General features: G+C 61.8%; 62 protein-coding genes, 3 tRNA genes and 1 pseudogene (2 of these 66 running past the window's edge). 31 read left to right on the forward strand and 35 right to left on the reverse strand.

The window, feature by feature from the left end; all coding sequences use genetic code 11:
- Positions 1-243 carry the beginning of a DUF721 domain-containing protein gene (locus tag SynA1562_RS02970; RefSeq protein WP_186494689.1) on the reverse strand. It extends 279 nt beyond the left edge of the window, so 243 of the gene's 522 nt are visible here — the first part of the coding sequence; its start codon is at positions 241-243; its stop codon lies beyond the left edge, outside the window.
- Between the two features lie 64 nt (positions 244-307).
- Between SynA1562_RS02970 and SynA1562_RS02975 the strand changes: the two genes are divergently transcribed.
- The 5 genes from SynA1562_RS02975 to SynA1562_RS02995 all read left to right on the forward strand — a co-directional run bounded on the left by SynA1562_RS02975 (position 308) and on the right by SynA1562_RS02995 (position 4338).
- Positions 308-1081 carry a PspA/IM30 family protein gene (locus tag SynA1562_RS02975; RefSeq protein WP_186494690.1) on the forward strand — a complete coding sequence of 258 codons (774 nt, stop codon included), beginning with the start codon at positions 308-310 and terminating at the stop codon, positions 1079-1081.
- A 56-nt stretch (positions 1082-1137) separates the two neighbouring features.
- Positions 1138-1464: a thioredoxin gene (trxA, locus tag SynA1562_RS02980; protein ID WP_186494691.1), complete on the forward strand. Its 327-nt coding sequence runs from the start codon at positions 1138-1140 to the stop codon at positions 1462-1464.
- Complete coding sequence (locus SynA1562_RS02985; protein WP_186494692.1) at positions 1451-2641, forward strand: aminotransferase class I/II-fold pyridoxal phosphate-dependent enzyme; 1191 nt, start codon at positions 1451-1453, stop codon at positions 2639-2641. The genes trxA and SynA1562_RS02985 overlap by 14 nt, the downstream gene beginning before the upstream one ends.
- The gene (locus SynA1562_RS02990; protein ID WP_186495269.1) at positions 2625-3416 is read left to right on the forward strand and encodes a biotin--[acetyl-CoA-carboxylase] ligase; all 792 of its coding nucleotides are present in this window, start codon (positions 2625-2627) and stop codon (positions 3414-3416) included. The genes SynA1562_RS02985 and SynA1562_RS02990 overlap by 17 nt, the downstream gene beginning before the upstream one ends.
- 73 nt (positions 3417-3489) lie before the next feature.
- Positions 3490-4338: a M23 family metallopeptidase gene (locus tag SynA1562_RS02995; RefSeq protein WP_186495270.1), complete on the forward strand. Its 849-nt coding sequence runs from the start codon at positions 3490-3492 to the stop codon at positions 4336-4338.
- Between the two features lie 36 nt (positions 4339-4374).
- Here the strand turns inward: SynA1562_RS02995 and SynA1562_RS03000 are convergent.
- A pseudogene (locus tag SynA1562_RS03000) lies at positions 4375-4617 on the reverse strand (winged helix-turn-helix domain-containing protein); the annotation flags it as partial.
- Between the two features lie 40 nt (positions 4618-4657).
- Here SynA1562_RS03000 and SynA1562_RS03005 point away from each other — a divergent pair.
- Positions 4658-5275 carry a HAMP domain-containing sensor histidine kinase gene (locus SynA1562_RS03005; RefSeq protein WP_186494693.1) on the forward strand — a complete coding sequence of 206 codons (618 nt, stop codon included), beginning with the start codon at positions 4658-4660 and terminating at the stop codon, positions 5273-5275.
- Here SynA1562_RS03005 and SynA1562_RS03010 read toward each other — a convergent pair.
- Genes SynA1562_RS03010 through SynA1562_RS03020 form a run of 3 tightly spaced genes read right to left on the reverse strand, consistent with a single transcriptional unit; the run spans position 5217 to position 7885 of the window.
- Entirely contained in the window at positions 5217-5603 is a 387-nt protein-coding gene (locus SynA1562_RS03010; RefSeq protein WP_186494694.1) for a response regulator, read from the reverse strand. The two genes, SynA1562_RS03005 and SynA1562_RS03010, sit on opposite strands and share 59 nt — an antisense overlap.
- 19 nt (positions 5604-5622) lie before the next feature.
- Positions 5623-6321 carry an ABC transporter ATP-binding protein gene (locus SynA1562_RS03015; RefSeq protein WP_186494695.1) on the reverse strand — a complete coding sequence of 233 codons (699 nt, stop codon included), beginning with the start codon at positions 6319-6321 and terminating at the stop codon, positions 5623-5625.
- The gene (locus SynA1562_RS03020) at positions 6314-7885 is read right to left on the reverse strand and encodes an NAD(P)H-quinone oxidoreductase subunit N (RefSeq protein WP_186495271.1); all 1572 of its coding nucleotides are present in this window, start codon (positions 7883-7885) and stop codon (positions 6314-6316) included. Before SynA1562_RS03020 ends, SynA1562_RS03015 begins: the two co-directional genes overlap by 8 nt.
- Before the next feature lie 111 nt (positions 7886-7996).
- Here SynA1562_RS03020 and topA point away from each other — a divergent pair, with 111 nt between their 5' ends.
- From topA to SynA1562_RS03045, 5 genes are read left to right on the forward strand one after another with little or no spacing between them, the layout of a single operon-like run.
- The gene (gene topA, locus SynA1562_RS03025; RefSeq protein ID WP_186494696.1) at positions 7997-10696 is read left to right on the forward strand and encodes a type I DNA topoisomerase; all 2700 of its coding nucleotides are present in this window, start codon (positions 7997-7999) and stop codon (positions 10694-10696) included.
- Positions 10696-11124 (forward strand): hypothetical protein, encoded by a 429-nt coding sequence (locus SynA1562_RS03030; RefSeq protein WP_186494697.1) that lies wholly within the window; start codon positions 10696-10698, stop codon positions 11122-11124. The genes topA and SynA1562_RS03030 overlap by 1 nt, the downstream gene beginning before the upstream one ends.
- Positions 11121-11774, forward strand: coding sequence for a DUF2232 domain-containing protein (locus SynA1562_RS03035; RefSeq protein WP_186494698.1), 654 nt, complete (start codon positions 11121-11123; stop codon positions 11772-11774). The genes SynA1562_RS03030 and SynA1562_RS03035 overlap by 4 nt, the downstream gene beginning before the upstream one ends.
- Positions 11746-12945, forward strand: coding sequence for a nicotinate-nucleotide--dimethylbenzimidazole phosphoribosyltransferase (locus tag SynA1562_RS03040; protein WP_186494699.1), 1200 nt, complete (start codon positions 11746-11748; stop codon positions 12943-12945). The genes SynA1562_RS03035 and SynA1562_RS03040 overlap by 29 nt, the downstream gene beginning before the upstream one ends.
- Before the next feature lie 17 nt (positions 12946-12962).
- A complete protein-coding gene (locus tag SynA1562_RS03045; protein WP_255445700.1) occupies positions 12963-13955 on the forward strand; it encodes an ABC transporter substrate-binding protein in 993 nt (330 codons plus the stop codon).
- On the opposite strand, the gene SynA1562_RS03050 is transcribed toward SynA1562_RS03045, so the two are convergent.
- Complete coding sequence (locus tag SynA1562_RS03050; RefSeq protein ID WP_186494701.1) at positions 13929-15050, reverse strand: aldo/keto reductase; 1122 nt, start codon at positions 15048-15050, stop codon at positions 13929-13931. The two genes, SynA1562_RS03045 and SynA1562_RS03050, sit on opposite strands and share 27 nt — an antisense overlap.
- A complete protein-coding gene (locus SynA1562_RS03055; protein ID WP_186494702.1) occupies positions 15047-15595 on the reverse strand; it encodes a bifunctional nuclease family protein in 549 nt (182 codons plus the stop codon). Before SynA1562_RS03055 ends, SynA1562_RS03050 begins: the two co-directional genes overlap by 4 nt.
- A 49-nt stretch (positions 15596-15644) precedes the next feature.
- Here SynA1562_RS03055 and SynA1562_RS03060 point away from each other — a divergent pair, with 49 nt between their 5' ends.
- On the forward strand, positions 15645-16313 hold the full coding sequence (locus tag SynA1562_RS03060; protein WP_186495272.1) for a riboflavin synthase: 669 nt from the start codon (positions 15645-15647) through the stop codon (positions 16311-16313).
- Here SynA1562_RS03060 and SynA1562_RS03065 read toward each other — a convergent pair.
- From SynA1562_RS03065 to SynA1562_RS03080, 4 genes are read right to left on the reverse strand one after another with little or no spacing between them, the layout of a single operon-like run.
- Entirely contained in the window at positions 16298-16669 is a 372-nt protein-coding gene (locus tag SynA1562_RS03065; RefSeq protein WP_011363609.1) for an AbrB-like transcriptional regulator, read from the reverse strand. The genes SynA1562_RS03060 and SynA1562_RS03065 overlap by 16 nt on opposite strands.
- A gap of 54 nt (positions 16670-16723) precedes the next feature.
- Complete coding sequence (locus tag SynA1562_RS03070) at positions 16724-17323, reverse strand: cytochrome c oxidase subunit 3 (protein ID WP_186494703.1); 600 nt, start codon at positions 17321-17323, stop codon at positions 16724-16726.
- Positions 17320-18987: a cytochrome c oxidase subunit I gene (gene ctaD / locus SynA1562_RS03075; protein WP_186494704.1), complete on the reverse strand. Its 1668-nt coding sequence runs from the start codon at positions 18985-18987 to the stop codon at positions 17320-17322. Before ctaD ends, SynA1562_RS03070 begins: the two co-directional genes overlap by 4 nt.
- A gap of 1 nt (position 18988) precedes the next feature.
- Positions 18989-19819: a cytochrome c oxidase subunit II gene (locus SynA1562_RS03080; RefSeq protein WP_186494705.1), complete on the reverse strand. Its 831-nt coding sequence runs from the start codon at positions 19817-19819 to the stop codon at positions 18989-18991.
- A gap of 200 nt (positions 19820-20019) precedes the next feature.
- Between SynA1562_RS03080 and SynA1562_RS03085 the strand changes: the two genes are divergently transcribed.
- The 6 genes from SynA1562_RS03085 to SynA1562_RS03110 are packed head-to-tail and all read left to right on the forward strand — an operon-like array spanning position 20020 to position 25098.
- Entirely contained in the window at positions 20020-20946 is a 927-nt protein-coding gene (locus SynA1562_RS03085) for a heme A synthase (RefSeq protein ID WP_186494706.1), read from the forward strand.
- Positions 20939-21922, forward strand: coding sequence for a heme o synthase (locus tag SynA1562_RS03090; protein WP_186494707.1), 984 nt, complete (start codon positions 20939-20941; stop codon positions 21920-21922). The genes SynA1562_RS03085 and SynA1562_RS03090 overlap by 8 nt, the downstream gene beginning before the upstream one ends.
- A 50-nt stretch (positions 21923-21972) precedes the next feature.
- The gene (locus SynA1562_RS03095) at positions 21973-22986 is read left to right on the forward strand and encodes an ATP-binding cassette domain-containing protein (protein WP_186494708.1); all 1014 of its coding nucleotides are present in this window, start codon (positions 21973-21975) and stop codon (positions 22984-22986) included.
- Positions 22987-22995: 9 nt separating this feature from the next.
- On the forward strand, positions 22996-23850 hold the full coding sequence (locus SynA1562_RS03100) for an ABC transporter permease (RefSeq protein WP_186494709.1): 855 nt from the start codon (positions 22996-22998) through the stop codon (positions 23848-23850).
- A 4-nt stretch (positions 23851-23854) separates the two neighbouring features.
- The gene (locus SynA1562_RS03105) at positions 23855-24403 is read left to right on the forward strand and encodes a hypothetical protein (RefSeq protein ID WP_186494710.1); all 549 of its coding nucleotides are present in this window, start codon (positions 23855-23857) and stop codon (positions 24401-24403) included.
- A 5-nt stretch (positions 24404-24408) separates the two neighbouring features.
- A complete protein-coding gene (locus SynA1562_RS03110; RefSeq protein ID WP_186494711.1) occupies positions 24409-25098 on the forward strand; it encodes an N-acetylmannosamine-6-phosphate 2-epimerase in 690 nt (229 codons plus the stop codon).
- Here SynA1562_RS03110 and groL read toward each other — a convergent pair whose 3' ends face one another.
- Positions 25099-26778, reverse strand: coding sequence for a chaperonin GroEL (gene groL, locus SynA1562_RS03115; RefSeq protein WP_186494712.1), 1680 nt, complete (start codon positions 26776-26778; stop codon positions 25099-25101). It lies immediately after the preceding gene.
- Between the two features lie 131 nt (positions 26779-26909).
- Here groL and SynA1562_RS03120 point away from each other — a divergent pair, with 131 nt between their 5' ends.
- A complete protein-coding gene (locus SynA1562_RS03120; protein WP_006850012.1) occupies positions 26910-27086 on the forward strand; it encodes a hypothetical protein in 177 nt (58 codons plus the stop codon).
- Between the two features lie 9 nt (positions 27087-27095).
- Here the strand turns inward: SynA1562_RS03120 and fabG are convergent, their stop codons facing one another.
- From fabG to SynA1562_RS03135, 3 genes are read right to left on the reverse strand one after another with little or no spacing between them, the layout of a single operon-like run.
- Positions 27096-27848, reverse strand: a complete 753-nt coding sequence (fabG, locus tag SynA1562_RS03125; protein WP_186494713.1) for a 3-oxoacyl-[acyl-carrier-protein] reductase — start codon at positions 27846-27848, stop codon at positions 27096-27098.
- Between the two features lie 47 nt (positions 27849-27895).
- A complete protein-coding gene (locus SynA1562_RS03130) occupies positions 27896-28951 on the reverse strand; it encodes a TrkA family potassium uptake protein (protein ID WP_186494714.1) in 1056 nt (351 codons plus the stop codon).
- Between the two features lie 11 nt (positions 28952-28962).
- Positions 28963-29796, reverse strand: a complete 834-nt coding sequence (locus tag SynA1562_RS03135; protein ID WP_186494715.1) for a glycosyltransferase family 9 protein — start codon at positions 29794-29796, stop codon at positions 28963-28965.
- Between the two features lie 72 nt (positions 29797-29868).
- On the opposite strand from SynA1562_RS03135, the gene ispD reads away from it, so the two are divergent.
- Positions 29869-30549 carry a 2-C-methyl-D-erythritol 4-phosphate cytidylyltransferase gene (gene ispD / locus SynA1562_RS03140; RefSeq protein ID WP_186495273.1) on the forward strand — a complete coding sequence of 227 codons (681 nt, stop codon included), beginning with the start codon at positions 29869-29871 and terminating at the stop codon, positions 30547-30549.
- Here the strand turns inward: ispD and SynA1562_RS03145 are convergent.
- Together SynA1562_RS03145 and SynA1562_RS03150 are read right to left on the reverse strand one after the other, a co-directional pair.
- Complete coding sequence (locus tag SynA1562_RS03145) at positions 30533-31417, reverse strand: LD-carboxypeptidase (RefSeq protein ID WP_186494716.1); 885 nt, start codon at positions 31415-31417, stop codon at positions 30533-30535. The two genes, ispD and SynA1562_RS03145, sit on opposite strands and share 17 nt — an antisense overlap.
- Positions 31417-32310 carry a 4-hydroxybenzoate polyprenyltransferase gene (locus SynA1562_RS03150; protein WP_255445702.1) on the reverse strand — a complete coding sequence of 298 codons (894 nt, stop codon included), beginning with the start codon at positions 32308-32310 and terminating at the stop codon, positions 31417-31419. The genes SynA1562_RS03145 and SynA1562_RS03150 overlap by 1 nt, the downstream gene beginning before the upstream one ends.
- Positions 32311-32397: 87 nt before the next feature.
- On the opposite strand from SynA1562_RS03150, the gene SynA1562_RS03155 reads away from it, so the two are divergent.
- Entirely contained in the window at positions 32398-34035 is a 1638-nt protein-coding gene (locus SynA1562_RS03155; protein ID WP_186495274.1) for a Ppx/GppA phosphatase family protein, read from the forward strand.
- On the opposite strand, the gene SynA1562_RS03160 is transcribed toward SynA1562_RS03155, so the two are convergent.
- From SynA1562_RS03160 to petC, 6 genes are all read right to left on the reverse strand, one after another.
- Positions 34019-34795, reverse strand: coding sequence for a RodZ family helix-turn-helix domain-containing protein (locus SynA1562_RS03160; RefSeq protein WP_186494718.1), 777 nt, complete (start codon positions 34793-34795; stop codon positions 34019-34021). The genes SynA1562_RS03155 and SynA1562_RS03160 overlap by 17 nt on opposite strands.
- A 100-nt stretch (positions 34796-34895) precedes the next feature.
- Positions 34896-34967 (reverse strand) — tRNA-Val (locus SynA1562_RS03165).
- Between the two features lie 25 nt (positions 34968-34992).
- Entirely contained in the window at positions 34993-35754 is a 762-nt protein-coding gene (gene cobM, locus SynA1562_RS03170) for a precorrin-4 C(11)-methyltransferase (RefSeq protein WP_186494719.1), read from the reverse strand.
- The gene (lgt, locus tag SynA1562_RS03175; RefSeq protein WP_255445704.1) at positions 35751-36629 is read right to left on the reverse strand and encodes a prolipoprotein diacylglyceryl transferase; all 879 of its coding nucleotides are present in this window, start codon (positions 36627-36629) and stop codon (positions 35751-35753) included. Before lgt ends, cobM begins: the two co-directional genes overlap by 4 nt.
- 5 nt (positions 36630-36634) lie before the next feature.
- A complete protein-coding gene (gene petA / locus SynA1562_RS03180) occupies positions 36635-37567 on the reverse strand; it encodes a cytochrome f (RefSeq protein ID WP_186494720.1) in 933 nt (310 codons plus the stop codon).
- Between the two features lie 38 nt (positions 37568-37605).
- Positions 37606-38142 carry a cytochrome b6-f complex iron-sulfur subunit gene (gene petC / locus SynA1562_RS03185; protein ID WP_006850760.1) on the reverse strand — a complete coding sequence of 179 codons (537 nt, stop codon included), beginning with the start codon at positions 38140-38142 and terminating at the stop codon, positions 37606-37608.
- Positions 38143-38189: 47 nt separating this feature from the next.
- On the opposite strand from petC, the gene SynA1562_RS03190 reads away from it, so the two are divergent.
- Positions 38190-38606, forward strand: a complete 417-nt coding sequence (locus tag SynA1562_RS03190) for a DUF3067 family protein (RefSeq protein WP_186494721.1) — start codon at positions 38190-38192, stop codon at positions 38604-38606.
- Here the strand turns inward: SynA1562_RS03190 and tatC are convergent.
- Complete coding sequence (gene tatC / locus SynA1562_RS03195) at positions 38587-39291, reverse strand: twin-arginine translocase subunit TatC (RefSeq protein ID WP_186495276.1); 705 nt, start codon at positions 39289-39291, stop codon at positions 38587-38589. The genes SynA1562_RS03190 and tatC overlap by 20 nt on opposite strands.
- 125 nt (positions 39292-39416) lie before the next feature.
- Entirely contained in the window at positions 39417-41096 is a 1680-nt protein-coding gene (locus tag SynA1562_RS03200) for an NFACT family protein (RefSeq protein ID WP_186495278.1), read from the reverse strand.
- A gap of 86 nt (positions 41097-41182) precedes the next feature.
- Here SynA1562_RS03200 and gmk point away from each other — a divergent pair, with 86 nt between their 5' ends.
- Positions 41183-41740, forward strand: coding sequence for a guanylate kinase (gene gmk / locus SynA1562_RS03205; RefSeq protein WP_186495277.1), 558 nt, complete (start codon positions 41183-41185; stop codon positions 41738-41740).
- 142 nt (positions 41741-41882) lie between these two features.
- Here the strand turns inward: gmk and psaJ are convergent, their stop codons facing one another.
- Together psaJ and SynA1562_RS03215 are read right to left on the reverse strand one after the other, a co-directional pair.
- Positions 41883-41999: a photosystem I reaction center subunit IX gene (psaJ, locus tag SynA1562_RS03210; protein ID WP_006850741.1), complete on the reverse strand. Its 117-nt coding sequence runs from the start codon at positions 41997-41999 to the stop codon at positions 41883-41885.
- A gap of 32 nt (positions 42000-42031) precedes the next feature.
- Complete coding sequence (locus tag SynA1562_RS03215; protein WP_186494722.1) at positions 42032-42508, reverse strand: Photosystem I reaction center subunit III; 477 nt, start codon at positions 42506-42508, stop codon at positions 42032-42034.
- Between the two features lie 77 nt (positions 42509-42585).
- Here SynA1562_RS03215 and tsaD point away from each other — a divergent pair, with 77 nt between their 5' ends.
- Complete coding sequence (gene tsaD, locus SynA1562_RS03220) at positions 42586-43659, forward strand: tRNA (adenosine(37)-N6)-threonylcarbamoyltransferase complex transferase subunit TsaD (RefSeq protein ID WP_186494723.1); 1074 nt, start codon at positions 42586-42588, stop codon at positions 43657-43659.
- Between the two features lie 42 nt (positions 43660-43701).
- Positions 43702-43878, forward strand: a complete 177-nt coding sequence (locus SynA1562_RS03225) for a chlorophyll a/b-binding protein (RefSeq protein WP_115010387.1) — start codon at positions 43702-43704, stop codon at positions 43876-43878.
- Here SynA1562_RS03225 and SynA1562_RS03230 read toward each other — a convergent pair whose 3' ends face one another.
- The gene (locus SynA1562_RS03230; RefSeq protein WP_186495279.1) at positions 43879-45069 is read right to left on the reverse strand and encodes a type IV pilus twitching motility protein PilT; all 1191 of its coding nucleotides are present in this window, start codon (positions 45067-45069) and stop codon (positions 43879-43881) included. It abuts the gene before it with no gap.
- A gap of 97 nt (positions 45070-45166) precedes the next feature.
- On the opposite strand from SynA1562_RS03230, the gene wecB reads away from it, so the two are divergent.
- From wecB to SynA1562_RS03250, 4 genes are read left to right on the forward strand one after another with little or no spacing between them, the layout of a single operon-like run.
- Complete coding sequence (wecB, locus tag SynA1562_RS03235; RefSeq protein ID WP_186494725.1) at positions 45167-46279, forward strand: non-hydrolyzing UDP-N-acetylglucosamine 2-epimerase; 1113 nt, start codon at positions 45167-45169, stop codon at positions 46277-46279.
- Complete coding sequence (locus tag SynA1562_RS03240) at positions 46248-46850, forward strand: DUF1643 domain-containing protein (RefSeq protein ID WP_186494726.1); 603 nt, start codon at positions 46248-46250, stop codon at positions 46848-46850. The genes wecB and SynA1562_RS03240 overlap by 32 nt, the downstream gene beginning before the upstream one ends.
- Positions 46850-47095, forward strand: a complete 246-nt coding sequence (locus tag SynA1562_RS03245) for a hypothetical protein (protein WP_115010390.1) — start codon at positions 46850-46852, stop codon at positions 47093-47095. Before SynA1562_RS03240 ends, SynA1562_RS03245 begins: the two co-directional genes overlap by 1 nt.
- Positions 47085-48350, forward strand: a complete 1266-nt coding sequence (locus tag SynA1562_RS03250; RefSeq protein ID WP_186494727.1) for a sodium:proton antiporter — start codon at positions 47085-47087, stop codon at positions 48348-48350. The genes SynA1562_RS03245 and SynA1562_RS03250 overlap by 11 nt, the downstream gene beginning before the upstream one ends.
- On the opposite strand, the gene gltX is transcribed toward SynA1562_RS03250, so the two are convergent.
- The 6 genes from gltX to SynA1562_RS03280 form a co-directional block, all read right to left on the reverse strand.
- Positions 48294-49727, reverse strand: a complete 1434-nt coding sequence (gltX, locus tag SynA1562_RS03255; protein WP_186494728.1) for a glutamate--tRNA ligase — start codon at positions 49725-49727, stop codon at positions 48294-48296. The two genes, SynA1562_RS03250 and gltX, sit on opposite strands and share 57 nt — an antisense overlap.
- A 21-nt stretch (positions 49728-49748) precedes the next feature.
- A tRNA-Asp gene (locus SynA1562_RS03260) sits at positions 49749-49822 on the reverse strand.
- 214 nt (positions 49823-50036) lie between these two features.
- Entirely contained in the window at positions 50037-50225 is a 189-nt protein-coding gene (locus SynA1562_RS03265) for a hyperconserved protein Hcp (RefSeq protein WP_006043540.1), read from the reverse strand.
- A 37-nt stretch (positions 50226-50262) separates the two neighbouring features.
- Positions 50263-50335, reverse strand: a tRNA-Trp gene (locus SynA1562_RS03270).
- A gap of 60 nt (positions 50336-50395) precedes the next feature.
- Positions 50396-50872, reverse strand: coding sequence for a 50S ribosomal protein L19 (rplS, locus tag SynA1562_RS03275; RefSeq protein WP_186494729.1), 477 nt, complete (start codon positions 50870-50872; stop codon positions 50396-50398).
- A 25-nt stretch (positions 50873-50897) separates the two neighbouring features.
- A complete protein-coding gene (locus SynA1562_RS03280) occupies positions 50898-51185 on the reverse strand; it encodes a PepSY domain-containing protein (protein WP_186494730.1) in 288 nt (95 codons plus the stop codon).
- Positions 51186-51238: 53 nt separating this feature from the next.
- On the opposite strand from SynA1562_RS03280, the gene map reads away from it, so the two are divergent.
- Positions 51239-52084 (forward strand): type I methionyl aminopeptidase, encoded by an 846-nt coding sequence (map, locus tag SynA1562_RS03285; RefSeq protein ID WP_186494731.1) that lies wholly within the window; start codon positions 51239-51241, stop codon positions 52082-52084.
- Here the strand turns inward: map and SynA1562_RS03290 are convergent.
- Positions 52065-52802 (reverse strand): SDR family oxidoreductase, encoded by a 738-nt coding sequence (locus SynA1562_RS03290; RefSeq protein ID WP_186494732.1) that lies wholly within the window; start codon positions 52800-52802, stop codon positions 52065-52067. The genes map and SynA1562_RS03290 overlap by 20 nt on opposite strands.
- 36 nt (positions 52803-52838) lie before the next feature.
- On the opposite strand from SynA1562_RS03290, the gene ebsA reads away from it, so the two are divergent.
- On the forward strand, positions 52839-52989 hold the beginning of the coding sequence (ebsA, locus tag SynA1562_RS03295) for a type IV pilus biogenesis protein EbsA (RefSeq protein WP_186494733.1). The gene runs 218 nt beyond the window's last position; 151 of the gene's 369 nt are visible here — the first part of the coding sequence; its start codon is at positions 52839-52841; its stop codon lies beyond the right edge, outside the window.

Raw genomic sequence — 52989 nt, forward strand, 5'->3', positions numbered from 1 at the left:
ATGACTGGCTCCCACGGTCAGTACCCCGCGTTGCAGTGATAGGGGGCGGCAGTGCGGTGCCAGTTGGGCTCCCGCAACTCTCGGCCAGTCCTGCCAAAGCGCCGCCAAGTGGTCATCTTTGCGCCACTCTTTCTGCAGCGCGCTCAGGCAGGTTTGCAAGGGTTCCGCCGGCGCTGGTGCAGCTGACTGGAGCAGCTCCAGGCCCGGTAGGCGACGACGTTGTGACTCAGGTGCAACCGCCATCCATCGATCCTAGGCAGAACTGCTGCAGGAACCTCGCTAATCTCAGCGCGTCTGAGGCCAAGTCATGGGTTTCTTTGATCGGCTGAGCAGGCTGGTTCGTGCCAACGCCAACGCTGCCGTCAGCAGCATGGAGGACCCGGCCAAGATCCTCGATCAATCCGTCGCTGACATGCAGGCGGATTTGGTCAAGTTGCGGCAGGCCGTCGCCCTGGCGATTGCGAGTCAGAAACGACTGACCAGCCAGGCTGAGCAGGCTGCAGCTCAATCCAAGACCTGGTACGAGCGTGCTGAGCTGGCGTTGAAGAAGGGTGAGGAATCCCTGGCTCGGGAAGCATTGACCCGCCGCAAGACGTTCCAGGAGACAGCAACCTCGCTGACGGCCCAGGTGCAGGCCCAAGACGGCCAAGTGGAATCGCTCAAGAAGAGTCTGGTTGCCCTCGAAGGAAAGATCGCTGAGGCCAAGACCAAGAAGGACATGCTCAAGGCCAGGGCCCAGGCGGCCAAGGCCCAGCAGCAGTTGCAGAGCGCCGTTGGCAGCATCGGCACAGATTCCGCCATGGCGGCCTTCGAGCGGATGGAGGAAAAGGTTGAGGCCCTGGAAGCCACCGGTCAGGCTGCGGCTGAACTGGCTGGATCTGATCTGGAGAGTCAGTTCGCGGCTTTGGAGAGCGGTGGTGGCGTTGATGATGATCTCGAGGCGTTGCGCGCTCAGCTGAAAGGAGGCCCGGAAGCCGTTGCTCTCCCCGCATCCGAGGCCTCCGAGGCCGTGAAGCCCGTGCAGGTGGAAGAGGTGGATGCTGAACTCGAAGACTTGAAACGATCCATCGACAAGCTCTGATCAACCGAGGAAAGTCCTCCGGCTTTCCATAGGATCAGTTCAGTCATTTGAGTGCCTTGGCTGGAGCTGTTGCCGATTTCACCGACGCTGGTTTTGAACGTGAAGTTCTCAAGGCTTCCGGCACGGTCCTCGTCGATTTCTGGGCTGCCTGGTGCGGCCCCTGCCGACTGATCGCTCCGTTGATGGATTGGGTCGCCAGTGATTACGGCGATCGTGTCAGCGTCGGCAAGCTCGAGGTGGATGCCAATCCCCAGACCCGTGATGCCTATGAGGTGCAGGGCATTCCCACGCTGATCCTCTTCCGCAACGGTGAAGTGGTGGCGCGGCATGAAGGGGCCATCGCCAAACCGCAGCTGCAGTCCTTCTTGGATGCCAACCTCTAAGCGGCTTGCCTCGCTGGGCAACGCTGTTTTTGCCCGTGTTGACGCTGCCAAGCAGGCTTATCGGCTCCAGACCTCTTCTTCAGAGCGACCGGATCTGGTGGATCTCTCCATTGGATCGTCTGATCTCCGGCCGCCCACGGCATTGTTGGAAACCATGGCCTCAGCGGTCATGGCGTCCAACAGCAGCTCCTATTGCCTTCAGGCCGGACTGAGGCCTTTTCATGCCGCAGTCGCGGACTGGTGTCGCCATCGCTTCGACGTTGCGGTGGATCCTGATCATGAGGTCCAGTTGTTGGTGGGATCCCAGGAGGGAACCGCCCACCTGCCGTTGGCGTTGCTTGATTCCGGTGATGCTGCTCTGCATCTGGACCCCTGTTATCCGTCTCATACCGGTGGATTGCACCTGGCAGGAGCCCGGACCAAGGCCTTGGCCCTCTCCCCTGAAAACGACTGGCGGCCGGATTTGTCGACCATCAGCCCCCAGCTCTGGGATCAACTGAAGCTGTTTGTTTTGGGGTATCCCCACAACCCTTCAGCTCGGGTGGGGGATCAGGAGGATCTCAATCGCATCACGGCGATTGCGGCCCGGCACGACGTGGTGATCGCTCACGACAATCCCTATGTGGATCTCGCCCTGGATGGAGAGCCTCCCGCTCTTCTGCAGGCTCCGAGCTGGAGGGAGTGCGGCATTGAATTCTTTTCCCTCTCGAAGGGCTGGTGCCTTGGGGGATTCAGGCTCGGTTTCGCGGTTGGTGCTGCACCGCTGATTGCCGCCCTGCGTCGCGCCAAGGCCGTCATCGATTTCAACCAGAGCCTGGCTCTGCAGCAGGGTGCGATCCAGGCCTTGCAATGCTTCCCCGATTGGCCGCGGCAACTGCATCCGACCTATCGCGAACGACGGGATCGAGTGGTTGAGACCCTCAGGGCACGCGGTTGGTCGGTCCCCTGTCCAGAGATGGCGATGTACCTCTGGTTCTCCTTGCCTGATGCGGCCCAACGTCGGGGTTGGAGTGATGAAGATGCCGCCAGAGAACTGCTTCAGCGCAGTGGTGTCGCCTTGACCCCTGGGTCTGGGTTTGGTGGCGGCGGTCGTCAGTGGCTGCGCATGGCGCTGGTGCGGCCGGTGAATGAGTTGGTGGACGCTGCATCGCGTCTGGCGGATGCGATGGATGACTGATCCACGCCTCCCTCAGCATCGATGCCCACACCGCGGTGGTGGACGGTTGATGGCGATGTATCGCCGCCTCGCTGGTGCGTCGGCACGCCACTGGACCATCCGCCACGTGCCTGTGTGCAGCAGCACGGAGCACCTGCTGGGGACCTGGTTGCGCGATCAGCCGTCGTTGATGGGGCCTCGCGCCGTCATTGCCACCCACCAACGCCGGGGAGTCGGCCAGTGGGGGCGCGCCTGGGTTTCTCCGCCAGGTGGTGTCTGGATCAGTGCTGCCTTGCCCTGGCGGAGCCATGGGTCTGGTCAGGCCGGCTTGCTTGGCTTGGCGCTGGCCCTGTCGGTGGTGCAACGGCTGGAGCAGCGGGGCCTTTCGGTTCAGATCAAATGGCCCAATGACCTGCTCGTGAACGGCCGCAAATTGGCGGGCCTTCTGCCTGGGGTGGTGCAGCGTGGCTCCCAGCTGCGTCTGCTGCGGATCGGTCTGGGCCTGAATGTGCGGAATGCAGTTCCTGGTCATGCCATAGCCCTGCGAAAGCTGGAAGGCCAGCAGGCTGCGGATCCGATCCGGTGGACGGCGGAGGTTTTGCTGGCCTTCGATCACTGTCACGGCATCGGAGGCGATGGGGCCTGGTGCCTCGATGGCGTTCAGGCCCGGCTCTGGTCCGATCAGCTCGTCCATCCTCAAGACGGTCAGATCTGGAGGATTGCTGGCCTTGAACGCGATGGAGGGCTGCAGTTGCGTCAGGGTTCAAGGACTGAAACCTGGCGCCGCTGGCCCTGAGTTGGTGTCCCATCCATAGGATTTCCCGGCGAAACCGTCTTGTCCCTTGCTTGCTTGGTTCGCGCTGATCTGGATGTTGGTTCCAGCCGCGGCTGCGCAGGGTTTTGATCAGTCGCTCGATGGTCTGGTTCGCCAACGGGTGATCACGTCCCAGGAGCGCAAGCTGCTCCGGGGCGGTGGCGCGGCGGTTCCCATAGAACGAAGCCGTTTTGAAGAGGCCTGTCGCACCGGTGCTCTGTCCCGCCAGGACTGCGCTTCCGGAGTGGCCAGGCGTTCGCCGGGGGCACCGGCTTCAGCACGGGTTCGCTTGATCCCCTCCCGCCAACCGTTGCGTGTTCCCGTGTCAGCGCTTCTCGCCCGCGATGGCGGCACCTTTCGGCTGGAATCCGTCTTTGCGGTCACGCCCCGTCCGCTGCCCACCCCCGGCAATGGCGACCGTCAACTGCTCTTCCCGGTGGTTGGAGACGCTTTTAAAAGCAGTGGGTTCGGTTGGCGTCTGCATCCGATCCTGGGGAGCTGGCTGATGCATGCCGGGCGGGACTTTGCAGCACCGGAGGGCACGCCGGTGGTGGCTGCGCTTTCGGGGCAGGTCTTAAGCAGTGGTCTTGCCGGTGGCTATGGCGTCGCCATCGAGCTGGAACACACCCAGCCTTTGCGCCGCACGCTCTATGGCCATCTCTCGGAGATCTATGTGCGACCCGGTCAGCCGGTGCGCCAGGGAGAGGTGATTGGCCGCGTCGGCAGCACAGGCCTCAGCACAGGGCCGCATCTGCATTTCGAGTTGCGCACACCATCGCGGGCCGGTTGGCAGGCCGTTGATCCAGGGGATCTGGATCTTTCCTCGGTGATGCATGCCAACAAGGATCCTGTCTCGCTGCTGCTGGGCCAGGTGTTGCGCAGTCTTGAACGCGATCAGCCCTAGCCCAGAGCTGAAGCGACTCCGCGCGAAACAGCGACGTCAGTTTAATTGTTCCCTGAGGATGAATCCGACACCGCGCACGGTGTGGATGAGGGTTGGCGCATCGTCCAGTTCGACTTTTTGACGCAGGTAGCGGATGTAGACGTCGAGAAGATTGTCGTCCCCATAAAAATTTTCTCCCCAAACACCGTGCATGATTTCCTGGCGTTCAAGCACGCGGCCTGCGCTCCGCATCAGGAAATTCAGCAGGTCGTATTCCTTCACCGACAGTCGGATTGCTCGGCTGCGTGCTCTCCCGGAGGCCGTCAGCTCCCGGCTCACGATGGCCCGCGAGGAAATGGCGCGGATCCAGAAGTTGCTCGGGCATCTCTCGCTGCTCACACGCCTGGAGGTGGATCCGGATGTGGTCAGTTGTGGCGACCACCTCCTGGTGCCGCTGCTTCAGCGCTGGTATGAAGCCTCTCGGGAGCTGGCGCCGAGTCTCCAGCTGAAGGGTCTGGAACGGGGGGATGAACTGGTGGTTCAAACCGACCCTCGGGCCTTGATGCTGGCGTTGGATCAGTTGCTCGACAACGCTTGCCAGCACGCCAATCGATCCATGCCGATTCAGCTCAGCCTTGCTGGGAGTGACGGGCTCGACCATTGCATCCTGGAGTTCGCTAGTCAGAGCCTTGACGCTCCTGTGGCTTCGGAGGATCTGGAACGCTGGTCTGCACCGTTTTTCCGGGGCAAGCCCGAACGGGATGGTCAAAGGGTGGAGGGCCCTGGTTTGGGGCTCGCCTTGGCGAGCGAACTGGTGAGGGGGTGTGGAGGAACGCTGGAGCTCCACCAGAAGCCCTCATCGGAGGGAACCACCACGATTGTTCGGTTGCGACTGAAAGTCAGAACATCGAACGGGTCTGGAGCAGTTGCGGCAGCTGTTCGAACAGATCCGGCTTGAGCACGTAGGCCTCGGCTCCGTTCGCCAGAGCTTCGTGTTTCTTGTCGGCATCATTGAGAGCCGTCACGATCACCACCCTCAGAGCAGGCTGGGAAGAGGCCTGGAGCTGCAGTTGTTTCAGGCAGGCCAGGCCGTCCATGCCGGGCAGCATCAAGTCCAGCAGCAGAAGATCGAAACGATCAGAGCCGGCTTCGTCGAGAAAGTCTTCTGCGGATCCGAAGCAGATGCAGGCGTGCCCCTCATCGGTGATTTCAGCACTGATCAGCTGCTGAATGCGCGGGTCATCCTCCACGACTGCAACACGAAGAGCCTTGGGGGTCTCCTCCATTAGCGCAGGGGCACTGCACTCATTGTGGGCATCCTGTGAGCGCCCGACCATCCTGGAAGCGAGCAATGCGTTGTGCTCGGGCCGCCACATCATCTTCATGGGTCACCATCACCAGGGTGATGCCCTGTTGGTGGAGTTCATCAAACAGTTCCAGCACTTCGGCGGTGGTGTTGGAATCCAGGGCCCCTGTGGGTTCGTCCGCCAGCAGCAGACTGGGGCGGTTGATGATGGCCCGGGCGATGGCCACCCGTTGTTGCTGCCCACCGGAGAGCTGATTGGGCTTGTTCTCCAAACGCTTCGCCAGGCCAACGCGGCGCAGGGCCGATTCGGCCCGCTCGATCCGTTCCTCCCTGGGCACTCCCGCATAGATCATCGGGAGCATCACGTTCTCCATGGCGCTGGCGTGGCCGAGCAGATGGAACTGCTGAAAGACAAATCCGAGCGAGCGGTTGCGTACGTCGGCCAAGGCATCGTCATCGAACTGTTCAACGGCCATGCCATTGAGCCGGTAGGTCCCGCTGGTGGGCCGGTCAAGGCAGCCAAGGATGTTCATTGCCGTGCTCTTGCCTGAGCCGCTGGCCCCCATCACCGCCAGGTAATCCCCCTCTTGGACGGTGAGATTCAGTTGGTCAAGGGCTTTGACTTCGAGATCACCAGACCCATAGATCTTGCTGATCCCCTTGAGCTCAGCAACCGGCTGCTGCACAGCCTCAGCCAAGACCCTTCAGGCTGGACAGGGCGATGGCCTGCTGAAGCAATGGCGTTCCTGCAACCGCTGTGTTGGCCCACTGGAACAGGGGATTGGAGAGGATTCCGCCAACTGCGGTGATCGCCACACATCCAATCAGGGCAACACGAAGCGGCTGCATTCCCATCAAGGACCAATTCACGTCGGGGTAGGCCTTGACCACATCGGAGGCCTCCTGGGGCTCCTTCACCACCATCATTTTGATGACGGAGATGTAGTAGTAGATCGACACCACGGAGGTGACCAGGCCAACCACCACCAGCAGGTATTCGTGGTTCGCCCAACCGGCAAAGAACAGATAGATCTTTCCGAAGAAACCCAGCATTGGCGGAATGCCACCCAGAGAAAGCAGGCAAAGACTCAGACCAAGGGTGATCAGGGGATCCTTCTGATAAAGCCCGGCGTAATCGGAAATTCGATCGCTTCCTGTGCGGATCGAGAAGAGGATGATGCAGGCGAAGGCCCCCAGGTTCATGAACAGGTAGGCCGCCATGTACAGAACCATGGCCGCGAAACCGTCCTCGGTGCCGCAGACCATGCCGATCATCACGAAGCCGGCTTGGCCGATCGAGCTGTAGGCCAGCATGCGCTTCATCGAGGTCTGGGCGAGGGCAACAACGTTGCCCAGGGTCATGCTCAACACCGCCAGAACGGTGAACAGCAATTTCCATTGATCGTCGAAGGCACCAAAGCAACCCACAAGGATGCGAAGAGCCAGGGCGAATCCGGCTGCTTTGGAACCCACAGAAAGGAAAGCCACCACAGGGGTTGGTGAGCCTTCGTAGACGTCAGGCGTCCACTGGTGGAAGGGAACGGCTGCGATCTTGAATGCAACGGTGGCCAAGACGAACACCAGGGCCAAAGCCGCCAGAGGTGTGGTGCTGGTTTGCAGAGCCAGGCCGATGGTGTCGAGGCTGGTGCTGCCGCTCAGTCCGTACAGCAGAGAAGAGCCGTAGAGGAAAACAGCAGCGGCTGCCGATCCCACGAGCAGATATTTGAGTGCTGCTTCCGAGCTGCGGGCATCCCGCTTCATGTAGCCCGACAGCAGATAGCTGGCGACGGAGAGCGTCTCTAGCGAGATGAACACACTCACCAGATCCGTTGCCCCGCAGAGGAGCATGGCGCCAAGGGTTGCGGCGAGAAGGATGGCGGCGTACTCGCCAACGGGTGTGCCGCTCTTCTCCGCGTAACGCCAGCTGATCAGCAGCGACAGAAGCGTGGACAGGGCAATCACAGCCCGGAATGCCACTGCCAGGTTGTCGGCGAGGAAGGCTCCAAGGAACGAGGGCTCCAGCGGTGCGTTCCACTGCAGGGCGAGTAGCACCAGGGAGGTGCTCAGGCCGAGATAGCAAATCGGCGGCACCCAACGTGCGGCGACCTTTTCGCCGGCCAGGTCCACCAAGAGGGTGGCGATCATCGCCAGCAGAACTGCACCTTCGGGCAGAACGGCGGAGGCGTTGAGAGAGAGATTCAGCAGCTCACCAGGGGCAGCCGTGGCCTGGGTGGCGAGAAGGAAAGCACCCATGTCGGGCATGGCAGCCTGGAACCGTTGCGCTGCGGCGACTGTAGCGGCGCTTGACGCGCCAACGGTCATGCAGAGCGTTGCTCGGTGCGATAAAGAAGGGGAACGGTTTACCTGCCGCTAGTGGCGCACACCCTCGTCATCGTTGAGAGCCCCACGAAGGCCAAGACCATCCGTGGCTTCCTTCCCAAGGAATTCAAGGTCGAAGCCTCCATGGGGCATGTCCGCGACCTTCCCAACAACGCCAGCGAGATTCCGGCATCGGCCAAAGGGCAGAAATGGGCCAACCTCGGTGTGAACACCGAGGCGGATTTCGAGCCGCTCTACGTGGTCCCGAAGGACAAGAAGAAGACGGTTCGCGAACTCAAGGACGCCCTCAAGGGTGCTGATCAGTTGCTGTTGGCGACGGACGAAGACCGGGAAGGTGAAAGCATCAGCTGGCATCTTCTCCAGCTGCTGGCGCCGAAGGTGCCGGTGAAGCGCATGGTGTTTCACGAGATCACCAAGGAGGCCATCGGCAAGGCCCTGGATCAGACCCGCGATCTGGACATGGAGCTGGTCCATGCCCAGGAAACCCGGCGCATTTTGGATCGCCTTGTGGGATACACCCTGTCCCCTCTCCTTTGGAAAAAGGTGGCCTGGGGACTCTCCGCCGGGCGGGTGCAGTCCGTTGCGGTTCGGCTCCTGGTTCAACGGGAACGGGCCCGCCGCGCCTTCCGCAGCGGCAGTTACTGGGACCTCAAGGCCCAGCTTGAGCAGTCGGGCAGTGGCTTTGAGGCCAAGCTCACCCATGTGGGTGGCCAGCGGATCGCCACCGGCAACGATTTCGACGAGAGCACCGGCGGGCTGAAGGCGGGCAGTGCCGTGCGGCTGCTCAGCCAGAGCGAGGCTAAGGCCTTGGCTGAATCCGTGCGATCCAGTGCCTGGACTGTGGATGCGGTGGAGGAGAAGCCCACCGTGCGCAAGCCGGTGCCTCCCTTCACCACCAGCACCCTCCAACAGGAGGCGAATCGCAAGCTGCGCCTCTCAGCCCGGGAAACCATGCGCTGTGCCCAGGGGCTCTATGAACGCGGTTTCATCACCTACATGCGGACCGACTCGGTTCACTTGTCGGATCAGGCGATCAACGCATCCCGCAACTGCGTGGAGAGCCTCTACGGCAAGGAGTATCTGAGCAAAGGGCCGCGGCAGTTCAGCACCAAAGCCCGCAATGCCCAGGAGGCCCATGAAGCGATTCGTCCGTCGGGCGAAAGCTTCCGAACCCCCGGTGAGACCGGACTTGATGGGCGAGATCTGGCGGTCTATGAGCTGATCTGGAAGCGCACCGTGGCCAGCCAGATGGCTGAAGCCAGGCTCACGATGCTGTCGGTGGATCTCAGCTCAGGCGAGGCCAGTTTCCGGGCCAGCGGCAAACGCATCGACTTCCCCGGTTTCTTCCGCGCCTATGTGGAGGGCAGTGATGATCCGGACGCGGCCCTCGAGGGTCAGGAAGTGTTGCTGCCGGCGTTGAGCGTTGGCGATGCACCGGAGCCGAAGAACGTTGAGCCCCTCGGCCATCAAACCCAGCCCCCGGCACGCTTCAGCGAGGCATCGCTGGTGAAGATGCTCGAAAAGGAGGGCATCGGCCGGCCGTCGACCTACGCCTCGATCATTGGAACGATCGTGGATCGCGGCTACGCCACGCTGCTGGGCAATGCCCTGACCCCCAGCTTCACCGCCTTTGCGGTGACGGCGCTGCTCGAGGAGCATTTCCCTGAACTGGTGGACACCAGCTTCACCGCCCGGATGGAGAACACCCTTGATGAGATCTCCCACGGCAAGGTGCAGTGGCTGCCTTACCTCGAGGGCTTCTACAAGGGTGACGAGGGTCTTGAAAACCAGGTGCAGCAGCGGGAGGGAGACATCGATCCCGGTGCATCCCGCACCATTGATCTGGAGGGCTTGTCCTCCGTGGTTCGCATCGGCCGTTTTGGCGCCTACCTGGAGGCCAAACGGGTCAGCGACGACGGTGAGGAAGAGCTGATCAAGGCCACCTTGCCCCGGGAGATCACGCCGGCTGATCTGGATGAAGAGCAGGCCGAACTGATTCTCAAACAAAAGGCCGACGGCCCAGAAGCCATCGGTGAGGATCCGGAAACGGGGGATTTGGTCTACCTGCTCTTCGGTCAGTACGGCCCTTATGTGCAGCGAGGTCAGGTGAGTGATGAGAATCCCAAGCCCAAACGCGCGTCTCTCCCCAAGGGGCAGAAGCCGGAAGATCTCACCCTGGAGGATGCCCTCGGACTGCTCCGCTTGCCGCGTCTTCTCGGCGAACATCCCGATGGTGGTCGCATTCAGGCGGGGCTGGGTCGCTTTGGCCCCTATGTCGTCTGGGACAAGGGCAAGGGCGAGAAGGATTACCGATCGCTCAAGGGAGATGACGATGTTCTGGCGGTAGGGCTGAGCCGTGCCCTTGAGCTGCTGGCCATGCCCAAACGGGGTCGGGGTGGACGCACCGCCCTCAAAGACCTCGGTAAGCCAGAGGGCAGTGATGAAACGATTCAGGTCTATGACGGCCCTTACGGCCTGTACGTCAAACAGGGCAAGGTGAATGCCTCCCTGCCGGAAGGCAAGGGTGCTGACGATGTGACCCTTGAGGAGGCGGTGGAACTGCTTGCCGCCAAGGCAGCATCGAAGAAGGGCGGTCGTAAAACCACTGCGAAAAAAACGGCGGCCAAGAAGCCAGCCGCCAAAAAACCAGCCGCCAAGAAACCCCCTGCCACCACCAAGACCGGTCGGCTCAGGGCCAGTGCGGTGCGGGTGATCAAGCCGGCTGACAATTGATGGTCCGTTTGCTTTGGCTGCTGCCTGTGGGGTTCCTGCAGGCCTGTGCCGGTACACCGGTCGCCGAGCAGTTGGAGCGATCCTTTGCGGTGCCTGAAGCCAGGCCCGCCCAGGCCGCTGAGCCCATGCCGGCTGTGAAGACCAGCCCAAGAGTTGTCAGCCCATCGGTTGCCAGCCCCACTGCTGAGCGCCCCTCCACGCCGGGGGCCGAACCTGTTTCCTTGCCTGAGGCAACGGATGCTCCTGAGCCTGATCCGCAGCCGAAACCGCAGACGGTGTTATCCCAGCGTCAGCCCCAGGAGCCTTACCGGATCACCATCCGTTTGGCCGGAGCGGACCCTGCCGCTCCTGCTGAAGCCGTCACCCGCGCCCTGCGTGAGGCGGATGTTGGATTCGCGGTGGAACGGATTGAGCGGGTCGAACCATGACCGACGCGAACCCCCGGTTGAGCCGCCAGCAGGCTCTGAGGCTGGTTGAGGGGGCGTATCTTGCGGCCGCGACGGGGCTGATCTGGTTGGCTCTCTACTACTTACCGGTCGGTGGGGCGCTGTTCCGGCTGGCCCTTCCCCTGCCCCTGATTCTTCTGCAGTTGCGTCGCGGCAGCCGTTCCGGTGTCGAGGGGCTGCTGCTCTCTGTGCTTCTGCTCACGGCCTTGATGGGCCCTTTGCGTGGGCCGCTGCTGCTGTTTCCCTACGGGCTTTTGTCGCTTTGGCTGGGCTGGAGCTGGTGCCGGGGGATCAGCTGGTGGCTGAGCTGGTCGGGGGGCATCGTTCTTGGAACTGCAGGGTTCTTGGTGCGGGTTCTCGTGCTCTCGTTGCTGCTGGGAGAAAACCTCTGGGTGGTGATCACCCGGGCCGGTTCCGCTTTGCTGGACCGCTTGATCGCGGCCCTGCATCTGCCGATCACACCGGATCTCACCCAGGTGCAGTTGATGGCGTTGCTGTTGGTGGTGGTTCAGGAGGTCATTTACGTCCTGTCCCTTCATGCGCTGGCGTACTGGATCTTTCCCCGCCTGAAATCACCGATTCCGGAGCCCCCGAGGCTGCTGCATGGACTCGTTGCCCTCGATCCCCTCTGAAGCCTCGATGTTTCCTGAGGGCTGTCAGCAGCTGGGACGTCTCGGTGCAAGCGTTCTGGATGCAGCGGCACTGCGCCCCTGGACCTCCAACGATCAACCGCTAGATCTGTTGCTCGTTCTGGCGGCCACACGAACGGCGGAGCATGAGGGGATTTCCGCCGCTGGATCCACCGTGGCTTCGCGGCGCTACACCGCCCTGGCTGATGCGGAGCTCCTGATCCAAGGGCCGGCCCGGAAGCGCCGTTGGCCTCTGCCGCCTCTGCCCGCTGGAGTCTCCCCCGCCCTGCTCAGCCATGTTGCGGCGCGACGTCTGAACTTGACGCCGCAGGTGGCGGCCCTCGGCTTGGTCCAGAAACCCGATTTTCCCCACCTGGACATTGAGCCCCTGGATCAAGGCCCCTCGGCTTGTCTGTCCAGTGGTGCGGCGATGCCATTGCCGCGGGTGCAGCAGTTGTGGCGACAGGGAGAACGGCTGGGGCGGCGCTTGAAACGCCCCCTGGTGGTTGCGGAGTGTGTTCCAGGAGGGACCACAACCGCTCAAGCGGTGTTGACGGCCCTCGGTGTGGAGGTGGGCCATCTGATCAGCGGTAGTGCGCTTCATCCGCCGCAGCAGCTCAAGCAGGAGCTTGTGATCCGAGGGCTTCAGCAGGCCTCCCTTGGTGCGCATCCTTCGGCCGAACAGATCCTGGCCGCTGTGGGTGACCCTTTTCAGGCCTTCACCGCAGGGGTGCTGGTGGGTGCGGTGTCCACGGGACAACCGTTGTTGTTGGGGGGCGGTTGCCAGATGCTGGCTGTTCTGGCCTTGGCGATGCAGACTTTGCCGGCCCCTCAGCGGGACCACCTGGCGGCCCAGGTGCTGATCGGCACCACCGGCTGGCTCGCTGATGAGGGAGCGGATGCTGCAGGTCAGTCCCCTTTCGGCGGGCTGGTGGATGCCACCGCGAGCCACCTGGCTGCCGCACTGTCCGTTGTGGCCTGTGGGGTGCGTTTTCACGGCAGCACCCATCAACCCTTACGGGACTACGAACGCGGCTATGTGAAAGAGGGGGTGGGGGCGGGCGCTCTTTTGCTGCTCGCCCAGCTGCGTGGATGCTCTTGTGCCGAGCTGGTGCTGGATTGTGAGGATGCCCTGGAGCAGCTGCTCAGTCGCCCCGTAACGTCAAGCTCATGAACGTCTGGAGTGAGCGGTTGGGTCCCCTGAACCGGCGCCATGTGCTCCAGATGATCGGGGCGATGGGAACCGCGCTGCTGGCGGGCTGTCGTCCGGCGACTTCCGCCCCAACCCTGATGGCTCCGGCTGGGGTTTTGCCGAAACCGTGGGCTGATGCCTTGCCCAAGCCCTGGCGCCTGACACTGGCTCCAGCCCAGCAGGATTGGACGCCGGCGGATCAGGCGCGTGCTGATGTGCTGGTGATGGGTGATGGGTGGCTCGATTCCCATCCGGCGGACACGCTCCAGCCCATTGCCTCTGAACCGCTCGTCAGCCAGTTGGATGGTCAGGCCAAGGCTCTGCTGGCCAGCCTCGGTGCCCTGCAGGATCGGGTGTTGCCGCTGGCCGTCAGCCCCTGGGTGATGCTGTTGCGGGATAACCCGGCCATGATCCAGCAGGGGTGGCCCCTGTTGCTGGATTCCTCCATGGCAGGGCGTGTGGTGCTTCCCGCCAGCCCACGCCTGGTCATGAGCCTGGCGGACCATTTGGGCGGAGGCCAGACTTTGCCTGCGTTGCGTCACCAGACTCTCACCTACGACGACCGTCAAGCCACCAACTGGCTGCTCAAGGGTGAGGCCAAGGTGGTGGTTCTTCCGCTGAGCCGCTGTATCGCTCTGTTGGGGCGGGACCCCCGTCTTCGGGCGATCTTGCCTGCCTCCGGTGCCCCCTTGCACTGGACTGTTCTGCTCAGGCCAGAGGCCAGTCGTGAACCGGTTCCCCAGAGCTGGGTTGAGCAGGGATGGCGGGATCCCCTGCGTCGCCGCTTGGTGCAGCAGGGATGGCGGGCGCCGATTGCATCGTCAGGGGCGATTGTGGATCAGAACGCCCTTTCGGAGCGCCTGCGGCCTCTGCTCTTTCCGTCTTCAGACACCTGGTCGCGCTGCTGGTCGCTGCCCCCGCTGTTGCCCGACGACCGGCGTGCATTGGAAGAGCGCTGGCGTGATTCAGCTCCAGAGCCGCCGTCGCGGTGAAGCCTTCAAGCGTTGGTGGGTGTCCGCCAACAGATCAGGAATGGGCAAGTGATGCGGGCAACGGGGAAGGCACGCCCCACAGCGTTCACAGGCGGAGGCATCGTGCGCTTCCCACCAGTGGCCAGCACGGCCGATGAGGTTGTAGCGCTCCTGCGCATATTCGTTGAGCCCATGCCCCGTGGCCAGATTGCGCAGCCGCAAGAGTTCGGGGATCGGAACCTCATTCGGACAGGGAATGCAGGCCTGACACTGTTTGCAATGCTCCTGGCCAAGCCGTTCCTGCTGCCGCCTTTCTGCCGTCATCAGAGCCTGTTGCTCGGCCTGACTGAGGGGGGCATCTGCCTGCGCCAGGGTTGCGGCAAGTTGAAGATCACCTGCAGCTGCGGCACCAACGGTCAGGGTGCTGATGCCCTGTGCCAGCAGGAACCGGTAGGCCAGCTCGAGGGGGGCAAAGGGGGTGCAGTCGTCCACCAGTGTTGGGCTTGGGGCCTGCAGGCGACCGCCTTTGTCGGCAGGGGAGATCGCCATCACCCCGAGGCCGTGTTCCAGGGCCCAACGGGCCAGGGGCAGGCGCTGGGGATCCAGCCAATGCAGGTGCAGGCTGCAGAAACTGAAGCGCAGACTGCGCAGCGCCCGATCGATCAGCTGGTTGCTGCCATGGCTGCTGAAGCCCACCTGGCTGACGCGGCCACTGCTGAGGGCCCACTCCAGAAGCTTGGACCCATCGCCCGCCAGGGCCCAGTCCAGATGCTCCTCCCGGTTGATGCCATGGATGGCGAGGTTGTCGAGCTGTGGACAGCCCAGCCGCTCCAGAATCTGATCAAGGCGGCGTTGTCCTTCCTCGAAACTCAGCCCTGGCAGCAGTTTGCTGGTGATCACCCAGTGGTCTGATCCTTTCCGGCTGTTATGGCGAAGTGCTTCTCCAAGAAATCGTTCCGCAGGTCCGTAGGCCGGGGCGGTTTCCAGATGATTGATCCCAGCTTCCGCTGCTGCATCCAGCACCTCGGCCATCTGCGCCGCTGAGTTCAGGGCGCGCATCGTGCCGAGGGTGAACAGGCTGACGGGGCGGCCGCTGCCGAAGGCGCGGGTGTTCACTCCTCCGAGGGCGCTTCGCTGTCTTGGTTGCGCAAATGGCGCACCAAGGCGGCAGGGCTGAGGTCGTCAACGAAACGGCTGAAGGCGCTTTGATCTTCAGCATCCGCCTCCGCATCCACTGGAATCGAGGCTTCCGCCACCACCTCTTCCAGCATCCAGATGCCGCTGCCCGTGCGGATCGCCAGGGCAATGGCGTCGCTGGGTCGGGCATCCACCTCGATCAGTTCCAGCACTTCGTTTTCGGCCAACTCCGCTTCGTCCAGATCAGGCCTCAGCTTCAACACCGCATGAAAGGTGCTGTCCTCAATCGCGTGCACGATCACGCGCTCCAGTTCGAGCCCCCCAGCCACCAAAAGTGCTGCCATCAGGTCATGACTGAGGGGTCGTGGTGGTGCTCCCCCCTGCAATCCGGCCATGATGTTGTGGGCTTGCGCCTGATCGATCCAGATCGGCACCTGACGTCGACCGCTTGGATCCCGCAACAGCACCATGGGTGTGCGGCTGGCGGCATCGAGGGCAATTCCGGCGACGCTCATTTCGACCATGTCGGCGGCGCAGCTCTATCCGATTATGGCCAGAGAGCTGCTGCGAGCGATGTTCACGGGGCTGGTGCAGTCAGTGGGAAGGATTGAGCGCCGTGCCGGGGCGGTGGTGGTTTGGGGTTGTGCTCCCTTTGCCCCCCTGGCCCTCGGCGACAGTGTGGCTGTGGATGGCGTCTGCCTCACGGCGGCAGAGCTGATGGCGGATGGTTTCCGCGCCGATGTGAGTGAGGAGACCCTGCGCCGCACCACGTTGGGACGCAAGGCGGACCGTGGGGGAGCGGTGAATCTCGAGCCGGCGCTTCGGCTGAGCGACCGCCTTGGTGGTCATCTGGTGAGCGGTCATGTGGATGCCACCGGTGAAGTCACCCACCTGGAGAGCCTCCCTCACTCCTGGGACGTGTCGATCCGCTGGTCGGATCCCCGATTCGGCCGTTACGTCTGTGAGAAGGCCAGCATCGCGGTGGATGGAATCAGCCTCACGGTGGCTGAATGTTCGGCCGATGGAACGACGTTCAGCCTCGCTGTCATCCCCCACACCTGGGAGGAGACGACCCTGAAACACCTGGCGGTCGGGGACACTGTGAATCTGGAGGCCGATCAACTGGCCCGCTACGCCGAGCGGCTGCTGCATGCCACCGCTGCCGACGCCGGAAACGCCGATGGCCAGAACAAGAATGGGACTCTGTCAGCCAGCTGGCTGGCGGCTCACGGCTGGTCTTGATCCATCTGTTGAAGAACGATCATTCCTGAGTCCCGCTGCAGCTCGATCTTGAACTCCTGGCCCGGTTCCAGGCCGAGCCGACGGGTGTAGGCGTGGCCGATCAGCAGGTTGCCGTTGCCATGCACACGGGTGCGGAATTCGGCCTGGCGACCCCGGCTGCCGCCTGAGGAACTGCTGCTGCTTTTCGGCAGTTGCCATCCCTGGGCTGCCGCTTTGGCCTCCACCAGGGCCCGATAAAAACTCTTCTTGAGCAGACGACCACTCGGGCCCACATAGCCGCAGCCGCGGGCGATGTCATCTTCCGGCCGATTGCTGAGCGATCTGGCCTTGTCCAGCAGTTCCTTGCCGACCAGCATTTCAGGAGTTGATTCAACTGAATTCTGGCCACGCTCGCCAATCAAGGCAAGGGATCAGAGCAGATAAAGGATCACAAAAAGAATCACCCAGATCCCATCAACAAAGTGCCAGTACAACTCAGCCGCTTCCAGGGGGAAGTGGTCGGCTGAAGTCACACGGCCCTGTGGCTGCCTCGCCTGCCACCAGACGATCAGGATCATCAGGGCACCGAGGGTCACGTGGAGACCATGAAATCCCGTGGCAGCAAAGAAGGTGCTGGCGTAAAGGTTGTCGGTGAGGCCGAAGGGGAGTGTGAAGTACTCCACCATTTGGCTCACCAGAAAGGCCAGGCCGAGGCCTGCGGTGATCAGCAGCCAGCGTCGACAGCGGCCGTGGTCGTCCTGTCGGATCGCCTGGCCGGCCCGGTGGAAGGTGGCACTGCTCACCAGGAGCAAAATGGTGTTGAGGATGGGCAGGGGCAGCTCCAGTTCATAGATGGCTCCATCCGGGAGGGGGTTCACAGCTTTAAAGGTGAGGTAAGCCGCAAAGAAGCCAGCGAAGGTCATGGCGTCCGCCACCAGAAAGGTGGCCAGGCCGAACATGCGGTGATCGGGATGCTCGGCATGCTCCCCGTGGCTGTGGTTCTGATCCTTCGTGGGAAGTGTGGTGGTCATTTGCCGCTGCTCCAGAGATCACGACCGCTGGCAGCGGTCAGGTCCAGCTCGTCCGGCGGGACGCCGTAGCCGTAGGGCTCTTCCACCAGAGGGGCCTCACCAATCCAGTTCTCGACCGGTGGCGGAGAACTGGTCAGCCATTCGGGCGTCAGTGCTTTCCAGGGGTTGTCGCCTGCGACTGGGCCACTGAGGGCGCTGTGGATCACATTCCATAGGAACGGCAGGGTGCTGATGGCCATCAGCAGGGCTCCAACGGAGCTGATCTGATTGATCAGGGTGAATTGGGGGTCGTATTCAGCAACGCGTCGCGGCATCCCATTGAGGCCCAGCCAGTGCTGAGGGCCGAAGCACAGGTTGAAGCCGATGAAGGTGAGGGCACAGTGCAGGCGGCCGAGATCTTCGTTGAGCATCCGGCCGGTGAACTTGGGATACCAGTGGTAGATCGAGGCGAAGATCACGAACACCGATCCACCGAAGACGATGTAGTGGAAGTGGGCGACGACGAAGTAGGTGTCGTGCACATGAATGTCGAATGGCACCTGCGCCAAGGCGACCCCTGTGATGCCTCCGAGCACGAAGTTCACAATGAAGCCGCAGGAAAACAGCATGGCGCTGTTGAGGCTGATGCGTCCGCCCCAGAGTGTTGCCAACCAGTTGAAGAATTTGATGCCGGTGGGAACGGCGATGAATGCGGTTGCAATGGTGAAGAACAGGCGCATCCAGGGAGGTGTCCCGCTGGTGAACATGTGGTGCGCCCACACAATCAGGCCCAATACAACGATGGCCATAATCGAATAAACCATCGTTACGTAGCCGAACAGCGGCTTGCGGGCATGAACCGGCAGGATTTCGCTCACCAAGCCGAAGGCCGGCAAGACCATGATGTAAACCGCTGGGTGGGAGTAGAACCAGAACAGATGCTGGTAAACCACCACATTGCCCCCGAGGGTGGGGTTGAAGAAGCCTGTATGGGCAACGATGTCGAAACTCAGTAACACCAACGTTCCCGCCAGAACCGGTGTCGAGAGAACCACAAGAATGCTGGTGCCCAGCATCGCCCAGCAATACATGGGGAGTTGCATCAATTTCAAACCGGGGCGACGCAGTTTGAGAATGGTGGCGATGAAGTTGATGCCTCCGAAGATCGAACTTCCTCCCAGGAGCAGCACGCTCAGGATCCAGATGATCTGGCCAGTTGCTGGTGTGGTGATGCTGAGAGGTGGATAGGCCGTCCAGCCCGATTGCGCAGCTCCTGTGAGGAAATAGCTGGTGATCAGCATCAAACCTGCTGGTGGAATCAGCCAGAAAGCCACGGCATTGAGGCGTGGGAAGGCCATGTCACGAGCACCCACATAAAAGGGGATCAAATAGTTCCCAAAAGCACCATTCACCACGGGAACGATCCAGAGAAAGATCATCACTGTGCCGTGGAGGGTCAGCACCTGGTTGTAGACATCCCGTGCCATGAAGTCGGACACGGGACTGGTGAGTTCCGTACGAATGGCACCGGCTAGTGCGCCACCAATCAGATAAAAAACAAAGCCGCAGACGAGGTACTGCAGCCCGATCACTTTGTGATCAACGCTGAAGCTGAAATACCGCAACCAGCCACTGGGTTGAAGCCGTGGAGGGCTGGATGTCTCCGGGGGCAAGCTGATGGTCATGTCAGGCGTTCGCGATGGTGAGCGTTTCGTCTTCAGGTGCGGCTTTGGCGTTGTCCCTGTACCAGCTGTCCCAGTCCTCCGGGCTTTCAACCACAACGGTGGAGCGCATTCCACCGTGGTAAGGCCCACAGAGTTCGGCACATACAATTGGATAACGGCCGGTGCGTGTGGGGGTGAAGCTCAGCTGGGTTGGCTGGCCTGGAATGACGTCCTGCTTCAAACGAAATTCAGGAACCCAGAAGGCATGAATCACATCTTTTGCTTCCATCCGCAGGGTGATCGGCCGGTCGGCTGGAACATGAAGCTCACCTGATGTGATGTCTCCCTCTGGGTAATGAAAGAGGAAGGCAAATTGCATGGCTGTCACTTCAACGGGCAAAACATTTGTTGCTGCCGCTGATTCAATCGAGCCTGAACTGATGCCTCCCCAGATCTGTTGTTCGTGGGCTTCGCCCATGTGGTCGTGGGCCAGAGGCACCATGCCACCCATGCGGTCGTAAATGTCGTAGCTGTACAAGCCAACAAACAGCACCACAACAGCAGGAACAGCTGTCCAGAAAATTTCAAGGGGCAGATTTCCTTCGATGGCCACGCCGTCGCCAATCTGGCCATTGCGTCGCCGAAAGCGAATCAAGCTGAAGACGAGAAGACCAACGATTCCGATAAACAGAATGCTGCCAATCGTGAATAGAACCTTAAAAAGTTCGTCATAAATCGGCGCGTTGGCGCTCGCATCGATGGGGAGGAGGTTGATGTTCTGGCCGATCCAAAGACCGCCCAGAGCAAGGACCATCCCGATCACCAACGTGAGAATGGCGGATGGGATCTGCACCTGATCAATCCCAGGTTTTCAACAGCGTATGGGCCTGGCTGCGGTTCTCCATGAAGTGATTGTTAAGGCCTTATTTCTGTCAGGAAAAGGGGATGATTTTTCCTCATTTGTGTTGCAGACATCCACACAGCGTGACGTCATCTTCTGCATCGCTACGGTCCAAGCAATCCCGTTTGGGTGCATCGGATGGAGCTTGTTCGATGATGCTTTCTTCAATGTCGACATTGCGTCGACGTCTTGGGTTGTTATCAGCTCACCTTGTGGTTGCCGTGATCGCTTTGGTGGTGATCGGTGGGGCAACCCGGGTCATGGAGGCCGGCTTGGCCTGCCCGGACTGGCCCCTGTGCTTCGGCTCGTTGTTACCAGGGCGCCAGATGAATGTTCAGGTGTTCCTTGAATGGTTTCACCGCCTCGATGCGTTCGTCATCGGCATTGCTCTGGTGGTGATGGCCGTGGCGACGACGCTTCAGCGGCGTCAGCTGCCGGGATGGCTGCCCTGGCTTGCCGTCGGTCTGATGGTTCTGGTGGCGATGCAGGGAGGCTTGGGTGCGCTGACGGTGACCCGGCTGCTGCCTTCCGGTGTGGTGACAGCCCACCTGGCACTCGCTCTCACCCTTGTGGCCCTTCTGAGTGGGCTGACCCAACGCTTGCTTCATCCCACTGCCGTCGTCGCGCCGCTCTGGTGGCGCATCGGGGCATCGCTTGGCCTGATGTCGGTCTTTGTGCAGTGCCTGCTCGGAGGTCGCATGGCCACCGCCTGGGCAGGGCAGCGTTGCCTTGCTGGAGGAGAGGCCTGCCAGCTGGTTCTTTCCCATCGCCTGACGGCGATGCCGGTGGTCGTTGTTGTGCTCGGCTTCGCCGGGGCAGCAGTCCTGGCGGGTGGTTGGGCTCGCCAGCAGTGGCCCTGGCTGGGTGGGGCCGTTCTCCTGGTGCTGATTCAGGTGGCCCTTGGCGTTTTCACCCTTCGTCTTGGCTTGTCGCAACCGGCAGTGACCGTTGCCCATCAGCTCGTGGCGGCCCTGTTGATCGCTCTGTTGGCGGCGCTTCTGGTCCGCTCGCCGGACCGCCCCTCACCGTCCCGTTCCGTCGTCCTCGACGACACCTCGTTGGAGGCCTGTCATGGCTGAAATCACTGCAACCGTTCGTCCGACCCGTGAGGAGGTGGTGCCCTCCCGCAAGCGGGTGAAACTTCCGGCCTGGCTGGAAGTTGCCAAACCCCGCCTCATCCCTCTGCTGCTGGCCACCACCCTTGGTGGAATGGCTCTTAGTGAAGGCTGGCCTCTCTCATCGCCTCGGCTCGTCTGCACCCTGGGGGGAGGGGCGCTTGCCTCCGCTGCTGCAGGGGTTCTGAACTGCTTGTGGGAGCAGGATCTCGATGGCCGGATGGCCCGCACCAGCGGTCGCGCACTCCCCTCCGGTCGGCTGTCGCCCACCAGTGCATTCATCGGCGCCATCGCCTGCACCCTGGCGGCGGCGATGCTTCTGGTGAGCGGTGTGAATTGTCTCGCTGCTGGGTTGTCCCTGCTCGGCCTCTGCAGTTACGTGCTGCTCTACACAGCCCTGCTCAAGCCGCGCACGTCCCAGAACATCGTCATCGGTGGGGTCGCCGGGGCCATCCCACCCCTTGTTGGGGCGGCTGCCGCCACGGGCCATGTTGGCCTCGGGGGCTGGTGGCTGTTCGCTCTGGTGATGGTCTGGACGCCAGCCCATTTCTGGGCTTTGGCCCTGTTGTTGCGTGAGGACTATCGCGCTGTCGGGATCCCCATGCTGCCCGTGGTGAAGGGTCCTGTGGTGACGGCACGGGCGATCAAGACCTACGGCTGGATCACCGTTCTTCTCAGTGGTTTGGGCGTGTTTGCGTTGCCTTCAGGTGGCGCCTTCTACGGCGTGATGCTGCTTCCTTACAACGCTCGGTTGCTGCAGCTCGTCGATCGGCTTTCGCTGGATCCCGACAGTCTTGTGAATGCCAAGGCTCTGTTCCGTTGGTCGATCCTTTATCTCTTTGGTGTCTGCCTGCTGCTCATTCTCAGCCGGACGGATCTGGCCTCAGGCTTCACCCACCAGGTGATTCAGCTTCTCTCCCTGCCAACGGGGGTGCATTGAGCACTCTCTAGATTCCCTGAATTGGCCGAGCAAGTCCCTGACGGTGCCTGATGGCGTTGATTGAACTGCGGAAGATCTCCAAGGCATACGGCGCGGTACCGGCCCTGCGTGAGCTTGATCTCACCGTTCCGGAAGGGTGCCTTTACGGGCTTCTTGGACCGAATGGTGCCGGCAAAACAACGGCTATGCGCATCCTGGCCACCCTGCTCGCCCCCGATAGCGGCTCAGTTGTCGTTGGCGGTGTTGACGGTCTGGCCCAGCCACGAGACGTGCGCCAGCTCATGGGCTATGTGGCCCAGGAGGTGGCCATCGACAAGATCCTGAGTGGCCGGGAACTGCTGCAATTGCAAGGTGATCTTTATCACTTGCCGCGGAATGATCGCGATAGCCGCATCGCTGATCTGATTGATCGCCTCGCCATGGCCGACTGGATTGATCGCCGCTGCGGCACCTACTCCGGTGGCATGAGGCGGCGTCTGGATCTAGCCGCCGGACTGCTGCACCGCCCCCGGTTGCTCGTGCTCGATGAACCCACGGTGGGGCTGGATATCGAGAGCCGCAGTGCCATCTGGCAGCTGCTGCGTCAGCTGGTTGAAGAGGGCACCACTGTTCTGCTGAGCAGTCACTACCTCGAAGAGGTGGAGGCTCTTGCGGATCAGATGGCGATCATTGATGCCGGTCGTGTGATTGCCGAAGGCAGCCCCGACCAGCTCAAACAACGGCTTGGGGGTGATCGCGTGACTCTGCGAATCCGAGAGTTCAGCAATGCCGATGAGGCGACCCAGGTGCGTGCCCTTCTCGAACCCTTGGATGGGGTGCGTCAGGTGGTGGTGAACCGCTCCCAGGGGTTTTCTCTCAACCTGGTGATTGAGGGTGGGGCCGTGATCGATCAGCTGCGTCAGACCCTCGAGGCTGCAGGTTTGCCTGTGTTTGCCCTGGCCCAGAGTCGTCCCAGCCTGGATGATGTCTACCTTCAAGCCACAGGACGCACCCTGATGGACGCTGAACTAGCCATCGCAGGCCAGCGCGACGTCAAACAGGAAAAGCGTCAATCCATGCGTTGAGTGCCAACGATGACTTCCCCAACAGCATCTGTTGCCCTTCAGCAGCAGCAATCCGGAGCCCTCGCCGAGCTCAGCCAGGAAACGTTGGCCCTCACCCGGCGCTTGTTTCTTCAGTTGATGCGACGCCCCTCAACCTTGATCGCCGGGGTTCTGCAACCCCTGATCTGGTTGATTCTTTTTGGTGCACTGTTCGCCAATGCCCCTGAGGGTCTGTTGCCAGGGGGCATGAGCTACGGACGTTTTCTTGGTGCCGGAGTGATTGTCTTCACGGCCTTCAGCGGTGCTTTGAATGCCGGCCTGCCGGTGATGTTTGACCGCGAATTCGGTTTCCTCAATCGGCTGCTGGTGGCACCGCTGCGAAGCCGCAGTTCCATCGTGCTGGCGTCGGTGATCTACATCACAGCGCTGAGCCTGTTGCAGAGTCTGGCGATCATGGGCACGGCAGCTCTGCTCGGTTACGGATGGCCCGGCATCAGCGGCTTGGCCCTGGTGCTGGTGACGTTGCTGCTGCTGGTTTTTGCTGTGACGGCCCTCAGCCTTGGACTGGCCTTCGCTTTACCGGGGCACATCGAGTTGATCGCTGTGATTTTCGTTGCCAACTTGCCGTTGCTGTTTGCCAGCACGGCCTTGGCCCCGCTGTCGTTCATGCCGACCTGGCTGGGCTGGCTTGCGGCCTTGAATCCCCTTACCTTCGCGATAGAACCCATTCGAGCGGCTTACCAGGGTCCATTGGATCTTTCGGCCGTTCTGCTGGAGGCCCCCTATGGGGATGTCACCGGCACCAGTTGCCTGCTGATCCTTCTGCTCCTCACCATCGGGCTGTTTCTTGCGATTCGGCCTCTGCTCAACCGCAAACTTTCCTGAATCCGTGCTTTCTTCTCCGTTCCAGCAGCCGTCACCCCGACAGAACGCTCTGGCTCTTCAGATCCAGGAGGCCAGAACCTCAGGTGATCAGGCTTTGCTGGCGGGTCTGATCAGTCAGTGGGTTCACCGTTACGGCTTTGAAGGAGCAGCTGAGCTTGATCTGAGCTTGCCGGAGCCTTCAGCTTCGAACCATGGGTTCAGTGCTGCGCCAATGCCTGTCATGGAGGAGGAGATTGCTCCTGAAGACGAGGTTTTGGTTGAGAACGAGGCCGTCGTTGAGGACGAGGTGGTTGCTGAGGACGAGGAGGTCGTCGAAGACGAGGAGCAGATTGCGGCTGAAGACGACCTGTTGATTGAGAGCGAGGTGATGGAGAACGGGGTGGTCGCTGAAGAAGAAACGATCGTCGAAAAGGACGAGATCGCAGCTGAAGAAACGCCGCTTCAACGCAGCTTCCCGACTGTTCCTGTGCCGGCCCCACCGATCAGCACGCCCCGTTCGCTGCGGCGTTGGCTTCCCCGCCGCGAAGATGACGCTTTCCCCAAGGCGTCCTGAACACCATGATTCCCAACCCTGAATCCCTGGATCAGGGGCTGATCGTTTCGGTGCAGGCCCCCCAGGGTTCGCCGATGCGCGATCCCGATGTGATCGCTGCCATGGCGGATGCCGCCCTGCGCAATGGGGCTGTGGGTGTGCGCTTGGAAAGCCCTGAACACATCGGGGCTGTGCGCCGGCGCTGTCCGGACGCCTTGATCATCGGCCTCTGGAAGTGCACGTTCCCGGACAGCTCGGTGTACATCACCCCGGGCTGGAAAGAAATTCAGGCTGTCTGGTCGGCGGGGGCCGATGTGATCGCGATCGATGCCACAGCCCGTCCGCGGCCTGCAGGGCAGCACCTGGCCGCGTTGATTCAGCGCAGCCGTGATGAGCTGAGGGCCCCGCTGATGGCGGATGTGGATTCGCTCGCGAATGGTGTGCGGGCAGCAGAACTGGGCTGTGATTGGGTTGGGACCACGCTGTACGGCTACACGGAAGACACGGCACAGCAGCGCCCCCCTGCGTTTGATCTGCTTCCCCAACTTCGCGATGAGCTTCCCCGCTCGGTTCGTCTGATCTGTGAGGGGGGAATCGCCTCTCCAACGGATGCACGGTTGGCATTACAGGCCGGAGCCGACACCGTTGTGGTGGGCACGGCGATCACCGGAGTGGATCTCCAGGTGACCGCCTATCGCCAGGGAATGATTAGCTGATCACATCATCCCGGGCATGCCCATGCCACCCATTCCGGGCATGCCCATGCCACCCATTCCGCCCATGCCACCCATGGGGTCTCCATCTCCGGCGGGAGCCGGTGCAGGGGGTTCCGGCTTGTCGGCAATTACAACTTCGGTGGTGATCAGGAGAGAAGCGATCGAAATTGAATCCTGCACTGCCAAGCGCACCACCTTGGCGGCATCAACGATGCCAGCTGCCATGAGGTCTTCGTAGGCACCACTGAGGGCATTGAATCCCTGGCCGCTGCTGCGCATGCCCGCAATTACAACGTCACCGTTCTGACCGGCATTGGTGGCGATCTGATGAATCGGCGCCGTCAGTGCCCGCTGCACGATCTCCACGCCGGTGCGCTGGTCGCCGTTCAGGGATGAAGCCAGGGCGTCCAGGCTGTCGGCGAGTTGCAGCAAGGTGCTGCCGCCTCCCGCAACAATGCCCTCCTCGACGGCGGCCCGGGTGGCATTCAGGGCGTCCTCGATCCGCAGTTTGCGGTTCTTCAGTTCCGTTTCCGTCGGTGCACCGACCTTGATCACAGCCACGCCGCCGGCCAGCTTGGCGATTCGCTCCTGGAGCTTTTCGCGGTCGTAGTCGGATTCAGTGGCCTCCAGTTCACGTCGAATCGCGCAGACGCGCTCGCTCACCGCCTGGCGATGGTCGTCGGTGGCGACGATCGTGGTGTTCTCCTTACTGATGGTGACGCGGCGTGCTTTGCCGAGATCCTCGAGGGTCACTTTGTCGAGGGTCATCGCCTTGTCTTCGCTGATCAGCGTTCCGCCCGTGAGGATGGCGATGTCGGCCAGGGCTGCCTTGCGACGTTCGCCAAAGGAGGGTGCGCGAACAGCGGCCACCTGCAGAACCCCACGGCTCTTGTTCATCACCAGGGTGGCCAGGGCCTCGCCTTCCACTTCTTCAGAAAGGATGAGCAGGGGAGAACCACTCTTCTGAACGGTTTCCAGCACGGGGACCAGATCGGTGATCGTGCTGATCTTGCGGTCCGTTAGCAGGATCAGAGGATTTTCGAATTCACAGACCTGACGGTCAGCATCCGTGACGAAGTAGGGGGAGCTGTAGCCCCGGTCGAAAGCCATGCCTTCGGTGATTTCCAGTTCCGTTGCCAGAGATTTCGATTCCTCAACTGTGATCACCCCATCGGTGCTCACCTTGTCCATCGCCTCCGCAATCATCCGACCGACTTCTTCATCACCCCCGGAGCTCACGGTGGCCACCTGACGAATGGCATCGCCGGCGACGGCCTGGCTCCGCTCGCTCAGGCCTGCCACGATCTGTGCAGCGGCCTTCTCCATGCCTCGGCGGAGTTCCACAGGACTCGCTCCAGCAGCGGTGTTGCGCAGACCTTCCCGCACCATGGCCTGAGCCAGAACGGTTGCCGTCGTGGTGCCGTCTCCGGCCTTGTCCTTGGTCTTCGAGGACACCTGCTGCATCAGCTTGGCGCCAAGGTTTTCGAACGGGTCGTCCAGTTCGATTTCACGGGCGATTGAGTCGCCGTCATTGACGATGTCGGGTGCGCCGAATTTCTTTTCGAGCACGACGTTGCGACCGCGCGGGCCGATCGTGACGCGCACCGCATCGGCGAGTGCATCTACACCCCGCTCGAGGGCGCTGCGGGATTCGTCAGAGAAGGAAAGGAGTTTGGACATAGTCGCGGGCACGCCGTTGGTCACTGTCCCACAGCGATGTGGTGCTCGTGGAGAGGTGATGTGGTGGGGAAAGCCGAATGGTTGGAGGCTGCCTGGATGCCGCCCCCAAATGAACTGATTAGGGTCCGGTCATGGGTGAATCCGGAGCACTTTTCTTTGTTCTGATGGCAGGCCTGGCCGGTTCGATGGCCTTGGTTTACGTGCCCCTGCGCATCTTTCTCACCGCCACTGCCCGCAGCCGTCGGTTACGCCTGCTCCAGCGCATCCGCCGCTTGCGGGATGAATTGGCGCAACCCCTTGATTCCTGATCCTGGGGCTCAGGCCATCACCATGCCGCCATCCACCTGCAGCACCTGGCCTGTGATGTAGGCCGCTGCCGGGTCGGCCGCAAGGAAGCGCACAGCGCCGGCCACCTGCTCCTGGGTGCCAAAGGTCCCCAGAGGGATGTCTTTGAGGATGGCCTCCGCATCGAGGTCCTTGGTCATGTCCGTGGCGATGAAACCCGGAGCCACAGCGTTCACGGTGATGCCACGGCTGGCAAGCTCTTTGGCGGTGCTGCGGGTGAGACCGATGACGCCGGCTTTGGCGGCGGCGTAGTTGGCCTGTCCTGCATTGCCCATCAGCCCCACGACAGAGGTGATGTTGATGATCCGACCACTCTTCTGCTTCAGCATCGGGCGTGCCACGGCTCGCGTGCAGAGGAACACTCCACTGAGGTTGAGGTCGATCACCGATTGCCAATCGTCGGTTTTCATCCGCATCAGCAGGCCGTCCCGCGTGATGCCGGCGTTGTTGACCAACACATCCAAACGGCCGCTGCGCTCAAGCACCGTCTTGATCAGGCCATCCACCTCGGTCTCGACCGAAACGTTGGCTTGCAGGGCGTAGGCCTTGCCCCCTGCCGTGGTGATGGCAGCGACCACTTCATCTGCTGCCGCGGCTGAACTGGAGTAGTTCACAACCACTTCTGCACCCGCTTCACCAAGGGCGAGAGCGATGGCACGGCCGATGCCACGCCCTCCTCCCGTCACCAGGGCGGTCTGTCCGGCAAGAGAAGCGCTGGGAGACATGAGGGCACCGTTGATCGCAGGATCGTACGGAGCCGTCGATATCCCGCTCAACCCGGCATGCTTTCAATCGTGTCGACGGCCTCCCCAAGCAACCTCTGAAAGGTGGTGAGTTGGGTCTTGCTTCCCAGCACGATCAGGAGCTGCCCCGCTGCCATCTGGGTGGCGCCGCCTGGATTGGCGATCAGCTTTCCGTTGTCCCTGATCGCCAGCACCATGGCTCCACTGCGACGGCCCAGCTCAAGTTCAGACAGGCTTTTCCCTTCGATCTCTTTGAGAAGCAGGGGGTTCTGACTCAGCTGGAATTCCTCGATTTCATAGTCGGAGCCCGCCAGCAGCTCCATGAAGTTGAGGGCCAGTGGTCGCAGCGCTGAAGCGGCCATCACCCGACCACCAGCTACATAGGGACTGACCACCACAGTGGCGCCGGCCAGCCGCAATTTGGACGCAGCCTCATCACTGTTGGCGCGTGCAATCAAGCGGCAATCCGGTCGCAGATCCTTGGCGCTGAGGATCACGTACAGATTGGAGGCATCGCTGGGTAGAGCTGCCACGAGGCTGCAGCAGCGTTCCAGACCTGCGTCCAGCAAGGTTTCATCGAGGGTTGCATCGGCCTGAAGCACCCAGAGGCCATTCTCGTCAGCCACGGCCTTTCGTTCTGGATCGGTTTCGATCACCACGAGTGGCACCGCGTCCCGTTGCAGTTGGGCTGCAATCTCCTGCCCGATCCGGCCGTAGCCGCAAAGAATCACGTGGTCGTGAAGGCCTTCCAGCATGCGGAGAAAGCGGAACTCCCGCAGTCTGCGGAAATATCCCGACTCCTTCAGCCCGAGAACGCGTTGGATGGCCAGTTGAACAACCACCAAGCCACCCACCACGATCAAGACGGTGACCAGGCGGCCTGGAGGTGAAAGCGGGGCGACTTCTCCAAAACCGATGGTGCTGATCGTGATCAGCACCATCCAGAGGCAATCGCCCCAGTCCCATCCCTCGGTGATCCGATAGCCGAGGGCACCCGCGAAGATCACAGCACTGAGGGCACTGATGGGCCCTCGCCATGGAGCCGTGATCAGCTTCAGCTGTCCCCTGGCTCGGCGCCGCCTCATCGGACGTCTCCTCAGAAACCGAGGGCCGTCAGCACATCACTGCTCTGCAGCGTGGCGAGCTCCTGCGAGCGGCCGAGGCAGCGGATCTCCTGGCGCTCCGGAAGGTCTTCGGCCTCGGCTCCGAGAGCAACCAGGGGGGTGCCGCAATAGGTCGCCAGGCGCTGGGACACCGGGCAGCTGCTGAGCACGACATCTGCATTGGCCACCAAGGCCGCCCGCTTGGTCAGGCTGAGCCCCGTTGGCAGCACCATGCTGCGCAGCGCTGGTAGGCGGCTTTTGATCGTCTCAGGCAGCTTGTGCCACTCCGCGGCAGGCCAGTCATCCCCCTGGCCGGATGGAGACAGCAGCAGCAGGGGGCCGTCACCGCTAGGCAGTGCTAGACGGGCTTCCTCAAGAGTCTCTGCCGCCAGGGGCAGGCGGAACTGATCGGCCTCGAGTTCAAGCCCCAGGGCCTGGAGAAAAGGGTTGAGACGCTGGGGCCTCCAGCCCGGGCCAAAGCTGACCTGGTCGGTGCAGGCAAATCCCTCAATGGCCAAGCGTTTGGGGATGTGGCTCATCGATAGCATCAGGTTCACCTGTTGCCCTTCAGCGAAGTTGATGCAGATCTGAAAGTCGGGTTCGCGCACGCAGCCGAGCAGGTTGGCCCAATCCGCAAGCGTGGGGTTGGCCTCGAAGCTGAATGGCACCAGCTTCTCCAGGCACGGCAGAAGCTTCCATGGGGCTGCCTGCTGGGGGTCACAGGCCACCTGCAGGGTGGCGTTGAGCTTCTGACAGATATCGGCCAGAGCCGGTAGGCGGTCCAGCTGGTCTTCGAGCGAACCCGGGCTCAGGGCAAGAACTCGCATGCAGCGCCGCCTTCCATGGTGCGAGCTGATTGTATGGAGGTCGTTTACGCCTGTCCGGGGCAGGAGTCGCTTGTGCATCTGTTGATTGCTGCGGCAGGAAGCGGTCGGCGCATGGGTGCGGATCGCAACAAGCTGCTGCTGCCGTTGGCTGGACGCCCCGTCATTGCCTGGACCATTGAGGCGGCCCTCCGGTCTGAGCGGATTGAATGGATCGGGATCGTCGGCCAGGAGGTTGATCGAGAGGCCATCCTTGCGGTGCTGGTTGAGCCCAGCAAGCCAGTGCAATGGATCCAGGGCGGCAGCACGCGGCAGGAGTCAGTTCTGTGTGGTCTGGCTGGGTTGCCGGAGCAGGCTCGCCACGTCTTAATTCATGACGGCGCCCGTTGTCTGGCTGAACCGGAATTGTTTGATCGCTGTGCAGCTGTGGTGGAGGACGGCACGGCGCTGATTGCTGCAACGCCGGTGAGCGACACGATCAAGCGTGTGGCATCCGACGGTGTGATTCGCGATACGCCGGATCGATCGGAGCTCTGGGCGGCGCAGACGCCGCAGGGCTTTGCTGTTGATCAGCTGCGTCGCGGCCACGCTGAGGCGGTTGCCCAGGGCTGGACGGTCACCGACGATGCGTCGTTGTATGAGCGTCTGGGTTGGCCTGTGCAGGTCTTGGATGCCGGCCCGGCCAACATCAAGGTCACCACACCGTTTGACCTCACCGTTGCGGAAGCGGTTCTCGCCCTCAGGTCAGCAGGCTGAGCTGGCCGTTCTGCCCGTCGAGGCGTGCCATCGCCCCCATGGGTAGGGCTGCGTTGCCGGATCGGTGACCAACGGGCAGGTCCATCACTCTGGGAATGCCGAGATCGGCCGTGCGTTCTTCAAGGACCTGCTCAAGCTTGAAGCATTCGGAGGCGTCTCTGGTTTCGTCGGCGCATCCCTCGAAATTGCCAAACGCCAGACCCGCCAACCCCTGCAAACTGCCATTCAGCCTCCATTGAGTGAGCATCCGATCAATGCGGTAGGGGGCTTCGCCCACGTCCTCCAGCACCAGAACGGCTCCTTTGAGGGGGGGCACGAAAGGGCTGCCCAACAGGTGGGTGGCCACGGTCAGATTGGCCACAAGCAGAGGACCGCTCCCCACACCGCCGCCGCCGCCACGACCTTGCAGGTCAGGGACGGCGTTGCCGAAGAGCAGGTTGCGCAAACGGTCACGGCTCCAATGCGGCTCCTCCGCAAGCGTTGTGAGCAAGGGGCCATGGATGCCCCCTGCAAACCCTGCTGCCTGGCGGGCCCAGAGCAGAGCTGTGACGTCGGAAAAGCCCAGCAGCCAGCCGCTCTGCCAGCGGATGGGCTGCTCCAGCAGCCGAGCAGCCCCCCATCCACCGCGGGCACAGGCCAGCAGCGCTGCGGGTTCGGCCGGATGCAGATCGGCATGACGCGCGTCATCGCCCCCTGCGAAGTAGCCCCAACGTCGGCTGGCCAAGGTCTGGGGTTGAACATCGAGGCCCCAGCTCTGGAGGACCGCAATGCCCTCCTGCAGCTTGATGTCGTCCTGCAGGGCTGAACTGGCGCCCACACAGGCCACACGGTCTCCAGTTTTGAGTGGTGGAGCCGGGGTGATCCGCATCAGGCTCCCCATCCCCTGGCCAGAACCAGGCCGAGCCAGAGCAGCGTTCCCGCCTGCACTTGCTGGGCAAAATGCTTGCCGTAGGTGCCCATGGGGGCACCCTTTTGGTTCAACGGGTTGCAGCTGAGCTGCATGAAGACGGTGGCAAGTAACCAGAGAGGCCAGAACGGAGCCGGGATCCCAGCCGACCAGGCCGCCATGGCAAGGGTGATGGCTGTCACGAGGTAGCAGCCCCGCACCACAGGCACCACACGGGGTCCGAGGCTCAGGGCGCTGCTGCGCAGGCCAAGGCTTGCATCGTCACGTCGGTCGGCCATGGCATAGACCGTGTCGAAGCCAAAAGTCCACACCACGGTTGCCAGCCAACTGCACACCAGGACAGGACTCCAGCTCAAGGAGGCCGTTGCAGCGGCCCATGGGATCAGCACTGCGAAACCCCAGCACAGCGCCAAGATCACTTGGGGGAAGGCGAACCACCGCTTTGCTGATGGATAGCCGAGGATCGGCAGCACGGCCGTGCAGGCCAAGGCGAGACAGAGCCTGAGGCTGTCGGCTGGAAGACTCAGCACGACAGCCAGGCTGAGGCCCAACAGGGTCAGCAGCAGAGCGAAGGCTGGGCCTCGCTGCAGAGCACCACGGGCCAGAGGCCGACGTTTTGTGCGTTCCACCTTGCCGTCGAAGCGCTGGTCCCAGAGGTCATTGGCGATGCAACCCGCACCGCTCACCGCCAGCCCCCCCAGCAGGATCTGCAGGATCAGCACGAGACTGGGGGGAGCGCTTGGATTCAGCCAGAGGGCCCAGCCTGCTGGGATCAGCAGGATCAGCCGGCCGGTGGGTTTGTTCCAGCGGAGCAGTTCGATCCAGGGCTGAAGACGGGCAGAGCTGCTGATCACAATCAACGGGATTTGAAGAACCCTAGTCAGGGTCTGATGGCCCCGGCCGTCAGTGGCAGAGTGGATTTCATTGCCGCTCTGACGTTGATGCTGGATGCCAAGGCCCCAGCCCAGCCAACGGAACAGAACAACGGTGTGCCTCAGGCAGTGAACGCTGATCTGCGTCGGATCGCCGCCATCGATATCGGGACCAATTCCTTTCACCTTCTGGTGGCAGCCGTTGATCCGAAGCTGCGCACGTTTCGGATCATCCAGGCCGAAAAGGCCACCACGCGTCTGGGGGAGCGTGATCCCGAGACCGGTGAGCTGACTGAGGCGGCGATGCAACGGGGGCTGGAAACCCTTCGCCAGTTCCGAGATCTCGCCGCCAGTCACCGGGTTGAGCAGATCGTCACAGCGGCGACGAGTGCCGTTCGAGAAGCACCCAATGGTCGCGATTTTCTCCAGACCATTCACGACGATCTGGGGATGGAGGTGGATTTGGTCAGCGGCCCCGAGGAGGCCCGGCTGATCTACTTGGGCGTCCTCTCAGGAATGCCGTTTGGAGATCGTCCGCATCTTCTGCTCGACATCGGCGGTGGCTCCACGGAACTGATCCTGGCCGATGGTCGTGATGCCCGCGCCCTGACGAGCACCCGTGTGGGGGCTGTGCGACTTCAGCGGGACTTTGTTCGGGATGATCCGATGCCCCCCCAACGGCGATCGTTTCTGCAGGCCTTCATTCAGGGGTCGCTTGAACCCGCGGTCGACAAAGTCCGTCGCAGGATTAAACCCGGTGAAACCCCAGTGTTGGTGGCCACCAGCGGCACGGCGATGGCCATTGGCTCCCTTGCGGCGAGTGAGGAGGAGCGCCCACCCCGCAAATTGCATGGCTACCGCGTCACTCGGCAGTGCCTGGACAAGGTGGTTGATCGTCTGATCACGATGACCCCTGCTCAGCGACGGGAGTTGGCGTCCATCAATGATCGTCGGGCCGAAATCATTGTTCCCGGCGCGCTGATCCTGCAAACCACCATGAAGATGCTGGGTGTGGAGGATTTCGTGCTCAGTGAGCGGGCGCTCAGGGAAGGTTTGATCGTTGATTGGATGCTTCGCCAGGGTCTTCTGGAAGACCGCTTCAGCTTTCAGAGCAGCATCAGGCAACGCACCGTGATCCATCAGGTGCAGCGCTTTGCGGTGAACCTGAGCAGGGCTGAACGGGTCGCCAGCCATGCCCTCAGCCTCTACGACGCCACGCGAGGCGTGATGCATGACGACAGTGGCGAAGGGCGCGAACTGCTTTGGGCTGCAGCCATGCTCCATTCCTGTGGCCAGCACATCAACATCAGCGCTTACCACAAGCACACCTGGTACTTGATTCGTCATGGTGAGCTGCTGGGTTATTCCGAGGCGGAGCATCTGATGGTGGCGGCGATTGCTCGCTATCACCGCCGCAGCCTGCCGAAGAAACGCCATGAGTCTTGGCAGCTTGTGGCCACCCGAGACAACCGACGTTGTGTTCAGCAGATGGCCCTGTTGCTGCGCTTGGCCGCGGCATTGGATCGCAGGCCTGAGCCGGTGATCTCAGCACTGCGCATTCACGCGGTGAAGGGAACTCTGGATCTGGAGATCGTGCCTGACCGGATCAATCAGAACGTCAGCCTTGAACAGTGGAGCTTGGAGAGCTGCGCTGAGGTGGTGAAAGAGGCGGTCGGGGTGGAGCTGCGCGTCAGCGTTCAGGGTTGAGGGGCATCCAGCGGATGTCATCGACAGCGCCCAGGGTTCGTGTCTCGGCGTTGGGTGAACTCAGCTGAACCAGATCAGGCCGGCCGGCGTAGATCTCCACCAGATCAGGATTCTCAATCCTGCGTTCGCCGTTCAGGAGTCCTTCGAATTCCACAATTCCCTCACGCCGCAGGGTGATCCAGCTGGGTTCGCTGCTGCTGATTGTGAGCCCCAGTTCTGCAGTCGGTGGCGCCGGAACGATGAGGGCATCGCGTTCATCTGAAACCTCGGCCACCTCGAGATCGGCTTCGCTTGGCTCAAGGGTTGGATTGGCAGGTCTCAAGCTCTGAGCGAAGCGTGTGAACTCGGAGGCGTTGCTCCACACAACAAACCCAAGCCCAGCAAGCCCGGCGAGGGCCACAAGGGGAAGCGGATTGACTGCTCTTTGGCGTTGCGGAGTGATGCCCCGCGTTGTGGCCTTGGGAGCTGGCCGTTTGGGCTGGTTGGTGTTGAGCGGGCCGAGGGCCTGAACCATGGCATCAGCATCCAAACCCAGGTGGGAGCTGAGCCGGCGCACCATGGCCTTGATGAACACGGGTTCAGGCAGTTCGGCTTGATCGCCGCGTTCCAGTGCTGCCAGTTGCTCTTCGCCCATGTGCATCTGGCTGGCGAGCTGGTTCTGGGTCAGGCCCGCCGCAGCTCGTGCTTCGGCCAATTGTCGCCCTGCTTCGACCAGCCCCGTGGCTTTGCCTTGGTCGTCCACAAGACTCGGCTCGTTCATCAATGGGTAGGTCGACCTAATTCAGGGCTGAACCTAAGCCCATTCCACAGTGCAGTCAGCACTTGGTGAACACCATGTGGCTAAGGGCCACCAAAAAACATGGGCGATACTGGATTCGAACCAGTGACCCCTTCCGTGTGAAGGAAGTGCGCTACCACTGTGCTAATCGCCCGCACAAGTCGATCCTAAACCACCGCCTATTGGGCCTTCGGACGGAAGAGATGGTCGTGGTCAGGCGAGTAAAGACGTGAACGCTGAGGACCACCGGCGAGGGCCGGACTCACCACGTAAAGCGTTGTTCGAATCAGATTGCGTTCCCGGCTAACAGCAGCCATCTCCCTGAGAGGGACCACTGTCAGCATCTGATCGGGCCAGCTCACCCGATGTCCGATGGCGACGGGCGTGTCGGCGGAGTAGTGCTGCAGAAGAGTGGTTTGCACCTCTTCAACGTGTCGTGCACTCAGATAGATGCAAAGGCTGGCGCGCAGGGCTGCCAGCCGATCCAGCTGTTCCCGTTCCGGAACGCCGGTGCGACCTCCAGCGCGACTGAGAACAATGGTCTGCACCACGCCTGGAAGGGTGAGTTCGCTGGCAAGTCCGGCGGCTGTCGCTTGGTAGGCGCTGATTCCAGGGATCACTTCCACAGGGATTTCGGCGTCACTCAAGGCGCAGATCTGCTCGTTGATGGCGCTGTAGAGAGCCGTGTCTCCGTCATGGAGCCGCACCACCCGTTTGCCCTGGCGCTGTCGATCGATCAGCAACGGGATTAGGTCTTCGAGCGTGGTCGTGCTGGTACGGATCCTTTCGCAAGAAGCCGGAGCCAGATCTGCGATAGCAGGACAGACCAGGGAATCCGTCCAGACCAGCACATCGGCCTTGTTCAGACGTTCAGCCGCGCGAAGGGTGAGCAGGTCTGGAGCACCCGGGCCTGCTCCGACGAAACTGACAACGTGACTCAACTGCGTTGGCCTGATGGATCAGGCAAGGGTTGCTTTCGTCCGTATAGCCACCAAAGCCCGATCATGCCCAGCGCCACCAAGGTGAAACTCATCAACTGGGCAATGCGGATTCCCCCATCGCATGCCGGTGGAAGCGATCCGATGCAGAGGGGATCAATGCGCAGACCTTCGATCCAGACGCGGCCGAGGCTGTACCCCACCAGATACACACAACTCATGGCCCCAGATGGGAGCATCCCAGGAGTCTTCAGTCCGCGGCGAAAGAGCAGGAGCAGAATTCCGAAGAGCAGCAGGTTCCAGATCGATTCGTAGAGGAACGTCGGGTGGAAGAACTCCGATGTGCCGTAGATCACCGGGCGGCTCTGCGCCGGGATGAACAGTTTCCACGGCAGATCGGTTGGAACCCCGAAGGCCTCTGAATTAAAGAAGTTCCCCCAGCGTCCGATGGCCTGCCCCAAGGCCACGGAAGGAACCAGAACATCCAGAACATCCCAGAAGGGTTGCCGGCGCCAGCGGCAGAACAGGATCAGCGTGAGTGTTCCCGCCAGCAGAGCACCGTGGATGGCAATCCCTCCTTCCCAGATGGCCAGGGCCTTGAGCGGGTGGGAGGCGTAGTTGTGCCATTCGAAGGCCACGTAGTAGATCCGTGCTCCGATGACGGCAAACAGAACGAGCAACGGCAGCAGGTCGCTGATCAGGCCGTTTTCCAGCTGTCGCAGCTTGGCCAGGCGGCTGGAGAGGTTTAGTCCAATCAACACGGCTGTTGCAATCAGCAGCCCGTACCAACGGAGAGGAAGAAACCAGTTTTCGGTATGAGGCAAAAATTCCCCTGGCGACTGGAAGGTCGCCAGGGGAAACAGGGCTTCAACAGCCATAGCGATCAGACGCCCTCAGCTGCCTGAACCTTTTCGATCTGCCTCTTCTTCAGCACCAACATGATCTGAGCCAGAGCCACAGCCGCGAAGAAGGCGAGCAAGCCATAGATCCGAACAGGGTTCTGAAGAACGATCTCTGCGTCCACCTGGCCGAAGCCGCCCACGTTGGGGTCATTGGTCAGGGCAGCACCAGCTTCGATGGTGTCGCCAACGCTGACCAGAACCTCAGGACCCACGGGAATGGTCTCGCTCACGCTGCTGCCGTCAGCAGCCTTGATGCTGACCACGCTGGCGCCGTTGTCACCGGGTTCGATGGAGGCAATGGTGCCGCTGGCAGGAGAGGTATAGACAGAGTTGTTGCTCTTCTCGCCGGTCGGATACACCTGGCCACGGCCGCGGTTGCCACCCACGTGGATCTGGTATTTGCCGAAGTGGATGTTGCTGTCGGTGGCGGGGTCAGGAGAGAGAACAGGGAAGACGATCTCTTGATGCTCGTCACCAGGAATCGGTCCCACCAGCAGGATGTTTGGCTGCTCGTCGCTGTACTGGGTGAAATAGACCCCTTCGGTCTCTTCCTTTATCTCGTCGGTCCAGCGGTCCTGAGGAGCCAGGGTGAAGCCGTCAGGAAGCATGACAACAGCGCCCACCTGAAGGCCCACATCGCTGCCGTCAGCACCGATCTCCTGGAGCCCGTCCTCGTAGGGAACCTTGACGCTGGCGGTGAAGACGCTGTCGGGGAGGACCGATTGAGGAACTTCAGCCTGGGTCAGCTTTTTGGCCAGGTGGCAGTTGGCACAAACAATCTTGCCGGTGGCTTCCCGGGGGCTGTCGTAGTTCTGTTGAGCCCAGAAGGGGTAGGCCCAGCTGGCAGCTGGGGCAATCAGCAGAGCCAGTCCGATGACCAGTGATCCAAGGAAAAGCGAAAGGTGACGACGCATGGGACGGTGAGGGGATGCAGGCGTAGGGAAGGGAAAAATCAGGCCCACCAGGGCTTATCACCAGTTCGGAAGTCGGTCTCGGTCCACTGGCTCACGAACACGTTGTCGTTTTCCACGCTGACGTTGGCCAGGGCCAGAGAGAGAGGGGCAGGGCCACGAACCACCTTGCCGGTGGCGTCGTACTGACTGCCATGGCAAGGGCACATGAACTTGTTGGCACCGCTGTTCCAAGGAACGACGCAACCGAGGTGGGTGCAGATGGCGTTGATGCCGTAGCTGCCGATGGCGTCCTCGCCTTCGACGATCAGATAGGTGGGATCACCCTTGAGGCCCTGTACAAGGCTGCGATCGCCTTCGGGGTGGCTGGAGAGCCAACCACTGGCTGTGATGGGATTGCCCAGCTCATCTTTGGCACTGGTCCCACCGCCGCTGCCGGCGGCCTTGGGGGGAATGAAGTAGTTCGCCACCGGGTAGAGGGCTCCCAGGGCGACACCAGTGACGGAGCCGAACGTCAGCAGATTCATGAACTGCCGACGACCCATTCCGGGCACATCGCTCGAGGAAAGTTGGGTCATGGCGGACGTTCATCCAGCTCGGAATGGCGTCCATTATGGATGCTTAAGTGCCTGTCAAGCTTTGCAACGACTGGTGTCTTCCTGTCCCTGCCTCTTCTGCTTCTGTGCTTGAAATCGCCAGGCCCGTGCCCGAGCCGCCGCTCAGTATCGATGAGGTGATGGCCTGTCTACGCCAGCGCTGGCGGGCGACTTACGACCTTCAGCTCGTGGTTCGACGCCGTCGTTTGTACCTCCAGGTGATGTGGGCCTATCTCGAGCAACAGTCGTTTCCGATGGACCTTGAGGCCTATCGGCAGCATCTCGGTGAAGTGCTGGATGTTGTGAATCGTCTTGGTTTGGCGGGTGAAGTGCGCCAATGGATGGGTTCCACCCGTGACAAACCCCGTCTCGGCAAGGCGTTGAGTCTTCCGCTTGAGGCGACGGGGCCGGAGGCGGAAACGCTGATCAAGGAGTTTCTGGTCTGAAGGATTCGGTCAGGGCCACCAGACCGACGCCGATCAGGAACAGTGCCGTGATGGCTCCAGCCAGAAGCAACATCGTGATCGGATCTGTGGATGGCGTCAGCACAGCTCCAGCAAGGGCTGAACCCAATACAACCCAGCGCCAGGCCCCAAGCATCGGCCTCCAGCGCACTAGCCCCAGGGCCCCGAGGAGCAGCTGCAGCACAGGGAGCTGAAACGCCAGCCCGGTGGCCAGCATGAGCAGCAGAACAAAATCCAGATAGCGCTCGATTGACCAGAGCGGCTCCACCACATCGGCGCCGTAGCTCACCAGAAAACGCAGGGCGGCTGGTACTAAGGCCCACCAGGCAAAGGCCAGGCCCGCCATGAACAGCACTGCGGAGCCGGCGACGGCAGGGGCAATCAGGCGTCGTTCGCGGATCGTCAGACCCGGCAGCACGAAGGCCAGGATCTGGAACAGCACGTAGGGCAGGGCCAGGGTGAGGCCGGCGTAGCCGGCCACCTTGAGCGAGACGAACAGAAATTCACCCGGCGCAAGTTGAAGAAAATGAATGCCACTGGCTGGCGCTTCCAGCAGGCGCACAAGAGGTTTAACCCCCAGCAGGCAGGTCAGTGCTGCAATGACAACGGCCAGCAAGCTGCGCAGAACCCGTTGACGCAGTTCCTCAAGGTGATCCACCAGAGGCATCTCCACCTCATTGGGTAGATCGGCATCGCCAGGTGCCCTCCCAATGCGAATGGGTGGTGGTGGTTGCAGAGCTGGGGGACCTTCGGGGCGCTCAGACACGGACGCGGGTCGGGCGGCGCAACAGGTCAGCCCGAATGTGGGCTCAGGCTAGGGGCAAGCAGCCGCTCTTCCGCGCCCTGGGGATCCCCCCAGCGAATTTCAGCCTGGCCGTGGCGCACGGTGCCCGGGCCCGCACCGGGAATGCGCTGCAGCTGATCGGTGGGCACCATCACAACCGCCACCCGCGTGTTGCCCCGAGCGCGGCTGAAATAGGCCGCCAGATCCGTTGCCATTGCCAGGTCGGATTCCTCGGCCAGCCCGTTGGAACTCTTCAGCACCACATGGCTTCCTGGGCACTCCTGGGCGTGAAACCAGAGGTCACCACTGCGGGCTTGCCGCAGCGAGATCCAATCGTTCTGGCGGTGGTTCCGCCCCACCTGCACCTTGAGACCTCCCGGAGTGGTCAGTTCCAGCGGCTTGGGCTGGTCCTGTTGACGCTGCTGTCGCGTGGAGCGACGGCGTTCCTTGGGCTGCAACAGCTCATCGAGTTCCTCCCGCAGATCATTCAGGGCGGAGAGGCGCGCCGGGCTGTCCTGCCAGGTTGCGCTCAGTTGATCCTCGATGAAGGTTTCGCTCTCGCTGATCAGCTCAAGACGTTGCTGATGGTGCTCCAGCCGCTGCTCGAGGATCGGGCGCGATCTCCGCAGTTTTTTGGCCCGGCGATAGAGCGACTGGGCTTCATCGACCTGGTCGCGGCTTGGATTGCCGAGGCAGAGGAGAGCGTCCGCCTGGCGTTGAAGGGTTTCGTGCCCATCGGTAGCGCTCAGGCGCTGGTGTTGGTCTTCCTGGGCGGCCTGTTCTTTGCTGCGCCAACGCTCCAGGCGTTGACGCAGGTCATGGCTGACCCGTGCCAGGGCCCGTTGCTCTTGGCAGTGCTGGTGCAGGGATCCCAGCGTGAGAGCCAGAGCGGGTTGTGGATGCACCTCGCCACGGGGAGATCCCCAGACCCGGTAGCGACCGTCGTTCTCCACCACGAGGGCGAACTGCTCACGCTCGAGCTGGTCCAACCAGAGCGACCAGCGCTCAAAGAGATGGCTCCAGTGGCGTGCATCCAGGCTGTCCACCAGGGTGTTCACGTGGTCACCGGCGAGCTGTAGAGCCAGGGCTGGGCTGATCCCCTGATAGGTCTGCTGCAGGGCCTTGCGCAGAGGGACCGGAACGAGAGAAAGCCGCTCCTTCCAGCGTTCAAAGCCCTCCGTTCGATCCGGTGCCAACCCCTGCAGCATCGGTGGTGGGCTGTAGGAATCACCGGTGGAGAGAGGGCGCACGCGGGACTGATGGTCCCGGACCTGTCGCCCCAGGGCAATGATGCGGCGCTGCTCATCGAGCAGCAGCAGGTTGCTGTGCCGTCCCATCAGCTCCAGCACGAGAACCCGCTGGATCGGTTCCCCAGGGCGTTGGGCAAACCGGAATTCCACCACCCGTTCAAAGCCGCTCTGGTGGAGCTCCACCAGTGCCAGTTGGCGGAGGCTGTGTTGCAACTGTTGGGCGAAGGTGCTGCCGCTGCCGCTGCGCGGGGGAGGGTTGACCTCCACCAGCCGAGGTGCGTCGGCTTGCCAGCTCAGTTCCAGCCACACCATCCCCTCGAGGCTGCGGCATCCCAGTTGAATCGTTGCCGGGTCCGGTTGTTGGGCCTTCTCGAAGCGGCTGGGCAACAGCTTCGGCCGCAGATCCCAGAGCACCGCGCGAAGCGTGGTGAGATCCATTGGCTGCAGGCTGGTGGAAGCGTTCACCTGGAGCACCGGGCGGGGCAATGGGGCTTCCTACTCTGCTGACCCACGCAGACGCCGCGATGTCCACCAGTGGAAAACTCACCTTGATCACCGGCCCCAGTGGCGTCGGCAAGGGAACCCTGGTGAACCAACTGCTGGAACGGCATCCCCAGATCTGGCTGTCGGTGTCGGCCACCACCCGTTCGCCGCGCCAGGGGGAGCAGGACGGCATCAACTACTTCTTCCACAGCCGTGCGGGGTTTGAGGCTTTGGTGGAGCAGGGAGGTTTTCTGGAGTGGGCGGAATTTGCGGGGAATTGCTACGGCACCCCCCGAGGTCCCGTTGAGCAAAAGATGGTGGCGGGGCGCCCCGTGCTGCTGGAGATTGAGCTGGAAGGTGCCCGTCAGGTGCGTCGCAGTTTTCCGGACGGTTTTCAGATTTTTCTGGCGCCCCCCAGCTTTGAAGAGTTGGAGCGCCGGATTCGGGGGCGCGGAACCGATTCAGAGGACGCCATTCAGCGCCGCCTGACTCGCGCTCGCGAAGAACTCGAGGCCCAACAGGAATTCGACGCTGTCGTGATCAATGACGATCTCGAATCCGCGTTGAACCAAGTGGAGACCCTGATGGGGCTGGGATGACGCGGAGCTGAGCTTCGCAACACCGATCGAGGCAACACCGATCGAGGCAACACCGATCGAGGCAACATTGATCGGCAACGTGGTGCAGGCACAAAAAAAGGGAACCCGAAGGTTCCCTTGGCTGTTGAAGATCACCCCAGATTCACATCGGGTGGAAGAGGAGATCGGGGAAGAAGCGGTTCCACTCGATCAGGATTCCTGCGGTGGCGGTGAACCAGATGGCTGCAACCACTGGAGCTGCGGTCAGAAACTTGTTCATTGTTGAGGGAGCAATGGTTGAAGTCGTCGGAATCAGCGTGGTGAAACGGTCACCTTGCTGTCGTCTTCGAGCAGCTTGCCGCTGGTGAATTCACCGAAAGCAGCCAGTGGCCAGGTGGCAGCAGCCAGAAGGCTCTTGATGGCGATGCTGCGATCGATGAAGATTTCGTATTGGGCAGCATTCTTGCCGCGAGTTGCTTTCAGGTACTCACGACCGGCCCAGCCGATGCAGCCGGCGATGTACAGGAACATGATGCCGGGATAGACAAAATCACCGGCATGGCTCCAGCGGCCATCGACGATCAGGTGGGGAAGGCCATCCTCACCACAGGAGGCCTGGCTGTACATCTCGAAGCGAGCTTTGGCCTGAGGCGTGGTGGCAGCGGCAGCACGTTGCTGGAAGCGGGCACTTTCTGAGCAGGGTGTGAGGCCAGCCACATCCGCCTTGGCGACGGGGGCGAAGCCGAACACCAGGAGTGCTGAAAGCACGACGGCGAAGAGACGACGCATCGGAACAATTCCTCTGAACGGTGCCCCGAAAGGGCAATATGTCACAAGTCGGACAGTAGGGGAGGCGCATCGCTTCGATGCATGCAGTGCTTGCCCTCGAAACAAGTTGTGACGAGTCCGCTGCAGCGGTCCTGCGCCGTCACGCTGATGGGCGAATCGACGTTCTGGCGTCGCGGATTGCATCTCAGGTTGAGGAGCATGCCCGTTGGGGTGGTGTGGTGCCCGAAATCGCTTCGCGCCGGCACGTTGAGGCCCTGCCGGGGCTGGTGGAGGCCGTGGTTGACGAGGCGGGCGTCGCTCTGGGGCAGCTGGATGCCATTGCGGCCACGATCACTCCAGGTCTGGCCGGGGCTCTGATGGTGGCCTCAGTGACCGGCCGAACCCTTGCCGCGCTTCATCAGCGCCCCTTCCTCGGCGTTCATCACCTCGAGGGTCATCTGGCCTCGGTGATGCTTGGAGATGCTCCACCGCAAGCTCCTTATCTGGTGTTGCTTGTGAGTGGGGGGCACACCGAGCTGATTCTTGTGGCTGAGGACGGCGGGATGACGCGGCTCGGCCGAAGCCATGACGATGCCGCTGGAGAGGCTTTCGACAAGGTGGCCCGCCTGCTCGGTTTGGGATATCCCGGAGGTCCTGCCATCCAGGCTGTAGCCGAAACGGGTGATGCAACGCGCTTTCGCCTGCCCAAGGGGCGGATTTCATTGCCGGGCGGCGGTTTTCACCCCTACGACTTTTCCTTCAGTGGTCTGAAGACCGCCATGCTCCGCACCGTGGAAACCCTGCGGCAGACCACCGATCCGCTGCCTCTTGCCGACCTGGCCGCCAGTTTCGAACAGGTGGTGGCTGATGTTCTGGTGCAGCGCAGCCTTCGCTGTGCCGCAGACCATGGTGTTCAGCAACTGGTGATGGTCGGCGGTGTCGCCGCGAACCGTCGCTTGCGCCAAAGCATGCTCGAACAGGGAAAGCAGCGGGGCATAGCGGTTTCCATCGCTCCGCTGGCCTTCTGCACCGACAACGCCGCCATGATCGGAGCTGCGGCCTTGATGCGTCTGGGCCAGAACGCCGCTTGCACCTCTCTTGAATCAGGCGTTGCAGCCCGCTGGCCTCTGGATCAGGCCAATGCGCTTTACACACCAGACCCACCCTTTTAGGAAAGCCTTTTAGGCTTGAACGCACTGTTCGGTCTCTGCGTCGTGGACCAACCGGAAACCAGATCAGATGCTCCAGAGCCCGTTGAGGCTGATGAGCTGAACGCCTGGAAGCGTGGCTTCACCCCACAGGCCGAAATCTGGAATGGCCGTCTGGCGATGATCGGCCTTTCCGCAGGCATCGCTGTTGTTCTGTTGGTGCGAGTGTTCAGCGGTGGCTGATCAGCTTCGGCCCCGCAGGGCCTGAGCCAGCTCGTTGGGCTTGAGGCTGACGGCCACCGCTTGATCGCCGTCAATTCGATCCGCCTCCACCAGGGCCAGCAGCGATTGATTGGTGGTCACCATCCCATCGAATCCACTGCGTTCCATGATTTCCTCCACCTCATCGAGCGCCCCCCGCTGGATGTAGTCCTTGCAGGCATCGGTGTTGATCAGGATGTCGTGATACGCAGCCCGTTTTCCATCTGTTGTCTTGATCAAGCCCTGGGCGATCACCCCCAGCAGCGACTTGGATAACGAACGGCGAACACTCTCCTGCTCTTCAGGCGGATACATGCCGAGGACCCGTTCCACGGTTTTCACAGCTGAATTGGTGTGCAGCGTCCCGAACACCAGGTGGCCGGTCTGGGCCGCTTCAAGGGCCGTGGAGAGGGTTTCCTGATCCCGGATTTCGCCCACCAGAATCACATCGGGATCTTCCCGCAGGGCTGCCCTCAGGGCGTTGTGGAACTTGAGAGTGTGCGACCCCACTTCCCGGTGCCGGATGAGGGATTTGCGGCTCTCATGCACGAACTCGACGGGATCCTCGATCGTGAGGATGTGGCGTGCCTCATTGCGGTTGATCCAATCGATCATCGCCGCCAGGGTTGTGCTCTTGCCAGACCCTGTCGGTCCGGTGACCAGGATCAGTCCCTTCGGCCGGGCGGCGAGGCTCTGCAGCACGCTGGGGAGATGCAGCTGCTCCATGGTGAGGATCGTCTGCGGAATGAGGCGCAGCACCATGGCCGGGCCTCGCAGGGAATCCATCAGGTTGATGCGCACGCGCACGAAGGGGAAGGCATGGGAGCCGTCAAATTCCTTGTCGCGGTTGAAGCCATCGATCTGCTGTGGCGTCAGGATTTCCTGGAGCCATCCCTGAAAGACCTCGGCGTGGGTGACCGGCCATTCCGTGCCTTGCATGTCTCCCCGGGCCCGGTAGCGCGGGACTTCCCCCACTCCGAGGTAGACATCGGAATGGCCTGCATCATGGGCGATTCGCACGATCTCCTCGAGGCTTGGAGAGCCAGAACCATGCGCAGCGGCCCTGGGCGCCGGGTTGTGAACCTCCCGAGATCGTCCTGAACTTTGGCCGGAGGTTGGGCGCGGCGGGAAGCTGGGGGGGAAACCGGCTGAGCCACGTTGATGGCAAGGGATCTGTCTTCAGGATCGTCTCGATGCTGGAACTGGCAAGGATTTCTCACTGTTCTCTCCGGGTTGACGCCCGTAAACTCCAGCGGTCCGTCTGGATGGAATGGCTGAACAGCCCCGCGTCACGATCGTTCTGGGAACGCGTCCGGAGGCGATCAAGCTGGCTCCGGTCATCCGGACGTTTCAAGCCTGTGATGCATTGCAGACCCGTGTTGTCCTGACCGGTCAGCACCGCGAGATGGTGGGTCAGGTGATGGATCTGTTCCATCTCCAAGCGGATCAGGATCTCAATCTGATGGCCCCCCGGCAGACCCTGACCCATGTCACCTGTGCTGCGCTGCAGGGGCTGCGGGAAGACTTTCAGGCCTATCCACCGCAATTGGTCCTGGTGCAGGGCGACACCACTACGGCGTTTGCCGCTGGTTTGGCTGCGTTTTACGAGCAGATCCCGGTTGGTCATGTGGAGGCCGGTCTGCGCACCGACAATCTTTTGGATCCCTTCCCGGAGGAAGCCAACCGCCGGCTCCTCTCCCAGATCGCGACCCTTCATTTCGCGCCGACGCTCAAGGCCGAATCCAACCTGAAAGCATCCGGTGTGGTCGGGGAGATCGCCGTGACCGGTAACACCGTGATAGATGCGTTGTTGTTGATGGCGGAATCGGCACCGGATGTTCGGTTTGATGGCCTCGACTGGGACCAACAGAGGGTGATCCTCGCCACGGTGCATCGCCGTGAAAACTGGGGTGAGCGGCTAAATGACATCGCTGCAGGAATGCTGCAGGTGCTTGAGCGCTTTCCCGACACAGCGCTGCTGCTGCCGATGCACCGCAACCCGACGGTGCGTGAACCGCTGCAGGCCCTGCTTGGAAGCCATCCCCGTGTCGTTCTGACCGAACCTCTCGACTACGACCGTCTCGTTGCAGCGATGAAAGGCTGCTCCCTGTTGCTCACCGACTCCGGTGGTCTCCAGGAGGAAGCCCCTGCGCTCGGCAAACCCGTGCTGGTTCTGCGGCGCACCACAGAGCGGCCGGAGGCCGTTGATGCGGGAACGGCCCGGCTGGTGGGTACCGATCCCGATGTGATCCTGGAAGAGACCTCTCGGCTGTTTGGGGATGCCACGGCCTATCAAGAGATGTCCCGCGCCGTTAACCCCTTCGGCGATGGTCACGCGAGCGAACGCATCCTTGAGCTTTGTCGCCGACAGCTCGGCGTCTGAAGCGTCCCTCAGCAGCGATGGCTGCTACCGCTGGTGGCTGCGGCGCCGCCTGGGTACGGGCGAAGGGTGTCTGTTTTTCGTGGGTCTGAATCCCTCGAGAGCAGATGGCCAGCACGATGACCCGACCCTGCGCCGTTTGATCGGCTTCGCCAGGCATTGGGGATATCGGGAGTTGCTGGTGCTGAATCTGTTCGCCCGGATGTCGCCGTCTCCGGCGGCGCTGCTGCGGGTCAAGGACCCCATCGGAGGGCTTAACGACGCGATCTTGAACCGCTGGTTCAACCACTGGTCCCGGACCTCTGGGGTCGATCTCTGGTGTGGATGGGGGGCGAATGGGGCGCGATGGGACCGGACTCAGCTGGTTCTTGGAAACATTCAGCGTTTGCTCCCGCAACGCCGACGCTCCGTTCCCGACTCGCCTCATCCGCTGATGCTGGGGCAGACGGCCTCGGGGCAACCGCGCCATCCGCTTTATGCCCCGCGCAACACCTGTCTTCGCCCTTTTCTCTGGGCAGACCCGGAACCGATCCGTCATCCTGTGGGGACCTTGACGGATGTCCTTCCTCGCTGATGTCCCGTACGCCCCGCCGTTACGCCGTCCATCTCCACCTTGTGGGAGGCCAAACCGAACGGGTGTTTTTTCCGAAACTCGAGACCTTTCAGGAGTGGTACCAAGGGGTTGTTAATGCCGAGAACCAGGGCGGTTTCGTCAACGTTCCCCTCAGTGATCTGGAAGGCGAGTATCTGGTCGTACGCCCCCAAGCCGTGATCGGCGTGCGCGTGGAACCTCAGTTCTCCTCTGTCGATGACGCCTGAGCGTCTGGGCCTCCTCTGGGGCGTCACGGTCTCCTCGGGTGCTGCGGCCCGTTTTTTGGCGGCCAAGTCGGAATTTCCTGGGGTGGTGTTGCTGCTCCTGTCGGGGCTGCTGATCGGCCGCTCTGGTCTGGGTTGGGTGGAACCCCTTGATCTCGGCTCAGGGCTTGGAACTGTTGTGGGTCTTCTCGTCAGCCTGGTGTTGTTCGACGGCGGCCTGAATCTGCGTCTGCCTGGGGACACGATCAAGGCCACGGTGCAGCGCATCGCAGTCCTGCGTCTGTTGATCTCCCTGGGAGGCGGACTGTTGGCGGCCCATTGGCTTGCCGGCCTCAGCTGGTCGCTTGCGGCTGTGTTCAGTGCCATCGTGCTGGCTACGGGGCCAACGGTGGTCACACCACTGGTGCGTCAGATTCGGCTTGCACCACCTCTGGGCGAAGTCCTGGAGGCTGAAGGTCTGGTGCTTGAGCCGATCGGCGCCGTTTTAGCCCTGCTGCTGTTGGAGCTTGTCCTTGGCAACCTGCACGGCTGGCGTGAGGTGATGCTCGGCCTGCTGTATCGATTGGGCGGTGGTGTGCTGATTGGCGCGAGCGTCGGCTGGCTGCTGTCTGAGCTGCTGCGACGGCTAAAACCAGATCAGTTGAAGGGACTGCCGCTTCAGCTCAGTCTGGGTTTGCTGTTTCTGATGTACGGCGTCAGTGAGTGGCTGCTGCCGGAATCCGCCCTGCCTGCTTCGGTGGCGGCGGGAATCGTTGTCGGTCGACGTCCAGGCCCCCACACCGCTGAATTGGATGGCCTGATTCAGGAACTGGCGCAGTTGGCGATCACGATGCTGTTTCCGCTGCTGGCTGCTGACGTTTCCTGGGCTGAACTCAGTCCGCTGGGGTGGGGCGGCATCCTTTGCGTGCTGTCGTTGATGCTCGTGGTGCGTCCGATCGGCGTGGGTTTGGCCACCATCGGGTTGCCCTACAAGCTTGAGCAACGGCTCTTTCTGGGTTGGCTTGCGCCGCGAGGCATCGTCACCGCAGCGGTGGCCTCTCTTTTCGCGATTCGTTTGGAGCAGGCCGGCATCCTGGGGGCAGGACGCCTTCAGGGGTTGGTGTTCCTAACCATCCTGATGACCGTTGGCCTCCAGGGCCTCACGGCCCAGCCGTTGGCTCGGGCTCTTGGCCTGGTCGAAGCCGACGATGACGAGCCTGCCTCAGCCGAGGCAGCGGCGCAGTCGCGGCAGGTCCTCACCGATTCGGGCCAGCAATGACCATGTGGTGATCAGATCAGGCCCTTGAAGGCGCCCCAGCAGAGCGGCCCGCAGGGATTTCATCACCACCCCTTTCTTCACACCGGCTGCTTTGGCGGCATCCCCCAGCCAAGCCTTGGCTTGATCGACGTCGTTGCCATCCCAAGGGTTGTTCTCGAGCCGTTGAAGCAGGTCGGCCATGGCCGCTTTGGCTCCTTCGATCCCGAGTTGCTTGAGCGCATCCTCCTGGAGCTCCGGACGATCAAAGAACGGTTCCGCCTGATCGACGCCATCTTTGAGCAGGGTGAGGGAGGGGCCCAGCAAGGCGCAGAGGTCCAGGCACCAGCTCTTGTCGCTGGTAGGAGTCCAACCGCGTTCGGCCCAGAGGGGCGTCAGCTCCTCAAGAAGATGGTCCGCCGTCCAGCCGTGCAGAACCTGGGCATTCAGCCAGTTGAGCTTGTCCCAGTCGAAACGCGCCCCGGCTTTGTTGACGCGATCGAAACCAAAGACGGCTGCGGCCTCACGCAAGCTGAACCGTTCCTCCATGCCCTCCGGCACGGACCACCCCAACAACGTCATGTAGTTGGCGATGGCGTCAGGGGTGTAGCCCATGGCGCGGAAATCGTTGATGGAGGTCACCCCATCCCGTTTGGAAAGCTTGCGTCCCTCGGCATTGAGGATGAGGGGAGCGTGGGCAAAGGTCGGCAAGGGCAGGCCAAGCGCTTCGTAGAGGAGCAGTTGCTTAGCGGTGTTGGCAATGTGATCTTCACCGCGGATCACATGGGTGATTTCCATTGCGGCGTCATCCACCACCACAACAAGGTTGTAGAGGGGGTCGCCGATTTGATCCGCCGGAGCACGACGGGCGATCACCATGTCACCGCCAAGGTCAGCCCCCCGCCAGCTCATGGCCCCACGCACCAGATCATTCCAGCGAATTTCGGCAGCGTCATCAATGCGGAAGCGGATCACCGCTTCACGGCCTTCGGCCTGAAACGCCTGCTCCTGCTCGTGCGTCAGAATTCTGTGGCGGTTGTCGTAGCGCGGCGCTTGATTGGCCGCTTTCTGCGCATCGCGCATGGCCGTGAGTTCCGTTTCGCTGGCATAGCAGCGGTAGGCCAATCCCCGATCGAGCAGGGTCTGGATCGCTTCACGATGCTGCGCCACCCGTTCGCTCTGGATGACGGGTTGCTCGTCCCAGTTGATCCCGAGCCACTGCAAGCCTTCGAGAATATTCTGGGTGTACTCGGGTTTGGACCGCTCCTTGTCGGTGTCTTCAATCCGCAGCACAAACGCCCCTTGCTCGTGCTTGGCATAAAGCCAATTGAAAACAGCGGTTCGCGCCGTTCCAATATGAAGCGTGCCCGTCGGGCTGGGGGCCAATCGAACGCGCACCATCGTGGCTTTTGGTGGTGAGAACGGGACCGACGGGATTCGAACCCGCAACTTCCGCCGTGACAGGGCGGTGCTCTAACCGGTTGAACTACGGTCCCAGATCTGATTCAGAACTCGCGAGACGCGCTCCGAAGAATCTGATCTGTGTCGCCTGCGCGACCTGATCAGTATCAACTGTTGCCCTGCCCTCCGTCAACAACTGAGGGTGGATCCTCCCTGTTTTGTCATCAGTGTGATGCCAAAAAAAATTCCCGGTGACATGGTCGCCGGGAATTGAGGGAAGCATCGGTTTATCACCGAGTTCTCAATGAATCAGGGACGGAATCCTGCAGGCTCAATGAGTCGAACCTGATTGCCGCGGGCAGTGAATTCACGACCTTGATCGCTTTGTACGACCACACGGCCGCCGGACTTGACGCGTATCACTCGGGCGCGGACCCAGCCGAGGGCGGCTGACTCCAACACCTTCACAACATCACCAGGTTGAAGATCCAACTCCATGCTCAGAACCGGGAAACTGCACGAGGGGAACATCGGACGCGCCGTGGAGGACTCGAACCCCCGACATCAGGTTTTGGAGACCTGCGTTCTACCAACTGAACTAACGGCGCAAGGCGATGTACCCCTCAGCCAACGTTGAAGTTGGCAACTGATTGAACGAGGTCGAAACCTCAGCGATCGAAGCGCTGCTTCACGCGGGTGGCCTTGCCCACCCGTTCCCGCAGATAGAAAAGCTTCGCCCTGCGCACTTTACCGCGCCGTTCCACCTTGATGGAAGCCACCTGGGGGCTGTGCAGCATGAACACCCGCTCAACGCCGATGCCCTGGAAAATTCGGCGCACGGTGATGGTCTGGTTGAGACCGCCATGGCGCTTGGAAATCACCACGCCCTCGTAGGGCTGAACGCGCTCCTTGTTGCCCTCGCTGATGCGAACACCAACGCGCACGGTGTCTCCCACATAGATCTCAGGAAGATCATCCTTCTGCTGAGACGACTCAAAGGAGCGAATCAGAGCTTCGGGGCTCAGTTTCTTGGCAGGAGCACTGGAAGCCTTGCTGGACTTCGCCGCTGTGGCCTCTGGTGCTGCTTCCACAGCCGTTTCGGTGTTCTCGTCGGTCACCGCTGTGTCCTTCGAATCGGCTGCCATCCCAGCTCCGCGTTGTATCGCCAAACTACGAGTGTACCTTTCGACGCCATCGCTCTATAAGAAGCACCATCCCTGTGATCAGCATCCACAGCAGGCCGATGGCGTTGAGAAGAACAACCATCGGTTCCAGCATGGAACCGAGCCATTCCCCTTCATGCACCACCATTAACCAGTGAACCTGTTCCCGACTGGCTCCGAACCAGTCCCGGGCCAGGCGGTAACTGACACCTGAGAACACCGTCACCAGCAAAGGCGCCAGAACAAAAGGTGCAACGCTCCGATGCAGTTCACGCAAGCGCACAAGCAGCGACATGACCGGCATCAATTCGGTTGCTGTTGATAGCGTGACGGATATTGGGTTGAGTCATGAATCTGTTTGCTGATCTTCTGGCATCCACCCAGGCAGCGCAGGGGCAGGTGACGGCGACCGGTCCGCGCATTCAGAAGCGTCGCGGTGTTGAGATCAAATCAGCCCGTGAAGTGAAGATCATGCGCCAGGCCAGCCACATCGTCGCCACCGTGCTGCGCGAGGTGATGGGAATGGTGGAGCCCGGCCAGACGACGGGAGATATTGATGCCTATGCCGAAAAACGCATCCGCGAAATGGGGGCGACCCCAAGTTTCAAGGGCTATCACGGTTTTCCGGCGAGCATCTGCGCCAGCATCAACAACGAAGTGGTGCATGGCATTCCCAGCCCGAAGCGTGTGATCCGCCAGGGCGATCTTCTTAAGGTGGATACCGGCGCCTACTTCGAGGGCTACCACGGCGATAGCTGCATCACGATCTGCGTTGGAGACGCGCCCCAAGAAGCACAGACCCTGAGCCGCGTTGCTAAAGCAGCCTTGATGGCTGGCCTGAGCCAGGTCAAAGCAGGCAACACCTTGCTGGACATCGCTGGAGCCGTTGAAGACCACGTCAAGGCCAACGGTTTCAGTGTTGTGGAGGACTACACCGGCCACGGAGTTGGCAGGAACCTTCACGAAGAGCCTTCCGTGTTCAATTTCCGTACCGATGAGCTTCCCAACGTCACCCTGCGTCCTGGCATGACCCTGGCGATTGAGCCCATCCTCAATGCCGGCAGCAAGGCATGCCGCACCCTGCGGGACCAGTGGACCGTTGTGACCCGCGATGGCTCTCTCTCGGCGCAGTGGGAGCACACCGTTCTGGTGACGAGTGATGGATGTGAAATCCTCACCGATCGGGGCGACTGAGGATTCGGCTGTAGACCCGCCGTCCAAGCTCGGTGAGAGGCATCAAGACATAGGTCAGGGGGTTTGGCGTCACGATCACCAGGCGAAATCCCCAGCTCGCCTGGCGCAGCACCTGACCTGCGACGAAATCAGCGCCCATCACCCCGATCGGATTGAGCGATGAGCGAAAGGGACCCAGCACCAGCTTGCGCAGAATCAGGGCCTCCCGGCCTGAGGCATCAAGCACAGCGCCGCGGATGCTCACCAGTTGTCCAAGCATCCTCTTGGTGAGCTCGTAAATAGGACTCAAAGCAGGCTGGATTTCAGCCTCCGAGGTGTTGACCCACACCTCCTTCGGGCTGCCCTGCGGCGATGCTCTGCTGATGGCCTCAAATCGCTGCATCAGCCGCCAGCTGCTCAAGGTGTTGATCTCCAGCGCCTGATTGATCACATCGGGGCTTTGACCGCCTTGAGGATTGATTCCGTGATTCAGGATCAGAACATCGATCTCCGCGAGATCCTCATCCAGGCTGGCTTCGTCTCCGCAGCTCCAGCTCACCCAGCGGTGTGGACCCTCCGGTTGCTTTGGCGGAGTGGAACCGTGGGTGAAACCGGTCACGTGGGCGCCTGCGGCACGGAAGCAACGGGCCAGGGCTGCGCCAAGGGCTCCACGAGCGCCTGTGATGCCGATCCGTTTGCCGTGGAAAGGGGACTGGGCCATGGGGCCAGCTTGGGGCATCCTTGAAATGAGCGGAGCAAGAGTCGAGCACCAGCTGTGTCAGATGCCGCCCAACTGGTTCTGTTTGCTCCCTACTGCGGTGGCGTCAAGCGCGAGCAGGATCTCTCCGCAGCGCTTCAGATCCTGGGGCGTGGCGCACTGCAGGGGCGGCGTCCGGTGGCCGGAAGCGATGGACACCCTTACGAAC

Origin of the sequence: Synechococcus sp. A15-62 (genome assembly GCF_014280075.1) — a bacterium.
Taxonomy (GTDB): domain Bacteria; phylum Cyanobacteriota; class Cyanobacteriia; order PCC-6307; family Cyanobiaceae; genus Parasynechococcus.

Coding starts and splice junctions, on each gene's coding strand:
- lgt (WP_255445704.1), bottom strand. CDS start 36,629: ATGGCTGTTGAAGCCCTGTTTCCCCTGGCGACCTTCCAGTCGCCAGGG.
- SynA1562_RS03120 (WP_006850012.1), top strand. CDS start 26,910: ATGGGTGAATCCGGAGCACTTTTCTTTGTTCTGATGGCAGGCCTGGCC.
- SynA1562_RS03160 (WP_186494718.1), bottom strand. CDS start 34,795: ATGAACGAGCCGAGTCTTGTGGACGACCAAGGCAAAGCCACGGGGCTG.
- SynA1562_RS02985 (WP_186494692.1), top strand. CDS start 1,451: ATGCCAACCTCTAAGCGGCTTGCCTCGCTGGGCAACGCTGTTTTTGCC.
- SynA1562_RS03005 (WP_186494693.1), top strand. CDS start 4,658: ATGGCCCGCGAGGAAATGGCGCGGATCCAGAAGTTGCTCGGGCATCTC.
- SynA1562_RS03030 (WP_186494697.1), top strand. CDS start 10,696: ATGGTCCGTTTGCTTTGGCTGCTGCCTGTGGGGTTCCTGCAGGCCTGT.
- SynA1562_RS03085 (WP_186494706.1), top strand. CDS start 20,020: ATGATGCTTTCTTCAATGTCGACATTGCGTCGACGTCTTGGGTTGTTA.
- SynA1562_RS03135 (WP_186494715.1), bottom strand. CDS start 29,796: ATGCGAGTTCTTGCCCTGAGCCCGGGTTCGCTCGAAGACCAGCTGGAC.
- wecB (WP_186494725.1), top strand. CDS start 45,167: ATGGCTGAACAGCCCCGCGTCACGATCGTTCTGGGAACGCGTCCGGAG.
- SynA1562_RS03090 (WP_186494707.1), top strand. CDS start 20,939: ATGGCTGAAATCACTGCAACCGTTCGTCCGACCCGTGAGGAGGTGGTG.
- SynA1562_RS03010 (WP_186494694.1), bottom strand. CDS start 5,603: ATGGAGGAGACCCCCAAGGCTCTTCGTGTTGCAGTCGTGGAGGATGAC.
- SynA1562_RS03215 (WP_186494722.1), bottom strand. CDS start 42,508: ATGCGTCGTCTCTTCGCCGTCGTGCTTTCAGCACTCCTGGTGTTCGGC.
- gltX (WP_186494728.1), bottom strand. CDS start 49,727: ATGGTGCGCGTTCGATTGGCCCCCAGCCCGACGGGCACGCTTCATATT.
- rplS (WP_186494729.1), bottom strand. CDS start 50,872: ATGGCAGCCGATTCGAAGGACACAGCGGTGACCGACGAGAACACCGAA.
- SynA1562_RS03100 (WP_186494709.1), top strand. CDS start 22,996: ATGACTTCCCCAACAGCATCTGTTGCCCTTCAGCAGCAGCAATCCGGA.
- SynA1562_RS02975 (WP_186494690.1), top strand. CDS start 308: ATGGGTTTCTTTGATCGGCTGAGCAGGCTGGTTCGTGCCAACGCCAAC.
- map (WP_186494731.1), top strand. CDS start 51,239: ATGAATCTGTTTGCTGATCTTCTGGCATCCACCCAGGCAGCGCAGGGG.
- SynA1562_RS03040 (WP_186494699.1), top strand. CDS start 11,746: ATGGACTCGTTGCCCTCGATCCCCTCTGAAGCCTCGATGTTTCCTGAG.
- SynA1562_RS03110 (WP_186494711.1), top strand. CDS start 24,409: ATGATTCCCAACCCTGAATCCCTGGATCAGGGGCTGATCGTTTCGGTG.
- SynA1562_RS02990 (WP_186495269.1), top strand. CDS start 2,625: ATGCGATGGATGACTGATCCACGCCTCCCTCAGCATCGATGCCCACAC.
- SynA1562_RS03145 (WP_186494716.1), bottom strand. CDS start 31,417: ATGCGGATCACCCCGGCTCCACCACTCAAAACTGGAGACCGTGTGGCC.
- SynA1562_RS03020 (WP_186495271.1), bottom strand. CDS start 7,885: ATGCCCGACATGGGTGCTTTCCTTCTCGCCACCCAGGCCACGGCTGCC.
- SynA1562_RS03250 (WP_186494727.1), top strand. CDS start 47,085: ATGACGCCTGAGCGTCTGGGCCTCCTCTGGGGCGTCACGGTCTCCTCG.
- fabG (WP_186494713.1), bottom strand. CDS start 27,848: ATGTCTCCCAGCGCTTCTCTTGCCGGACAGACCGCCCTGGTGACGGGA.
- groL (WP_186494712.1), bottom strand. CDS start 26,778: ATGTCCAAACTCCTTTCCTTCTCTGACGAATCCCGCAGCGCCCTCGAG.
- SynA1562_RS03280 (WP_186494730.1), bottom strand. CDS start 51,185: ATGTCGCTGCTTGTGCGCTTGCGTGAACTGCATCGGAGCGTTGCACCT.
- SynA1562_RS03060 (WP_186495272.1), top strand. CDS start 15,645: ATGTTCACGGGGCTGGTGCAGTCAGTGGGAAGGATTGAGCGCCGTGCC.
- SynA1562_RS03265 (WP_006043540.1), bottom strand. CDS start 50,225: ATGGAGTTGGATCTTCAACCTGGTGATGTTGTGAAGGTGTTGGAGTCA.
- SynA1562_RS03200 (WP_186495278.1), bottom strand. CDS start 41,096: ATGGATCTCACCACGCTTCGCGCGGTGCTCTGGGATCTGCGGCCGAAG.
- SynA1562_RS02995 (WP_186495270.1), top strand. CDS start 3,490: ATGTTGGTTCCAGCCGCGGCTGCGCAGGGTTTTGATCAGTCGCTCGAT.
- psaJ (WP_006850741.1), bottom strand. CDS start 41,999: ATGAACAAGTTTCTGACCGCAGCTCCAGTGGTTGCAGCCATCTGGTTC.
- petA (WP_186494720.1), bottom strand. CDS start 37,567: ATGCGTCGTCACCTTTCGCTTTTCCTTGGATCACTGGTCATCGGACTG.
- gmk (WP_186495277.1), top strand. CDS start 41,183: ATGTCCACCAGTGGAAAACTCACCTTGATCACCGGCCCCAGTGGCGTC.
- SynA1562_RS03245 (WP_115010390.1), top strand. CDS start 46,850: ATGTCCCGTACGCCCCGCCGTTACGCCGTCCATCTCCACCTTGTGGGA.
- tatC (WP_186495276.1), bottom strand. CDS start 39,291: ATGCCTCTGGTGGATCACCTTGAGGAACTGCGTCAACGGGTTCTGCGC.
- SynA1562_RS03035 (WP_186494698.1), top strand. CDS start 11,121: ATGACCGACGCGAACCCCCGGTTGAGCCGCCAGCAGGCTCTGAGGCTG.
- SynA1562_RS03055 (WP_186494702.1), bottom strand. CDS start 15,595: ATGGTCGAAATGAGCGTCGCCGGAATTGCCCTCGATGCCGCCAGCCGC.
- SynA1562_RS03065 (WP_011363609.1), bottom strand. CDS start 16,669: ATGCTGGTCGGCAAGGAACTGCTGGACAAGGCCAGATCGCTCAGCAAT.
- SynA1562_RS03290 (WP_186494732.1), bottom strand. CDS start 52,802: ATGCCCCAAGCTGGCCCCATGGCCCAGTCCCCTTTCCACGGCAAACGG.
- SynA1562_RS03130 (WP_186494714.1), bottom strand. CDS start 28,951: ATGAGGCGGCGCCGAGCCAGGGGACAGCTGAAGCTGATCACGGCTCCA.
- petC (WP_006850760.1), bottom strand. CDS start 38,142: ATGACCCAACTTTCCTCGAGCGATGTGCCCGGAATGGGTCGTCGGCAG.
- SynA1562_RS03095 (WP_186494708.1), top strand. CDS start 21,973: ATGGCGTTGATTGAACTGCGGAAGATCTCCAAGGCATACGGCGCGGTA.
- SynA1562_RS03155 (WP_186495274.1), top strand. CDS start 32,398: ATGCTGGATGCCAAGGCCCCAGCCCAGCCAACGGAACAGAACAACGGT.
- ctaD (WP_186494704.1), bottom strand. CDS start 18,987: ATGACCATCAGCTTGCCCCCGGAGACATCCAGCCCTCCACGGCTTCAA.
- SynA1562_RS03070 (WP_186494703.1), bottom strand. CDS start 17,323: ATGACCACCACACTTCCCACGAAGGATCAGAACCACAGCCACGGGGAG.
- tsaD (WP_186494723.1), top strand. CDS start 42,586: ATGCATGCAGTGCTTGCCCTCGAAACAAGTTGTGACGAGTCCGCTGCA.